At 61.1% G+C, this 57328-nt stretch carries 53 protein-coding genes and 2 pseudogenes (2 of these 55 cut by a window edge); 37 read left to right on the plus strand and 18 right to left on the minus strand.

Annotated features, from left to right (window positions below; translation table 11 throughout):
* Positions 1-226 carry the end of an SMP-30/gluconolactonase/LRE family protein gene (locus CJU94_RS35380; RefSeq protein WP_095423286.1) on the plus strand. 698 nt of this gene lie to the left of the window's left edge, so the window shows 226 of its 924 coding nt (coding positions 699-924); its start codon lies beyond the left edge, outside the window; the stop codon is at positions 224-226.
* Here CJU94_RS35380 and CJU94_RS35385 read toward each other — a convergent pair.
* From CJU94_RS35385 to CJU94_RS35395, 3 genes are all read right to left on the minus strand, one after another.
* On the minus strand, positions 217-1113 hold the full coding sequence (locus CJU94_RS35385; RefSeq protein ID WP_095423287.1) for a LysR family transcriptional regulator: 897 nt from the start codon (positions 1111-1113) through the stop codon (positions 217-219). The two genes, CJU94_RS35380 and CJU94_RS35385, sit on opposite strands and share 10 nt — an antisense overlap.
* A 424-nt stretch (positions 1114-1537) precedes the next feature.
* The gene (locus tag CJU94_RS35390; RefSeq protein WP_095423288.1) at positions 1538-3649 is read right to left on the minus strand and encodes an acetate--CoA ligase family protein; all 2112 of its coding nucleotides are present in this window, start codon (positions 3647-3649) and stop codon (positions 1538-1540) included.
* 17 nt (positions 3650-3666) lie between these two features.
* Positions 3667-4449, minus strand: a complete 783-nt coding sequence (locus CJU94_RS35395; protein WP_095423289.1) for an enoyl-CoA hydratase/isomerase family protein — start codon at positions 4447-4449, stop codon at positions 3667-3669.
* Between the two features lie 245 nt (positions 4450-4694).
* Between CJU94_RS35395 and CJU94_RS35400 the strand changes: the two genes are divergently transcribed.
* On the plus strand, positions 4695-6032 hold the full coding sequence (locus CJU94_RS35400; protein ID WP_425272239.1) for an MFS transporter: 1338 nt from the start codon (positions 4695-4697) through the stop codon (positions 6030-6032).
* A gap of 18 nt (positions 6033-6050) precedes the next feature.
* Here CJU94_RS35400 and CJU94_RS35405 read toward each other — a convergent pair whose 3' ends face one another.
* A complete protein-coding gene (locus tag CJU94_RS35405) occupies positions 6051-6842 on the minus strand; it encodes an IclR family transcriptional regulator (RefSeq protein ID WP_095423290.1) in 792 nt (263 codons plus the stop codon).
* A gap of 238 nt (positions 6843-7080) precedes the next feature.
* Here CJU94_RS35405 and CJU94_RS35410 point away from each other — a divergent pair, with 238 nt between their 5' ends.
* The 3 genes and pseudogenes from CJU94_RS35410 to CJU94_RS35415 all read left to right on the plus strand — a co-directional run bounded on the left by CJU94_RS35410 (position 7081) and on the right by CJU94_RS35415 (position 8805).
* On the plus strand, positions 7081-8379 hold the full coding sequence (locus CJU94_RS35410; RefSeq protein ID WP_425272247.1) for a sensor domain-containing diguanylate cyclase: 1299 nt from the start codon (positions 7081-7083) through the stop codon (positions 8377-8379).
* A gap of 5 nt (positions 8380-8384) precedes the next feature.
* A pseudogene (locus CJU94_RS42640) lies at positions 8385-8494 on the plus strand (SOS response-associated peptidase family protein); the annotation flags it as partial.
* Positions 8495-8523: 29 nt separating this feature from the next.
* The gene (locus tag CJU94_RS35415) at positions 8524-8805 is read left to right on the plus strand and encodes a hypothetical protein (protein WP_095423292.1); all 282 of its coding nucleotides are present in this window, start codon (positions 8524-8526) and stop codon (positions 8803-8805) included.
* Between the two features lie 28 nt (positions 8806-8833).
* On the opposite strand, the gene CJU94_RS35420 is transcribed toward CJU94_RS35415, so the two are convergent.
* Positions 8834-10168, minus strand: coding sequence for an aminotransferase-like domain-containing protein (locus CJU94_RS35420; RefSeq protein WP_095423293.1), 1335 nt, complete (start codon positions 10166-10168; stop codon positions 8834-8836).
* A 176-nt stretch (positions 10169-10344) separates the two neighbouring features.
* Here CJU94_RS35420 and CJU94_RS35425 point away from each other — a divergent pair, with 176 nt between their 5' ends.
* From CJU94_RS35425 to CJU94_RS35440, 3 genes are all read left to right on the plus strand, one after another.
* Positions 10345-10971: a DJ-1/PfpI family protein gene (locus CJU94_RS35425; RefSeq protein ID WP_095423294.1), complete on the plus strand. Its 627-nt coding sequence runs from the start codon at positions 10345-10347 to the stop codon at positions 10969-10971.
* Positions 10972-11412: 441 nt separating this feature from the next.
* Positions 11413-12858 carry a DEAD/DEAH box helicase gene (locus CJU94_RS35430; protein WP_095423295.1) on the plus strand — a complete coding sequence of 482 codons (1446 nt, stop codon included), beginning with the start codon at positions 11413-11415 and terminating at the stop codon, positions 12856-12858.
* A gap of 580 nt (positions 12859-13438) precedes the next feature.
* A complete protein-coding gene (locus CJU94_RS35440; protein WP_095423296.1) occupies positions 13439-13894 on the plus strand; it encodes a TIGR02594 family protein in 456 nt (151 codons plus the stop codon).
* 165 nt (positions 13895-14059) lie between these two features.
* On the opposite strand, the gene CJU94_RS35445 is transcribed toward CJU94_RS35440, so the two are convergent.
* Complete coding sequence (locus tag CJU94_RS35445; protein ID WP_095423297.1) at positions 14060-14950, minus strand: SDR family oxidoreductase; 891 nt, start codon at positions 14948-14950, stop codon at positions 14060-14062.
* 98 nt (positions 14951-15048) lie between these two features.
* Between CJU94_RS35445 and CJU94_RS35450 the strand changes: the two genes are divergently transcribed.
* The 9 genes from CJU94_RS35450 to CJU94_RS35490 all read left to right on the plus strand — a co-directional run bounded on the left by CJU94_RS35450 (position 15049) and on the right by CJU94_RS35490 (position 22974).
* Positions 15049-15927: a helix-turn-helix transcriptional regulator gene (locus CJU94_RS35450; RefSeq protein ID WP_095423298.1), complete on the plus strand. Its 879-nt coding sequence runs from the start codon at positions 15049-15051 to the stop codon at positions 15925-15927.
* 151 nt (positions 15928-16078) lie between these two features.
* On the plus strand, positions 16079-17050 hold the full coding sequence (locus CJU94_RS35455) for an AraC family transcriptional regulator (RefSeq protein ID WP_095423299.1): 972 nt from the start codon (positions 16079-16081) through the stop codon (positions 17048-17050).
* A 360-nt stretch (positions 17051-17410) separates the two neighbouring features.
* Positions 17411-17962, plus strand: coding sequence for a carboxymuconolactone decarboxylase family protein (locus tag CJU94_RS35460; protein ID WP_095423300.1), 552 nt, complete (start codon positions 17411-17413; stop codon positions 17960-17962).
* Between the two features lie 244 nt (positions 17963-18206).
* Entirely contained in the window at positions 18207-18662 is a 456-nt protein-coding gene (locus CJU94_RS35465; RefSeq protein WP_095423426.1) for a RidA family protein, read from the plus strand.
* 962 nt (positions 18663-19624) lie between these two features.
* Positions 19625-19798, plus strand: a complete 174-nt coding sequence (locus CJU94_RS41505) for a hypothetical protein (RefSeq protein ID WP_095423301.1) — start codon at positions 19625-19627, stop codon at positions 19796-19798.
* A gap of 44 nt (positions 19799-19842) precedes the next feature.
* Positions 19843-20079 carry a hypothetical protein gene (locus CJU94_RS35475; protein WP_095423302.1) on the plus strand — a complete coding sequence of 79 codons (237 nt, stop codon included), beginning with the start codon at positions 19843-19845 and terminating at the stop codon, positions 20077-20079.
* Between the two features lie 296 nt (positions 20080-20375).
* A complete protein-coding gene (locus tag CJU94_RS35480; RefSeq protein ID WP_095423303.1) occupies positions 20376-20828 on the plus strand; it encodes a FecR family protein in 453 nt (150 codons plus the stop codon).
* 14 nt (positions 20829-20842) lie between these two features.
* The gene (locus tag CJU94_RS35485) at positions 20843-21457 is read left to right on the plus strand and encodes an OmpA family protein (protein ID WP_244221120.1); all 615 of its coding nucleotides are present in this window, start codon (positions 20843-20845) and stop codon (positions 21455-21457) included.
* Positions 21458-21495: 38 nt separating this feature from the next.
* A complete protein-coding gene (locus CJU94_RS35490; protein ID WP_095423428.1) occupies positions 21496-22974 on the plus strand; it encodes a CHASE2 domain-containing protein in 1479 nt (492 codons plus the stop codon).
* A gap of 223 nt (positions 22975-23197) precedes the next feature.
* Here the strand turns inward: CJU94_RS35490 and CJU94_RS35495 are convergent, their stop codons facing one another.
* Positions 23198-24190 carry an SDR family NAD(P)-dependent oxidoreductase gene (locus CJU94_RS35495; RefSeq protein WP_095423304.1) on the minus strand — a complete coding sequence of 331 codons (993 nt, stop codon included), beginning with the start codon at positions 24188-24190 and terminating at the stop codon, positions 23198-23200.
* A gap of 118 nt (positions 24191-24308) precedes the next feature.
* Here CJU94_RS35495 and CJU94_RS35500 point away from each other — a divergent pair, with 118 nt between their 5' ends.
* The 3 genes from CJU94_RS35500 to CJU94_RS35510 all read left to right on the plus strand — a co-directional run bounded on the left by CJU94_RS35500 (position 24309) and on the right by CJU94_RS35510 (position 26590).
* A complete protein-coding gene (locus CJU94_RS35500) occupies positions 24309-24893 on the plus strand; it encodes a TetR/AcrR family transcriptional regulator (protein ID WP_095423305.1) in 585 nt (194 codons plus the stop codon).
* A 219-nt stretch (positions 24894-25112) separates the two neighbouring features.
* On the plus strand, positions 25113-25760 hold the full coding sequence (locus CJU94_RS35505) for a DUF429 domain-containing protein (protein WP_095423429.1): 648 nt from the start codon (positions 25113-25115) through the stop codon (positions 25758-25760).
* Between the two features lie 146 nt (positions 25761-25906).
* Entirely contained in the window at positions 25907-26590 is a 684-nt protein-coding gene (locus CJU94_RS35510; RefSeq protein WP_095423306.1) for a hypothetical protein, read from the plus strand.
* Between the two features lie 196 nt (positions 26591-26786).
* On the opposite strand, the gene acnB is transcribed toward CJU94_RS35510, so the two are convergent.
* A complete protein-coding gene (gene acnB / locus CJU94_RS35515) occupies positions 26787-29372 on the minus strand; it encodes a bifunctional aconitate hydratase 2/2-methylisocitrate dehydratase (RefSeq protein ID WP_095423307.1) in 2586 nt (861 codons plus the stop codon).
* Positions 29373-29564: 192 nt separating this feature from the next.
* Here acnB and CJU94_RS35520 point away from each other — a divergent pair, with 192 nt between their 5' ends.
* Entirely contained in the window at positions 29565-29987 is a 423-nt protein-coding gene (locus tag CJU94_RS35520; RefSeq protein WP_157763855.1) for a substrate-binding domain-containing protein, read from the plus strand.
* A 253-nt stretch (positions 29988-30240) separates the two neighbouring features.
* Here the strand turns inward: CJU94_RS35520 and CJU94_RS35525 are convergent, their stop codons facing one another.
* Complete coding sequence (locus CJU94_RS35525) at positions 30241-31983, minus strand: methyl-accepting chemotaxis protein (protein WP_095423309.1); 1743 nt, start codon at positions 31981-31983, stop codon at positions 30241-30243.
* A gap of 577 nt (positions 31984-32560) precedes the next feature.
* Positions 32561-32692 (minus strand): AraC family transcriptional regulator N-terminal domain-containing protein, encoded by a 132-nt coding sequence (locus CJU94_RS42450; RefSeq protein ID WP_341868385.1) that lies wholly within the window; start codon positions 32690-32692, stop codon positions 32561-32563.
* Between the two features lie 271 nt (positions 32693-32963).
* On the opposite strand from CJU94_RS42450, the gene CJU94_RS35535 reads away from it, so the two are divergent.
* From CJU94_RS35535 to CJU94_RS42060, 5 genes and pseudogenes are all read left to right on the plus strand, one after another.
* On the plus strand, positions 32964-33272 hold the full coding sequence (locus CJU94_RS35535) for a hypothetical protein (RefSeq protein ID WP_095423310.1): 309 nt from the start codon (positions 32964-32966) through the stop codon (positions 33270-33272).
* Between the two features lie 758 nt (positions 33273-34030).
* A complete protein-coding gene (locus CJU94_RS35545; protein WP_095423312.1) occupies positions 34031-34483 on the plus strand; it encodes a MarR family winged helix-turn-helix transcriptional regulator in 453 nt (150 codons plus the stop codon).
* 27 nt (positions 34484-34510) lie between these two features.
* The gene (locus CJU94_RS35550; RefSeq protein WP_095423313.1) at positions 34511-35074 is read left to right on the plus strand and encodes an isochorismatase family protein; all 564 of its coding nucleotides are present in this window, start codon (positions 34511-34513) and stop codon (positions 35072-35074) included.
* 2 nt (positions 35075-35076) lie between these two features.
* A complete protein-coding gene (locus CJU94_RS35555; RefSeq protein ID WP_095423314.1) occupies positions 35077-35406 on the plus strand; it encodes a hypothetical protein in 330 nt (109 codons plus the stop codon).
* Positions 35403-35553: pseudogene (locus CJU94_RS42060) on the plus strand (MFS transporter); the annotation flags it as partial. The gene CJU94_RS35555 and the pseudogene CJU94_RS42060, both read left to right, overlap by 4 nt.
* Positions 35554-35717: 164 nt before the next feature.
* On the opposite strand, the gene CJU94_RS35560 reads toward CJU94_RS42060, so the two are convergent.
* Positions 35718-36155, minus strand: a complete 438-nt coding sequence (locus CJU94_RS35560; RefSeq protein WP_095423315.1) for a YciI family protein — start codon at positions 36153-36155, stop codon at positions 35718-35720.
* A 575-nt stretch (positions 36156-36730) separates the two neighbouring features.
* Between CJU94_RS35560 and CJU94_RS35565 the strand changes: the two genes are divergently transcribed.
* From CJU94_RS35565 to CJU94_RS35610, 10 genes are all read left to right on the plus strand, one after another.
* Positions 36731-37966, plus strand: a complete 1236-nt coding sequence (locus CJU94_RS35565; protein ID WP_095423316.1) for an urea ABC transporter substrate-binding protein — start codon at positions 36731-36733, stop codon at positions 37964-37966.
* A gap of 66 nt (positions 37967-38032) precedes the next feature.
* The gene (locus CJU94_RS35570) at positions 38033-38902 is read left to right on the plus strand and encodes an ABC transporter permease subunit (protein ID WP_095423317.1); all 870 of its coding nucleotides are present in this window, start codon (positions 38033-38035) and stop codon (positions 38900-38902) included.
* An 18-nt stretch (positions 38903-38920) separates the two neighbouring features.
* Positions 38921-39982 (plus strand): ABC transporter permease subunit, encoded by a 1062-nt coding sequence (locus CJU94_RS35575; RefSeq protein ID WP_095423430.1) that lies wholly within the window; start codon positions 38921-38923, stop codon positions 39980-39982.
* Positions 39979-40689 (plus strand): ABC transporter ATP-binding protein, encoded by a 711-nt coding sequence (locus tag CJU94_RS35580; protein WP_095423318.1) that lies wholly within the window; start codon positions 39979-39981, stop codon positions 40687-40689. The genes CJU94_RS35575 and CJU94_RS35580 overlap by 4 nt, the downstream gene beginning before the upstream one ends.
* Positions 40686-41393 (plus strand): ABC transporter ATP-binding protein, encoded by a 708-nt coding sequence (locus CJU94_RS35585; RefSeq protein WP_095423319.1) that lies wholly within the window; start codon positions 40686-40688, stop codon positions 41391-41393. The genes CJU94_RS35580 and CJU94_RS35585 overlap by 4 nt, the downstream gene beginning before the upstream one ends.
* Positions 41394-41406: 13 nt before the next feature.
* On the plus strand, positions 41407-42393 hold the full coding sequence (locus CJU94_RS35590; protein ID WP_007176236.1) for an acetamidase/formamidase family protein: 987 nt from the start codon (positions 41407-41409) through the stop codon (positions 42391-42393).
* 80 nt (positions 42394-42473) lie between these two features.
* Positions 42474-43628: a transporter substrate-binding domain-containing protein gene (locus tag CJU94_RS35595; RefSeq protein WP_095423431.1), complete on the plus strand. Its 1155-nt coding sequence runs from the start codon at positions 42474-42476 to the stop codon at positions 43626-43628.
* 1 nt (position 43629) lies between these two features.
* The gene (locus tag CJU94_RS35600) at positions 43630-44280 is read left to right on the plus strand and encodes an ANTAR domain-containing response regulator (protein ID WP_095423320.1); all 651 of its coding nucleotides are present in this window, start codon (positions 43630-43632) and stop codon (positions 44278-44280) included.
* Between the two features lie 58 nt (positions 44281-44338).
* A complete protein-coding gene (locus tag CJU94_RS35605) occupies positions 44339-45103 on the plus strand; it encodes an SDR family NAD(P)-dependent oxidoreductase (RefSeq protein ID WP_095423321.1) in 765 nt (254 codons plus the stop codon).
* 28 nt (positions 45104-45131) lie between these two features.
* Complete coding sequence (locus CJU94_RS35610; RefSeq protein ID WP_095423322.1) at positions 45132-46673, plus strand: amidase; 1542 nt, start codon at positions 45132-45134, stop codon at positions 46671-46673.
* A 397-nt stretch (positions 46674-47070) separates the two neighbouring features.
* On the opposite strand, the gene CJU94_RS35615 is transcribed toward CJU94_RS35610, so the two are convergent.
* The 7 genes from CJU94_RS35615 to CJU94_RS35645 all read right to left on the minus strand — a co-directional run bounded on the left by CJU94_RS35615 (position 47071) and on the right by CJU94_RS35645 (position 56360).
* Positions 47071-47904, minus strand: coding sequence for a hypothetical protein (locus CJU94_RS35615; protein ID WP_095423323.1), 834 nt, complete (start codon positions 47902-47904; stop codon positions 47071-47073).
* A 375-nt stretch (positions 47905-48279) separates the two neighbouring features.
* A complete protein-coding gene (locus CJU94_RS42645; RefSeq protein WP_425272240.1) occupies positions 48280-48465 on the minus strand; it encodes a hypothetical protein in 186 nt (61 codons plus the stop codon).
* Positions 48466-48930: 465 nt separating this feature from the next.
* Positions 48931-50043 (minus strand): extracellular catalytic domain type 2 short-chain-length polyhydroxyalkanoate depolymerase, encoded by a 1113-nt coding sequence (locus CJU94_RS35625; protein ID WP_244221121.1) that lies wholly within the window; start codon positions 50041-50043, stop codon positions 48931-48933.
* Positions 50044-50298: 255 nt separating this feature from the next.
* The gene (locus tag CJU94_RS35630; protein WP_095423433.1) at positions 50299-51657 is read right to left on the minus strand and encodes a M14 family metallopeptidase; all 1359 of its coding nucleotides are present in this window, start codon (positions 51655-51657) and stop codon (positions 50299-50301) included.
* A 591-nt stretch (positions 51658-52248) separates the two neighbouring features.
* Positions 52249-53336 (minus strand): IS3 family transposase gene (locus tag CJU94_RS35635; protein ID WP_095423325.1). Its coding sequence is split into 2 segments (ribosomal slippage): positions 52249-53084 and positions 53084-53336, totalling 1089 coding nucleotides; the frame shifts between segments, so codons are not numbered across the junction.
* A gap of 352 nt (positions 53337-53688) precedes the next feature.
* The gene (locus tag CJU94_RS35640; protein WP_095423326.1) at positions 53689-55896 is read right to left on the minus strand and encodes a xanthine dehydrogenase family protein molybdopterin-binding subunit; all 2208 of its coding nucleotides are present in this window, start codon (positions 55894-55896) and stop codon (positions 53689-53691) included.
* Positions 55897-55898: 2 nt separating this feature from the next.
* Positions 55899-56360 (minus strand): (2Fe-2S)-binding protein, encoded by a 462-nt coding sequence (locus CJU94_RS35645; RefSeq protein WP_095423327.1) that lies wholly within the window; start codon positions 56358-56360, stop codon positions 55899-55901.
* 185 nt (positions 56361-56545) lie between these two features.
* Here CJU94_RS35645 and CJU94_RS35650 point away from each other — a divergent pair, with 185 nt between their 5' ends.
* A protein-coding gene (locus CJU94_RS35650; protein ID WP_095423328.1) for an AraC family transcriptional regulator crosses the window boundary here: on the plus strand, positions 56546-57328 show its 5' portion. 162 nt of this gene lie beyond the right edge of the window; the window shows 783 of its 945 coding nt (coding positions 1-783); the start codon lies at positions 56546-56548; its stop codon lies beyond the right edge, outside the window.

The following is a 57328-nucleotide window of genomic DNA, read 5'->3' on the forward strand; positions in this document are numbered from 1 at the left end:
GGACGAGGAGGGAAACATCTGCGTGGCGACGCTGGTCACGGGCTGCATCACAGTGGTGGCGCCCTCCGGTGAGGTACTGCGACAAGTGACGGTGCCCGATGGCATGGTGACCAACATCTGCTTTGGCGGCGCCGACATGAAGACCGCTTACGTTACGCTGTCGGGCACGGGGCGCCTCGCGACCTTGAACTGGCCGCAAGCGGGGTTGAGACTGGCTTACTCCTGACGGCTACGTGCGAGCAAGTGCTTGAGGAAGAGCTGCACCGGTGCGGGGAGCGTTTCGGCCTCGCGCACGCAGATTTTCCAGTGTCGTTCGGCCCAGACTTCGTCGAGCTGCACGGCGACCAAGGGCCCCGAGCTCACATAGCGGCGGGCATGATGTTCAGGCACGAGCCCGATGCCAAGCCGCGCTTCGACCATGCTGCGCACGGGCTCGAAACCATTTACCCTGATCGACAGCTTGAGCGGGTGGTCGAGATCCGCCGCCGCGCGCAAGACGAGCGAATTCAGATAGCTGCCAGCTTGCGGTCCCACTAGTGGGTACTGGGCCATCTCGCGAAACTTCACCTTGTCTGCATGGCTGAGTGGATGATCGGGCGGCATGATCACCACCAGCCGGTCGCTGTGGTATGGAAATACCTGCAGGCCGGCAGCCACCGTCGTGCCGCCGAACACGCCAATGTCGGCTGTGTTCTCCGCGACCGCGCGGACCACGGCTGGGCTCAAACTTTCCTGCAGGTCAATACGCAGTCCCGGGTGGAGTGCCAGGAAGTCGCGAATGTCGTTGGCAATGTACTGGACAATGGTCGAAAGGCTCGCATGTAGCCGGATCTGTCCGCGCACGCCTTCGGCATGGTCGAGCAGTTCACTTTCCATTTGTTTGACATCGCGCAGCAGCACGCGGGCGTGCTGCAAGAGGGCGGTAGCCGCGATCGTCAACCCGAGTCCTTTGTTGCTCCGCACAAAGAGGGCGGTCTTGAGGGTGTCCTCGAGATGAGACATGCGCTTGCTGAGCGCCGAAGGCGCGATGTTTTCGGCTTCTGCCGCGCGAGCAATACTGCCGTGCTCGCAGACGGCAACGAATAGTTTCAGCGACTGGAAATCAAAACGCATTGAGTCTCCCGAGGCGCGGTCTTCTCGTCGCACCGCACTTTCTTGTGGCGGAAAGAAAGTATGCACGGGGGCGGCCGTGAGCGCAAAATTTAAACCGCGCGCGCCATCCTCACCTCACCGCAGCGTAGTGTAGCGACTCTCAGCAGCGTGTCGAGGGTACAAGTCCGCTGAATGCGCACGCCGCGGTTCGGAACGGCGACTGAATGGATGGTTGTTCAACCTGCAGGCACCGCCGACGTTCAATAAGCAAACGTCGGCCATGACCGACTTCCTTCCGTCGGGTATTTAGGGCTTTTCGCGAATCGTGAAGACAGCGGCGGTTTGCATGAAAAACAACGTGCATCTGGACCGGCGCGGTTCGAGGGCCGGCTCGACGCCGGGCCCACTGGCCTCGGCGCGCCAGTCGAGCGCGACCCGACAAGCCTCACCCTTCATGAGCCTCCGAAGCGAGTACGGCAACGCCGTCAGCCGCCCGTACACCCTGGCCCGCTGGCAGCACGAAGAGCGGATTGATTTCTGCTTCGACAATACGCCCGCCAAGCCGCACCGCCATTCGCGCAAACGCGACGATTGCCGTCACCAGGGCATCGATATCAGCGCGTGGCCGTCCGCGATAGCCGTCAAGCAGCGGCCACGTTTTCAGTTCGCGAATCATCTGGTGTGCGTCGTCGCGCGACAGCGGCGCGTCGGCAGAGAGGAGCCGCATGGTCGTGTCCTTGAACAATTCCGCTGTGACGCCGCCCATGCCGAGGAGCAATGCGGTGCCCAACGGGTCCCGATGAAGGCCGAGAAGCAGTTCCGTTCCGCCGGCCACCATCTCCTGAACGAGAAATGCATGCGCGGACAAGCCGGTTGCGGTTTCAACGTCGTCCCGCATGCGGTCCAGGCGCGCCCCGATGCTGTCAGCCGTGACCCCAACCGCTACGCCTCCGACATCGCTCTTGTGGGTGATCGTGTTCGACAGCAGTTTAAGCACGACTTTGTTCCCCAGTTCGCGTGCGGCGCTCTCGGCCTCGTTCGCGTTCGTGACGACAAACTCGCGTACCGCTGTCACATCGAAGCGGGCAAAAAGCGCTTTGGCCTGCGCTTCGTTTAATGATCCGGCCGGAAGATCGCTTACGTCGACTTGCGCTTCAGCGTGTCGTTCGTTCCCACTCAGGGTGTGTGGCAGGTACTGGCCGTGCTGCCACATGGCCGCAAGTGCGCTCGTCACGCTTTCGGGCGACACAAACGCCGGTACTCCCTGTTCGTTGAGCAAGCGCGTGATCTCCGGCGCGTGTGGACTCACAAACGCCATCACCGGTTTGTCACTCCCGGGCAGCGAATCGCGGATTGCGCCAGCCATCAGGTCAGGCATCGCGAGGCCCGACGATCCCACGATCACCACGATTGCGTCGTAAGCCGGACTGTCGAGTAGCGCGCCGATCGCACCACGCAGGAGGGCCGGTTCCAGACCCGCGAGCGTCACATCGATCGGATTGCGGTCGAGTACCGCATGGTCGCCGCTCTGGAGTGCGCGCAGCTTTGCGGCCGTCGCCTCATCGGGAGGCGGAGTCTCAAAGTCAGACATACCGAGGCTATCGGTGACGAGCGTGCCCGCTCCGCCAGTCGAGGTCAGTATTGCCACCCGCCGCCCGCCAAGCCTGCGCCCCGTCGCGAGTGCGTGAGGAATGTCGAGCAAGTCGGAGAACGTCTGGGCGCGAATCACGCCGACGTTGCTAAAAAGCGCGTCGTACATGCGGTCGGAACCCGCCAGCGCGCCGGTATGCGAGACCGCCGAGCGCGCGCCTGATTCCGAGCGCCCGATCTTGAACACCACGACCGGCTTGCCTGCTGCCGCCGCCCGTAACGCCGCGCGCCGGAATCGGTCCGGATGACGCAGTCCTTCCATGTAGAGCGCGATAACAGAGGTCGAATCGTCGTCAACCAGATAATCGACAAAATCCGCCATGTCGAGATCCGCTTCATTGCTCGTCGACACCAGCTTTGACAAGCCGATGCCGCGTGCCGCCGCTCGCGACAACAGCGAACCAAGAATCCCGCCGCTTTGTGATACCACGCCGATCCCGCCGACTGTGAAAGCGTCGGTCTCCAGCGCTCCGCTGGCCGAGAGCGTGATGCGGTCAGTGAGGTTGACGAGTCCGATCGTATTGGGACCGAGCAACCGCATAGACCCTGCTGCCTCGATCAATTGCGCCTGACGCCTCGCACCTTCCTCGCCGATTTCTGCATAGCCGCTCGCCAGCACGATTGCAGCGCTCGTCCCGCGGCTCGCCAGATCCCGCACCGCAAGGTGGGCGCGCTCCGCGCCGAGCAGCACGATTCCGACATCGGGTGCATGCGGCAACGACGCTACGTCGGGATAGCAGGGCAAGCCATCGATCGAGTCGTAACGCGGGTTGACAGGGTAGATGTCGCCGTCGAAGCCGTGCTTCCTGAGGTAAGCCACCGGGCGGCCTGAAGTCTTGGCTGCGTCCGCCGATGCGCCGATCACCGCTACGCTCGTCGGGCGCATCAACTTTGAGATTGCGTTCATGCCGGTCTCCTTCGTGCTCAGCTGGTTTTGTTCAGGAATGCGAGCACCGAGTCGCGATGTTCACTGCTTGTGTAGCAGACGGCCTGTGCCTGGCTGCCTTGTGCAAACACCTGATGCGCGGACAGCTCGTAGCTCTGATTGAGGATGCTCTTGCCGAGCGCGAGTGCCGTGGTCGAACCCTGGCTCAATTCGGCGGCCCAGGCGTGGGCGTCGGCGATGAGCGAATCCGGCTCGCTCAGGCGATCCGCGATGCCGATTTCGAGCGCTTCCTTTGCATCTACCTTGCGGCCGCTGAAGATCAGTTCCTTCGCCCGCGCGAGGCCGACTCGCCGCGGCAAAAAGTACATGCCGCCACCGTCGGGAATCAGCCCGCGTTTGATGTAGCTCCACGTGAAGCTTGCTTCCTGCGACGCGACGATGAAGTCACAGGAGAGCGCCATATCGGCACCCAGGCCCGCCGCTGCGCCGTTGACTGCCGCGATGGTCGGTTTGGGCATCGAGTAAAGCAGATTGACCGTGTGATGAACGAGCTGCTGGCGTGACCAGCCATTGAACGCAACTTCGCCCGCTGGGGCTTCCATGCGCTGCGCCATGCCGCTGACGTCGCCGCCCGCGCAGAATCCCTTGCCGTTGCCGATCAACACTACGGCGCGCACGTCACGGTCACGCGACACGGTCTCCAGCACCGCGATCAGTTCGGTGCGCATTTCGTTGGTAATGGCGTTGCGCTTTTCAGGACGATTCAGCGCGATCGTGGCGACCCGCGAGGTGATGGTGACTTGGACGGTGGAGGTGCTCATGCGTGTCTCGATGGTTGAATTGGAGTCGACTGACAAGGTCAATCTGCCAATGCAGCTTAGCCTCAGCGGCCGCCAGAGACACCCCGTCAATTCCACTCTATGGAACGAAGGCGCAGTCAGCCGAGGGGCGGAGCAATTCCACTGGATGGAATTGGCGGATTGTCATCAACCATTCGGCACCGATAATGGATTCCAACGCAGGACACTTGCCATGACGAACCTGCGACCGAATACAGCCTGGAGACATGATGCACGCAGCCCGTTCCAATCCCATCGACGTCAGCGCGGTCGCGCAACCGCGGACAGAGGCCCTCTACCGGAAAGTCACCTGGCGGCTGCTGCCGTTCCTCTTCATCTGTTACGTCTTCGCCTATCTGGATCGCGCCAATATCGGCTTTGCGCATCTGCAGTTCTCGCGTGACATCGGTCTTTCCGACGCCGCATTCGGTTTGGGCGTAGGACTCTTCTACGTCGGTTACATGGTCTTTGAGGTGCCGAGCAACCTGTGGCTCGCGCGAGTCGGCGTGAGAAAAACGCTCATGCGAATCATGGCGCTATGGGGCATCGTTTCGGCGGGCACAGCGTTCGTGCAAACGCCGACCCAGTTCTACATCGCGCGCGTATTGCTGGGCGCAGCGGAAGCAGGATTTTTCCCCGGCGTGATTCTCTATTTCACCTACTGGTTTCCGGCCGTGCGCCGGGCGCGCGTCACGTCCATCTTCATGACGGCGATCTGCGTATCCGGCATCATCAGTGGGCCGGTGTCGGGATGGATTCTCAATAGCATGTCGGGCTTACTCGGCTATAACGGCTGGCAATGGCTGTTTCTTCTCGAAGGACTCCCGTCGGTGATCGCCGGTGTCTTTGCCTATGTGTATCTGACGGACCGGCCCGAGCAGGCAACCTGGCTCTTGGATGACGAGAAGGCTCTCTTGCTGGCAGAGCTTGATCGCGACGCGCAGACGAAGGCCGCTCGCGCTCATGGTTCGATCTGGGTTGCGTTGAAGGAGCCAAAGTTCTATTTCCTGACGTTCGCCTATTTCAGCGTACCGTGGGCGAGCATCGTCGTGCATATCTGGGCGCCGAGCGTAATCCAGAAAAGCGGCGTGTCGAACTACTGGCACATTGGGCTTCTCTCCGCGATTCCCTATGTGGTCGGCGCAGTGGTGATGTATCTGCTTGGCCGCAACTCGGATCGTATGCTGGAGCGGCGGTGGCACTTTATGGCAAGCGCATTGATGGCCGCGCTGGGCGTCGTGCTTCTGCCGGCGGCGGCGAATCACGCAGCGATTCTGGTGGCACTGCTTTGCGTGGCGACGGCCGGTTATCTGGGCATGCTGTCGCTGTTCTGGACGATGCCACCCGCGTATCTGTCGAGCTCGGTCGCAGCAAGCGGCATTGGCCTCGTTAGCAGCCTCGGGCAGTTCGGCGGGATTTCGGCGCCCTCGGTGATCGGTTACGCATCGACGCACTTCGGTAGCAGCGCCGTGGGCCTCTACGCGGTTGCAGTCGTCTCCATTCTTGGCGGTCTTGCCGTGGTACTCGGTATTCCAGCGCGCGCGATCAGCGAACGCCGGGAATGAACGGGACGCTTGCAGTCTTCAGCCTTCCTGCCGCGCGCATGCGGCCTTAATGTCGTCGCGTAGACGCAGCAGGGGCGCCCCCAGTTCGCTTACAACGCTATCTTTTGACGCCGCCGTGCGGACGCTAAAGTTGAGCACCAGCAAACGGTGTCCGGGAATGGCGAGCGGCGTCGCCAGCGCGATGACTTCCGGCTGCCAACTTGTAGCGCAGAAGCCGCTTCGGCGCACATCATCTACGGCGTCAGTGATTTCGCGCGCGAGGCGTTCCCAGCCGCTGCGTTTGCGCCGCCTGAAGGCGTCCATCAGGGCGGTGAATTCCGCCTGCGGCAGCGCCGCGAGATACGCGCGGCCGAGCGAGGTCAGTTCCATCGGTACGCGTTGTCCCGAGACGATCGTACGCAGCGAGGCTCGCTGGTTATAACGAATGGACTCGAGATAGACCATCTCTTCCCGGTCGGCGCCCGCGATTCCGACATTGATGCGCCTTGCTTGGGCAGTATCGCGAATGAGCGGCCCTGCGGCATTCAGCACTGTGGACCCGCTGCGCAACGCCTGCGCCAGACTGAGAACGGGTAAGCCCAGTCTGTACGCCCGGCGTGCCGCATCGTGCTCGAGATAACCCGCCTCCACGAGCGTTCGCGTCAGGCGGCTTACCGTTGCTTTCGGCAGGCCCGTGCGTTCCGCGAGTTCCCCGTTGCCGAGAAGCGTCGCACCGGGGCCGAACGCGCGCAGCAACTCGAGCCCGCGTTCGAGCGATCGATTCGACGGGGTCGCGTTCGATTCCGGTTGTTGATGGTCGTGGTTCGCCATAGACAGTGAATTTGCCGAGCTTCGCGTGAAAGGATCGATTATCGATGTATGTCAGTACATGCGGCGAGATTCGACACCCGAAAAAACCGGAGATCAACTAAAAAAGAGTAATCCGATGGTCAATGAGAATGCAAGGCTGCGCCACGGTTGGTACGAAATGAGGACGCGCTGACGGTGTGCGACAATGACTCGGCGCGATTCAAACTGGTACCGAGTAAAGCTTTTGCAAGGTGAAACTTTGTCTGATAGGCCCAAGGAACCGAACCGGCGCATGGATGACATCTCCCTATGCGCCGCCATGATCAGGCTCGATGAGAGCAAGAACTTGATCGTCACTGCCTGCAACGCCCCATTCTTTAAATTGACGGGCGGAGCGGACGCAGATAGACAGACTTTTCCCATTCCATTCGATGCACTGGTTACGGAATCCGCGCCGCCCGGATTTCGCGAGAAACTGCTCGCGTGCTTTGCGTCCAGCCGACCACAGGAGCCGGAGCAGACTCACGACGTCCGCGAAGGTGGACATTGGTGGCGTCTCACGCTTAAGCCGATCAGGCATGGAAACGACGGTGGGAGCGTGCGCGAGATTCTGGTGACTGGTTTCGACATGGCGGCGAAGATCAACTCGACACCGGAACCGGAAGCTAATGCCTCGCGTTATCGTGCCCTGGTCGACCTGGCCTATGACGCGATCGTGACAATGGACGACCAGCACAACATCACGCTGTTCAATCGCGCGGCGGAGAATCTCTTTGGCTATTCGGCGGCCGAGGTGCTCGGGCGGCCCATAGTGACCCTGTTGCCCGAAAAGTTTCGCGCGCATCATCCGCGGAAGGTGCAGCAGTTCTCGGACTCGTATCAGCCGGGCCTGCGGCAGGCAACCGCGCCGCGCATGGACCAGAGCAACAGTGTGTACGGCCAGCATCGCGACGGATCGGTAATACCGGTCGAAATCGCGGTTTCCAGAATCGACTTGAACGGTGGGACCGAGTTCATGGCGGTCGTCCGCGACATCACCGATCGCGCCCGACTAATGGATCTGCTGAAAAAGCAGGCCGCGACTGACGCGCTGACCGGTCTGCCGAATCGTCGCGAGTTTCTGGAATTCGTGGAGAAAGTGCTTGGCACCGGCGACGCTTTGTCGGTGTTCATTCTCGACATTGATTTCTTCAAGGAGATCAACGATCAACATGGGCACGACGCCGGCGATGAGGTCTTACGCGTGCTCGCGAAGGTCGGCGCTTCGATGACGGACGGGGCGGGCTTGTTCGCCCGCTGGGGCGGCGAGGAGTTTGTCGCGGCCCTGCCTGGCGCCGGCGCGGATCTCGCGCATGTGATCGCGGAAGAACTACGGCAGCGCTATGAACGACAGGACTTCGAGCACCAGTGGCCTCATAAGCCGATTCCATTCACCGTTAGCATTGGCGTGGTCACACGTGAAGCAGGAGAGGTCGACGTTGACGCGTTGATGAAGCGCGCGGACCGTGCGCTTTATCGGGCGAAGAGATCTGGCCGTAATCGCGTCGAAGTTGGATAGATGTCGCGCCCGTGATGGTCGTCGAAAACGGGGGCGCCTGGTGAAGCCAATGCGTTATCAATGTTGCCCTGCGGGCAGGCCAGCGACCTGCGACGTCAAATATCCTGGCACGTACCGGCGACTGCATCTCATGAGGATGGTGCCATGGACGGTTCTGAACTCCTGCTGGCCAAGCGACAACTGGCGGCCGCGGCGCAAATTCTCGCTACGGCCGGTCCGCCGGACCGGCGCGCAAGCGCGCTCCAGCTGCTCGAACTTTTTCGACGGGACGATCAGTCTGGCGCCGTTTCGCATAGGGTTGCGAGATCCAACGACGAGCTATTTGCTCGTACTGCCCACGCCGCCTTAACCATGGCTGGACGCAACGAGTTTGCCGCGGCGCATGCTCTTCTCGAACAGGCCAGGTCAATTTTGACCGACGCATGAAATCAGCAGGGGCCAGTGTCGGCAGGCCTTAATACGTGTACCTGCCAATGACATTCTTTACTTTTTCCAGCGCTTGCCTCAGCGAGTCGAGGTCAACGGACCCCAGGGCGAGCCGGATTGCATGTGGCACATGTTCGGATGTCGCAAATGGCTGGGCAGTCGACACGGAGATGTTCTCGCGAACGAGTGACATGGCGACCTGATCCGCACGAACCTCGTCCGCCAGAGGAAGCCAGATGAAGTACGACGCTGGATGGCAGATACGGCGTATTCCGGTCAGGACTTCTCCGGCCATCGACTGACGGGTCATGGCGTCCTGGCGTTTTTCGATTTCGAGCCGTGCGACCGTCCCATCGCCAAGCCAGTTGCAAGCGACCGCGGTCATCACACCGGCCGTGTTCCACGTCGTAGCCCGAATGGCACGCTCGATCTGCGGCACGAATTTATCCGGCGCCGCCACAAATCCAACGCGCAATCCGGTGGCGACGCTCTTCGAGAGGCCCGATACATACACGGTCAACTCGGGCGCAAGCGCCGCTAGCGGAGCCGGCGGATTTTCGACGAGGAAGGCGTAAGCCGCGTCCTCGACAATAAGTACGCCGTGCCTCCGGGCGATCGCCGCGAGGTCGTGCCGCTGTTGGTCCTGCATCACCCACCCGAGCGGATTATGCAATGTCGGCATCGCATAGACAGCGCGAACGGCGCGGCGACTGCACAAGCGCTCTAGCGCCCTGAGATCGGGACCGTTGCCGTCAGCGGGAATGGCAGCAAGTTCGAGGCGCATCGTCTCAGCGAGAAGCTTGAAGCCGGGGTAGGTCAACGCGTCGACTGCGATGACATCACCCGGACGAAACAGGCCCATCGCGATCGCCGTCAACCCATGTTGGGCACCGCTGACAATCAGGACCTGTTCGGCTTCGACAGACAGCCCCCGCGTCAGAAGGTGACGCGCGACAGCCGCACGCTCATGCATTCGTCCTGCGTGCGGTTGATACCGCAGCAACGCTTCGAGATCGCCTGACGAAGCCAACTGCCGCAAGGCGCTTCTCAGCAATTCCGCCTGACCTGGCACGGATGGCGAATTGAAGTTGAGATCAGTCAGGCCCGCAACGCTTGCGTGCTGTTCGATGCCCAGTCCGGGCGGCAGCGAGGTCTCCCTTACGAACGTACCTCGCCCCGTTTCTCCGCTGACCAGCCCCATCGTTTCGAGTTCCGCATACACGCGCGAGGCCGTGACCAGGGCGATTCCCTCCCGCGCTGCCAGCTGGCGATGCGTCGGCAGGCGAGTGCCGGGTGAGAGCCGTCCCGCCCGGATATCTGCAGCAAGGGCGTCGACGAGGGTCTTATAGCGGGGAGTGGCCACAGGCAAATGTATCCATGACAATTATTTGATTGTATTGGTTGTCGTCCCTAAGATGCTGGATATCTCTCGCAATTTTTCGGATCCGCACTGCGCCGGGAGTGAGCCGCAATGGCGAAATTTCCGTGGTCCGCAGCCGCTCCACCCCCCCCATCCGGGTCGCTCAGGAGTCCCTCAGCATGCATATCGCCATACTCACTTTTGACGGTTTCAACGAACTCGACTCGCTCATCGCCCTTGGCATTCTCAACCGGGTCAAGAAGGCAGGATGGCGCGTATCCATCGCGAGTCCAACGAAGCAGGTCCGGTCAATGAACGGGGTCGTTCTCGACTCTCATGTGTCTCTGGCGGAGGCAAGCGCCGCGGATGCCGTGGTCATCGGCAGCGGGATCAAGACCCGCGAGATCGCAGCCGATGCGGCAATCATGGCGCAGCTAAAACTTGATCCTTCAAGACAGCTTCTCGCGGCGCAATGCTCGGGCACGCTCATCCTTGCCAAACTGGGATTACTCGACGGCGTTTCCGCCTGCACAGATCTGACAACGAAACCATGGGTTCAGGAGGCGGGGGTTGAGGTATTGAACCAGCCATTCTTCGTCAGCGGCAACGTCGCGACCGCGGGCGGATGCCTTGCCTCGCAGTACCTCGCCGCATGGATTATTGGCCGGCTTGCCGGTATCGCCGAAGCTGCCAGCGCGGTTCACTACGTCGCCCCTGTAGGCGAAAAGGATGAATACGTTTCGCGTGCAATGCGACACATCGAGCCGTTCATGCAGGACTCGCCAGTAGATCTCAGTCCAGTTTGATGAACGTCGGACCCAAGTCGTGCATGGGCAAGCGGTTTGTGCGTGAGGTCGTCGCTCGCCTTACGCGTATTGCAATGCACGCGATACGAATCAGGAGATTGCCGATATGAAGTCGCAGGTCGATCGGCGGAAGCCTGATGGTTGTGTCGCGATAACCCAAACGAAGCGACAGAATTCATGAATGAGTAGGAAGCCGTACCTTGCCAGAAGAGAATTGCTCCGCTGCAGTTTGTGCCGCCGTCGTTGCGCATCAGGCGGCGATTGGGAATGGCGGTGGCGGCAGCGCCGCCCATTCGTGTCTCGTAGAACCGCTTGCCGACGCGGCGCCCGGCACCGCTACGTTTTTCAATGGCGCTCAACGGCGATCTTCTTGACCATTGATCTGCGCGGTGCAATCAGGCGGTAACCGCTAGAATTGCGGTTTTAGCCCGGAATGCGTCCATGTCTTTTGCCTCGCTTGGCCTGATCGATCCCTTGCTGCGTAATGTGCAGGACCTCAATTACCAGGCACCTACGCCGGTGCAGGCCAAGGCGATTCCTGCTGTGCTCAGCGGCAAGGACGTCATGGCGGCGGCACAGACCGGCACCGGCAAAACGGCGGGTTTTGCGCTGCCGCTGTTGCAACGGCTGGTGCAGCACGGCCCGGCGGTGTCGAGCAACCGCGCGCGTGTTCTGGTGCTGGTGCCCACGCGTGAACTGGCCGAACAGGTGCTGCAAAGCTTTATCGAATACGGCAAAGGCCTCGACTTACGATTTCTGGCCGCCTACGGCGGCGTGAGTATCAACCCGCAGATGATGAAGTTGCGCAAAGGCGTGGATGTGCTCGTCGCCACGCCGGGCCGTTTGCTGGATCTCAACCGCCAGAACGCAGTGCAGTTCGATCAAGTACAAACGCTGGTGCTGGATGAAGCCGACCGTATGCTTGATCTGGGCTTTGCGCGCGAACTCAACGCCGTCTTTGCTGCCTTGCCCGCTCAGCGCCAGACCCTGCTGTTCTCTGCCACGTTTACCGATGATATCCGCGCCATGGCGGCGAGTATTCTGCACGCCCCGGTCAATATCAGCGTCAGTCCGCCCAACGCCACGGCCAGCAGGATCAAGCAGTGGGTGGTGCCGGTGGATAAGAGGAACAAGCCGGACCTCTTCATGCACCTTGTGGCTGAGAACGACTGGACGCACGCGCTGGTGTTCGTCAAAACCCGCAATGGCGTGGATTACCTCGCGGCCATGCTGGATGAAGCGGGCTATGCGGTCGACACCATCCACGGCGACAAACCGCAACCCGCGCGCCTGCGTGCGCTGGAGCGCTTCAAGTCGGGCGAAGTACATATGCTGGTAGCCACCGATGTGGCTGCGCGCGGGCTCGATATCGACGACCTGCCGCTGGTGATCAACGTCGATCTGCCGATCGTGGCGCAAGACTATGTGCACCGTATTGGCCGTACCGGACGCGCGGGCGCCAGCGGCGTGGCGGTGTCCCTTGTGTGTGCCGATGAAGCGCCGCAACTGGCCGCGATTGAAGCGCTGATCCGGCAAACGCTGCCCCGCGAAGAAGAGCCGGGTTTTGAGGCAGAACACCGCGTGCCGCAGACGAGCGCGACGGGCCAGATCATCAAGAAACCCAAAAAGCCCAAGAAGTCCAAAGTGCCGCAAGCTGCGCCGCGTGCCGTGCAGGAGCCGAGCAAAAAAACGCGCCCGCAAAGTGGCGAAAACAAACGCAAGCCTGCGGCGCAACGCGCTGTGGCCGCGGATAAAGGCACAGGCTTGTCCAGCGGTAGTCCATTCAGCGTGCAAAAGCCGCGTAGCAAACCCGCCGGCAGGCCCGTTGCGAGTTCACACAAGCCGGCTGGCAAACCCGCTGGTGGCCGCGGCAAACGCCAACCCTGATCAGTGAGATGAGTAACGCCAGCCGTGGAACAGGCTGGCGGTTTGAGGTTCGCTGGCAGACACCGGTACGGCTTCGGCGTGCATCAGGTTGGCGGGTAGGGGCGCACTCACGCGAGGATCGATGACAACTTCGGAGTCGAACTGACGTTGAAATCGTGCGTAGCGAGTGTCCGATCGAGGTCGACTCTGGCGAAGGTGTCCGCTTCTCACACGCGAGCCGTGGTTTGACCGGCTCATCGTGAACTACTGCTCAGGGTCGCGTGCTGCGGCTCGCAGCCGTGCGAGGGTGAAGCCGCGCATGGCGATTGCATGAGGCGGCACGCGGCCGATATGGGAAGCGTGTTGAACGCCACTGATGAAGAGTCATCGGGTGTGTGTTACACAGCCTGTCGGTTCATCAGCCGGCAGGCGCAGGGCAACCGTCAGTTGTTGGCGACTGCTATGATCGCCGCGGGTTTCGTCACTATCCGTCGGAATGGTGGCACGGGTCCTATGGCGACCGATACTGGGCGGTAATATCTGATGAGCCACGTGCCATCTACGGCCCAGTGGAAGAACAGTGTCTGTAAGGAGCGCGCGGATGATTCAAGGGCATCGCGACAAGCAAGCAACGAACGGATTCACGCCCGTCTGGATGGATATCGCCTTCAAGGAGCGAGGTGTCAAGCGTTACGGCGTGGGCGAATGCAACCCGAGGATCGCGGAGTATAACGAAAGCACTCAATTGGCAGGCTACGACGACAAGATCGCATGGTGTTCGTCATTCCTCAACTGGTGCATGAAGCAATCGGACATTGCCGGAACGCGGTCGGCGTTGGCCCGCTCCTGGCTGACTTGGGGAAATGAGCTCGCCGCCCCTATCTACGGCTGCGTGGCAGTGTTGACTGCCGACGATGCCGTTGAATGGAAGGGGCATGTGGGATTCTTTCTGGGATCAGACGCGCGGAACGTTCACCTGTTCGGAGGCAATCAGCTTGAAGAGGTGCGTGAATTGGCTTATCCGCTAGACCGCGTATTGGCGTATCGCTGGCCGTAGGTGAGGCCCGCATTCCACGCGTCGCGTGAACGGAATCGGCAACGCCGCTAACGGCCACTGCGCCAGCGCATGATCGACGACATGCGCATGGCGGGCATCCACCCGGCTCGGGGCACAAGGTTGGAGCGAGGGAACGTCGTGCAATGCAACCTCAAGAAACGACGCTTATTTCCTGTACCGCGCTTCGTCGAGATCCGCGATCAGCGTGGGTCCTGCCGGGTGCCAATCCAACCGCGCCTGTGTCCACGCGCTCGAAGCGGGCATATCCAGCCCGACGAACATCCCCATCCATCCGAAATGCGCCGCGGCTTCCTCCGGGGCGATCGAAATGGCCGGCAATTCAAGGCCTCGACCCAGTGCCTCGGCGATTTCGCGACTGCTGATGCCTTCCTCGCCGACAGCGTGATAACGCGCGCCCGGTTCGCGCGCCTCCAGGACGAGGCGATAGAGACGCGCGACGTCGGATAGGTGGCCGGCGGGCCAGCGGTTGCTTCCGTCACCGACATAGGCAACTACGCCTTTTTCACGAGCCACGTCGATAAGCGGCCCAATGAGGCCCTGCTTGAACGGATTGTGAACTTGCGGCAGTCGTACCACCGACACGTTGATGCCCTCTTGCAGCAGGGCCTGTCCCGTCAGTTCGGAGACAATGCGCGGATTGGGATGACTGGCGTTGAAGACGTCTTCGGTCGCGGGTTCGCCGTGCTGGCCGCTGCCCATACCGGTCCCCGACGTGATGATCAGCGGTCGATCGGAACCCGCGAGTGCGGCGCCGAGGGCGGTGATCGCGCGCCTGTCCTTCTCGCAATTCTCGGCGAACCGGGTGAAATCGTGGTCGAACGCCGCGTGAATAACGCCGTCTGCCTTTGCGGCGCCGCTGCGCAAGCTTTCCGGTTCATCGAGCGTGCCGCGATGCGGCTCGGCGCCCGCGTCGATGAGCGCTCGCGCTCCCGCGTCCGAGCGCGTCAAACCAATCACCTGATGACCGGCCTGAATGAGTTCGGGAACGAGCGCCGAACCGATGAAGCCAGTCGCACCTGTGAGGAAAATACGCATGGTGAAGCCTCCTTGGTCGTCAGGCATCCACTATCCGATCATTTGTTATCCCGTTAAAGTAGTGATCTCATCATAGTAAAGTGACTAACAGGTTCACTATGTCAGTCAATACCCCCAGCTCGCTTGGAGCTTTTCTGAGAAGCCGCCGGACGCGCCTTGACCCCGCGAGCTTTGGATTGACTGGGCGCAGGCGAACGCCTGGACTACGCCGTGAAGAGGTTGCCCAGCGCGCTAATATCAGCCCGACGTGGTACACATGGCTCGAACAGGGGCGTGGCGGCGCGCCTTCTGCGGAAGTGCTGGAGCGGATCTCCAGTGCCCTGATGCTGACGCTTGCCGAGCGTGAGCATCTTTTCATGCTCGGGCTTGGGCGGCCGCCCGAGGTCCGCTATAACCCCGTCAACACGGTCAATCCTCGGTTGCAGCGACTGCTCGATTCGCTCGACGCCAGTCCGGCGATCATCAAGACCGCTACCTGGGATGTCGTTGCCTGGAACCATGCCGCCGCAGTGGTGCTGACCGATTACGGGACCTTGCCGCCCGGTCAGCGCAATATTCTCCAATTCCTGTTCCGCAATCCCGCCGTCCGTGCGAAGCAGCACGACTGGGAAAGCGTCGCTCGTGTCGTGGTAGGTGCGTTCAGAGCAGATGTGGCTCGCGCCGGTCTCGCGTCCGAGGTCGGCGAGCTGGTTGCCGAATTGCGCGATCTTAGCGCGGAGTTCGACGCGCTGTGGCAGGACAACGAAGTACTTAACCAGAGCGAAGGAGACAGCGTCAAGCGACTTCAGCATCCCACGCTGGGTCCGGTCGAACTGGAGTACTCGGCATTTTCCGTTGACGGCCGACCAGACCTGGGCTTGATCGTCTATACGCCGCTCGATAGTGAAGTCGCCCAGCGAATCAAGGCGCTCGCCGCACGACATCAGCGCGACGCCGTGGCCGAAGATGTGCCGGATGAGGATGTACGGGCTGGATGACTTCGGCGACTGTTCCGGGCCGATTGCGGTTCGACGCGAGGCGCCCTCTGATCGGCCAGCAGCCGCTATGTGTGTGCAAAGCTCGAACTCTTGACTTCGCACACATCGTTGATGGCGGCGGTCTTGTGAATATGCCCCAGAGGAGTAACCCATGCCGTCCGAGCACGCCGATGTCCTGTCCCAGGTACTCAAGCTGATTCGCCTTCGCGGGGACCACGTTTTCCACGGCGAGCTGGGCAGTTCTACCGAGGTGACTTTTCCGCCAGGACCGGCGACGTTTTTGCATTTGCGCACCGGCGAACTGTCAGTGTCTCAACGCAATGGCGCCTCCGTGATGCTGCGCTCAGGCGACTTCGTTCTTTTGCCTCATGCGGATGGACATACGATTCGAAGCGAGCCGGACAGGAAAGCACATCAACGCTTTGAGGCGGCGGTGGACTTTACTCCCAGCAGACAGGCTCAGACGTTCAGATGGGCGGCTGACGACCGAATCGCAGGATCCTTTCTCGCGGGATCATTCTATTTTGACGGGGCGCCGTTACGCTCTTTGCTCACCGGACTTCCCGGGCTGATTCATCTGACATGCGACAAAGTCAGCGAACCCCCTTGGCTGGCCTCCATCTCGCATTTTCTTGACGTGGAATCGCGTAGCGCCGGGCCAGGGTCAGCGCTGATGATCTCGCGGCTCATCGATTTGCTCGTTATCCGCACCTTGCGGATGTGGGTTAGCCGGCAAGGCGATCGGGTCGGCTGGCTGTCCGGACTGAGTGACGAACGCGTCGGCCGTGCGTTGAACGCAATGCATCTGGAACCTAACCGTGCATGGACGGTCTCGGCGCTCGCCGAGACGGCGATGATGTCACGATCGATGTTTTCGGACCGCTTCACGGCGGTGGTGGGACTTCCACCGTTGCGTTATCTGACACGGTGGAGATTGACGATCGCAGCAGACTTGCTACGCGGAGGAACCTTGAAGGTGACCGAAGTGGCCCACGGTGCCGGCTATGGTTCGGAGGCTGCCTTCAGTCGCGCCTTCAAGGAGGAGTTCGGCTATCCACCGCGGGACGCGCATCGAATCGAACAGACAGGGGCCTTTGTCGCGCGAAGTTCGGAACTCCTTTGACAGTCCTTTTCACACCGTTGGCTCGATTCGTCGGTTGAACTGTCATTGTGGCGGTTTCGTTTCAACGGCATTGCGTCAGTGCCCACGCGGGTCGAGCTGCTCCGCTTGTCCGGGTGCGTCGATCGGACGATAGATCATGCAAATCAGACGCCGGGATATGGTCAGTCCAGGGTACGTTCTTTAGAGTGGATAGCCAAGGTCCTCCCGTATCAGAAGAGGAGAAAGGCTCTCACGCACTATGGCTCGGATCTTTCATGCGCAAGTTGCTCACGCGGCTTGCGATAACACTTCTCGTTGCAACACCCGCGCTTGCGTCAGGTGTTTTCGACAATTTCTCTTGTTTCCAAAGGCAGAACCAATATGTCCCGTCTTCAGATACCCGCCACGATCGCAGATGCACCCGCCGCTTCCCAGCCCTTCCTTGAGGCCGTCAACAAGAAACTGGGTGTTGTGCCGAATCTGTTTCGCCTGCTGGCCAACAGCCCTGCAGCGCTCGAGGGCTACCTCGGTCTGGCCGGAGCCTTGGTAAAAGGCGCGCTTCCAGCCCAAACCGGCGAGCGTATCGCTCTCGCCGTCGCCGAAATCAACGGCTGCGACTATTGCATGTCGGCACACAGCTATTTGGGAAGGAACGTGGCGAAGCTCGACGAAGCGGAAATGTCCGCCAATCGAAATGGTGGCTCGAATGATGCAAAGGCCGCCCCTGCCGTGCAGTTCGCCGCGAAGGTCGCGCGTGAGCGTGGCCGCGTTTCCGACGACGATCTGCGCGTCGTCAAGGGGGCTGGCTACACGGATGCGCAGATCGTCGAGATTGTCGTGCACATCGCACTGAGCGTCTTGACCAACTACGCCAACGTCGTTACAAACACGGAGATTGACTTTCCCGTGGTGCGTACACATCAGCATCTGTAAAACGGGACTCGCACGCTTCTCGATATGTGATGCGTTGGCCGAACTGCTCGATTACATCAACGCGTTGGAAGTCAGGCAACCATCCGCAAGCACAGCGCTAGTGCGCGAGCAGTCGTTCATTTCGGCAGGCGGAATCGATCCGCAACCGACGAGCGTCGTCCGCTGCATCGGACGCGCGAACTCACCGCACCGCGCTATATTCACCAGGCCAAATCTATCTCTTCTTCTTACGTTGAGCCCGAACATGAATGTATTCGAGCGCCTCGCGCAAGCGGGCCTAAAATTGCCGTCGCCCATCAAGCCGCTTGGCTCCTATCGAACGGTTTCCGTTTCGGGGAGCCAACTGTATGTATCCGGACTCGGCCCTTTCAAAGACGGCAAGCCAATCGTCGGCATGGTCGGCCGCGATATGTCTCTGGAGCAGGCGCAAGACGCGGCGCGCCTGACGATGCTCATGATCCTGGCCTGTGTCGACGAGGCATGCGGACTCGACAACGTCGGACGATGCAGCCGGCTAACAGTCTACGTGCGTGCAGAACAGTCGTTCGTCCAACATCCGCAAGTGGCCAATGGCGCCAGCGACCTCTTGCTGACGCTGTTTGGGCAAGACAATCTGCCGGCTCGAAGCGCGCTGGGAGTGCATTCGTTGCCAATGGGCATCCCGGTCGAGATCGACAGCATTTTTGAGTTGAAGGGGTGACGGGCGTGGGTCGACCGCGCGAAGATGGTTAAAGTCGATGCGAGCCAGTGTTTCGTTGTTTGACATTGGGAGCGGAACGAATTCTGTGCCCGCCGCCCGCGAGTGCTCATCCGTTTTCAATTTCGACGCGCCAGTCGAATGTGAACGATTGCCTGGATGCTCTTGCGTCTGTCTGGTTGAGAAACAAAATGACTCGTGAAATCGGCATGCTCCGACGGAAGAGTCAAGCGCACGACGAAATACCGACGTAGGGATTCTAAAGATTTCCGATCAGCAGATCGAATGTGCTGGGCCCACTCACCCGGCGGTCGAAGCGTGCATGTCCGGTGTGACTGGTGATGTCCGGGGCGCTGCTGGTTCGACGGGCACGCATTGCCGGTTTTCTCGTTCTGAAAAGACGAAGCACAGCCCCGGATAGAATAGTCGCTATGCAAATGCGGCGTGCTCCACGCGTGCACCACAGTACAACCAGATGCCGTTGACGCGCAGGTAACGCAGCCTTACTGAATCCAGACCCTGCCCACACCTCTTGGACCGTAATTGTGTGTGCTGTTCCTGCTGTGCGCTTCAAACGGCTGGCAGTTTTCCGCCGGCGTATATCGGACGTTGGGTTTCGCTGGCCGACGATCTCAGGTTCGATACGAGCCATCCTGCTCCTTATGATGTCGGAAGCACGAGTAAGAAGTCCCCAGCGGCTTGAACCGGCATTCGGGATTTTGGCGTTATTCGCCGTTTAACTGGCCAGAATGAACTTTTCGCCGTTACGCAGCCAATCCTCTTCCCGGCTTCTGGAACGCCCGTGGTATCCCTACCATGCGACTACCGGCGGTCCCTCATCGACCGCTCGGGGTGACGAAACGCTTCGACACCGATCACGTCCCATAGCTGGCCCGGAATCTGCGCAGTCGTTCGGGGGGAGCGCAATTTTGCGCGGCCCGTTCATTCACCGTCGAGGAATCTCAATGACTGATCCCCGCAACATCGCGCACGATAAGAAAGTGCACCAGGAAAAAAGGCATCACGGCGAAGATGTCGCGCCCGACGCGGATCACGCGCCGCAGCCGGGAAAGAAGCCGCACATCAAGCACGAAGAAACGAAGGGTGAGTCCTCACCCACTGACGAAGCCGGCAGCTAGGCTTCGCCCCCGGGCATGTCCCGGGACCTGCGGGAGTACATCGCATGAGCAAGGAAATCCGCTCCGCCAAGGAGATCCAGCAGTTGATCAACACGAAGCTCGAAGCGGCCGGACTCGGTCCGGCCTATCGCGTCGGCTTGCCCGCGCGGCTTGTGCCAACCGCGCCTGACGGTCACAACTGGCATTTCATCGATGTCTTAACGGGTGGCGTTGAGGAGATGACCGCGGTAACTGCCGCGCTCTCCGACGCACGTCGCCAATACGTCATGGAAGACGCTTAAGCGGAGCGCCAATCCAGCAAACGGAGTCCAGTGAGTATTCGGGTACCGGGTACTCAGCTCCCGTAGAAGTGTCTGGTGCGATATGCGCGGAACCGCACAGAATCGTTCGGTTCGGGCCCATACTCTGTTCGATGCAGCAGACACGTCTCCACCCGACTTCCAAGAGCAGTATTTCTGCAGGTCCTTCACAAGCGCGCGCCACGGACAGTTGGGGATTGCTCGCTCGCAACGCCGGGTCGACATGGGGGTGCCGTGCTGCCCCGCGGAAAGCAGCCTTACGCAGTCAGGTGCCACCGATGCGTCTTCGAACCATCAGATATGCCTTGATTCTTGCCTGCGGGTGCATGGCAGCCGCCGATGCGCTGGCCGCGGATGCTGCCGGCGTCGTCAAGACCGTTAGGGGTACGGTGCAGATCGAGCGGGCTGGAGGAAGTTCGGGTGCGACCATAGGCAGCGAGGTCTACGGCAGCGATCGCATCGTGACAGGCCCGGAATCCTCGGTGGGCATCACCCTGCGGGACACCACCCAACTCTCGGCGGGCGCCAATACCATCCTCGAGCTCAACAAATTCGCCTTCAATACCACGACCCATGAGGGGGCGCTCGACGCCTCCATTAAACGCGGTTCCCTCGCTGTGATTTCCGGGAAGCTGGCGAAGGCGAATCCGGATGCGGTCCGCTTCAGCACGCCGACTACCACGCTGGGCGTGCGCGGCACCGAATTCATCATCGAAGTCGGCGATAAATGAAGGGGAGGGGTACGTTGAAGGCTGCAATTCGACTTCACGGGCTGGCCTTTGCCGCGGCGTGCATCATGCTGCTTTTCCTCGCTGGGTGCGGCACGCCGGACAAAATTATTCTATTGCCGGATCCTGATGGCAAAGTCGGCGCGGTCGTTGTCCACAGCGCCGCCGGAGAGCAGAAAATAGACAAAGCCTACGCCGGGGTCGACGTCACCAGGAGCGGAACCATCGAAAAAACGATGGATAGCCAATCCGCCGTGGAGACGCGATATGGCGAGCTGCTTGCGGCCCGGCCGCCTCGCCCCATGACATTTACGATCTTTTTTCTCTTTGATTCGGCTACCGAACTGGCCCCTGAGTCGACGGCCACGGTTAAACAGCTAAAAGCCGTTCTCGCGACCTGGCCTGCGCCGCAGCTCGTGGTGGTCGGTCATACTGACCTGGCGGGCTCTCATCAATTCAACGACCAGCTTTCCATGCAGCGGGCAAAGACAGTTGCAGCATTCCTGATCAAGCAAGGCATTCCTGCCCAACAGGTGGAGACTGCTGCCCGGGGCAAGCGAGAGCCACTGGTGCCCACCGCAGACGGCGTTCCCAATCGCATGAACCGGCGCGCAGTCATCACACTCCAATGACCCGCGCCCGTCATCGGCGCTAAATGGCCTTTCCGTCGATGAAACGCTTTTTCGACCCATGGCATGCCCGGATCAGGAATCTGCTGAGGGCGGCTCAGGGGCGTCCGGTGGCACTCGTGGTGTTGTTTGGCCTGAGCCTGCTCAATCTGTGCAGCGAATGGCCGAGCGACATAGCGCGTCCCGCGTTCGTGGACACGCTCGACGAGGCGCTTCCCGACTCTTTTAAAACAGCCCGGCAAATTCTATTCGATCAGTATCAGCGTCACTTTCCGCGCCTTCCGACTGCCCAGCCCGTGACCATTGTCGAGATCGATGAGGAGACGCTCGCAACCGTCGGTCAATGGCCCTGGCCGCGAAATCGACTCGCGAGTCTGATCGATGCCATTGCGGCACTGAAACCGCTGGCTATCGGTCTCGACATCTACATGCCGGAGCCGGATCAGACCTCCCCGGACAAGGTCGCCGGCAATCTGCCGAAAACGGCTGCGACTCTCGCCGCCGGCTTACGGGCGCTGCCCAGTCACGAAGCCATCCTCGCCAGATCGTTGCGCGCGGCGCCGACCATCCTGGGTGCCGCGGCGCTCGATCATGCGGGCGTCGCCACCAGCACCGATCTGCGAAGCGCTCCGATTCTCGTGCATGGCGCCGACCCGCTGGACCACGTGCAACGGTTCGACTATGTGCTCGCCAGCCTGCCGGAACTGCAGGCGGCGGCTCACGGACAGGCGATGCTGAGCGTGGCGGTCGAACAAGGCGTAATCCGGCATATTCCCCTCATCATGGGCTTGAGGGAGAAGCTGGTCCCCAGTCTGCCGATTGAAATGCTCCGCCTCGCCACGGGTTCAGCGGCGATCGGCGTCTTTGCCGACACGTCGGGCGTGCAAGCGTTGGGTGTCGCAGACGTGCTGGTGCCCACGCAACCCGGCGGGGACATCTGGTTGCATTTCGCCTCCATTCGGTCGACGCTGAGCCGCTACGTATCGGCCCGCGACGTCCTGCAGGGAACAGTCGATCCGGAACGGATCCGGAGCAAATTGGTGCTGCTCGGATTGACCGGGGCCGGCGTGACTGACATGCGCACGACGGCATTGGGGGAGCTGGTGCCGGGTATTGAAATTCAGGCGCAGGTTATCGAAACGATTTTCGAGGGGCGTTTTCTGCGCCGCCCCACCTGGCTGAAATGGGCAGAATGCGCGTTGATCATGTCGTTCGGGTTGCTGATCATCTGGTATGTGCCGCGCCCCCATTCGCGGTTCGCGCTATTCATAAGAACCCTCCCCAAAGGAGTCACTGCTTTGGGGATATGCCTGCATCTGCTGAACCTTCTGTGCTGCTTCCTTATTTTCATGCGGTTCGGGCTGCTGGTCGATGCGGCCTCGATTTTCATTATCCTGTCCGCGGTGATGGGCTGCTTCCTTTCGCCCGCGCTACTCCGCCTCGACGAACAAACCAGAGCGGAAGCCGTGCGCGCGCCGGAGCGGGAAGGCGACGACAAGCGCGCCGGCAAGGCGCCATGACCCTCAGGTGTATCTACTGATCAGGCTTCGCTTCGCCATGCAAAAGATTCGGCGAGGCGAGCAAACGGGACGAGGGCAGACGGCAGACAGGATGCGCCTGGTTTGGTGAGGTATTGAGCCGAGCTGCCCCGCAAACCTGCATCAAGCCAGGATTAAACTGCCATCGCACAGTCCACACGGCCGTCTCTTTCATACATGGAGTCAGGTGACTCGCCGGGTAGTGCTAGCGGGCCGGAACGGCAAAGGATTCGCCGACCATCTGCTCACTCTTACGCCACAGCGCCTCCGCATTGACAGGGTCGAGCGCATAGCCTCGAACGCCCTCGCTGACAGGTGTAATCACGGCCTCGTCAGGAACAACATCGCTTACGTGGCAGTTCTCGCAGTATCGGCCGCCGACGTCTTCAGCAGACGCGACCACGGCAGCCCATACGGAGGTGGCCGCACCTTGTGGAATGGTCTTGAACTGGAAAGGATCTTTGCCTTCGGACGCCAGTTGTTTGTTAATCGTCTCAACGAACGCGGTCAACTGTTCTTCGCCCATGTGACGTCCCAATTCAGTGTGAATGCCACCTGGATGGACCGCGGCAGCTCGCACGCCGCGAGCTCGATGCCGCCGGTCGAACTCAACCGCGAACAGGATGTTGGCTGTCTTCGACCGTCCATATGCCACGAACGGCTCATACGGCGTACGCTCGAAGTCCGGGTCGTCGAGGTCGACGTGTGCAAACCGATGACCTGACGACGCGAGCATCACGACGCGGCTTCCCGCCGAAAGCAGGGTTGCGAGCCGGTTCACCAGAACGAAATGGCCAAGGTGATTGGTCCCGAACTGGGTCTCGAAACCATCGGCTGTCGTGCCTTTGGGGGTCGCCATGACGCCTGCGTTGGCGATGATGACGTCGAACCGCTTGCCCTCGGCGAGTAACTTGTCGGTACACGCCCGAACGCTGGCCAGACTCGCCAGGTCAAGCTCGATCAGCTCGATACTCCCACCACCTGCAGCCGCTTCTTGCTGCGCGCCGCTGGTTGCGCGTTCCGCCTTGCTCAAATCGCGCGCTGCACCGACAACGGTTGCGCCGCGGGCCGCGAGGGCTCTTGCCGTCTCGACGCCAAGCCCGGCAGATACGCCTGTCACCAGAATTCGCTTGCCGTGAAGCTTGATGCCCGACAGTACGTCGTCGGTTGTTGATGTCGCACCAAAATGTTCGGTCATGCCATCTCTCCGTCACTGTAAGATTGACGCCACCTATGCTACCCGCTAAAACGGAGTTAATCTCCGTTTTATAAATGATAAGCGGAGTATCTCTCCGTTTGCAAGTGCCGATTTGCCCATGACTGATTCCATGCCGAAAGAAAGGAAACCGAGAGCGGACGCTCAGCGTAATCGCGAGCGCATCCTTGAGGTTGCAAAGATGGCTTTCACACACGAAGGCAGCGATATCAGCCTGGATGATGTCGCCCGCCAGGCGGGCGTTGGTCCAGGAACGCTGTATCGCCATTTCCCCACGCGCGAAGCCTTATTGGAGAGCGTGTATCGCGCGGAGGTTGAGCGGCTCGCGCAAGAGCAGCTTCGCCTGACAGACGAGTTGCCCGCACGTGACGCCCTCAGAGAATGGATGCTGCTGTTCGTCGATTACATTGCGACAAAGAAAATCATTGCGCCTGCGCTGAATTCGATAGTGGGTGGGGCGTCGTCCGAACTGTTCGAGTGCTCGGGAAAACAGATCAAGGCGGCAATCCGGACGCTAGTTGACCGAGCGGTTGAGAGTGGAGATGTACGGGCAGATCTCGAGCCACTGGACCTGCTGCGCGCACTGGTTGGCGTATCGAACGTAGCTTCGGCTCCAGACTGGCAACAAAGTGCCAGGAGGCTGGTGCACATACTATTGCTGGGATCCAGGCCAATCGACGGGTAGGCTCTGCCCTGGTGCGAACTCCTAACTCCGAACTCCGAACGAACCTCCTGTTCGGGCGGCATTGCTTTTTGGCCGGGCAGTGTCGACGAACGGTTCGGTGCCGGCACTAGCGCATATCCGGAGACGTGGCTCCCATGGTGTTCTACGCCGAGCATGCGGCGGGTTATTTGCGTGCCTCCGCTGCGAACGCTGGGACTTATCTAAAAGGGCAATTGCATGATGAGCTCGGGACAAGCTGTAGCAGGAATCGACATTGGGGGAGACCGGAAGGGCAATCACCTCGTTATCTTGCGTGGCACCGAGATTGTGTGCAACCTCAGCCAGAAGGCGCCGGAGCATATGCTCGAAATATGCCTCCAATTCGGGGTCGCCGCGGTGGGTATTGACGCACCCTGTCTATGGCGGGCCGGTGACGCTGGAAGGCAAGCAGAGAAGGAACTCGCACGGCGACGAATCTTTTCGTTCGCCACGCCGACTCGTGAGCTGGCCAAGGCCAGCAAAAGCGGGTTTTACGGCTGGATGTTTAACGGCGAGCGTATCTATCAGGCGTTCGCGCCACATTTTCCACTATTCAATAACGAGCGAAAAATTGGCGAACGAGTCTGCTTTGAGACGTTTCCCCATGCAATAACCAGTGCCTTTCTCGGGTCAGAAATCGCATCTGCAAAGCGCAAGCGAACTCAGCGTCGAGAAATTCTCGAAGATGCAGGAATTGAAACGACCTCGTTGAGGTCTATCGACGAAGTGGATGCCACGCTGTGTGCCTTGACGGCGAATTATTTGCTGAAAGGAGAGATCGTGGCGTACGGGGATAAGCTGGGCGGATTCATTGTCGTGCCTGCTGCCACTGGCCGCAAATGGATTTAGGGCAGGCCGGTCTCACCACTGAAGCGGCGCTGGCACGCCTCGTGCGGAAACACTGTCACGGGGCTCATGGCGCCGTCTCGGGTGCGCAAGATGTCGCTCGCGGGCGGCCGCTATGAAGGCATGGCAACCCTATTCAAGGAGGACCGATGCATCTCAAGCTATTCAGCGCAGTGCTGCTGTCAGTGGCAACGTTAGGTTCGACCGGAGCATGGGCGAGCGATATTCAATGTTCGACCACGCGTCAACCGGCTGAGCGCGTCATATGCGACCACGCAATTCTGAACAACGAGTATGACGACATCTTCGCGGAGCAACGGGCTCTGCTGAGTGCCGGGAAGCTGTCGCCCGAGCAAATTGCCCGATGGAGGCAAACGCGGAACGCCTGTACCGACGTCCACTGTATTGACACGGTGTTCTCGCAGTGGAAGGCGGTGGCGAAGTCGGCTAATGCCGCCACGGCGACTGTCTCCGGTCCGGCTGTTGCGTCGGCCACGACGGCGCCAGGCTCGATCGCGCCTATTTCTGATGCCTACGCCCTTGCGTCTGATACCAGTGCTCTTCCTGCATCCCAGGCATTGCCGACATCCGAAGCGTCCTTGGTGCGCCAAGGGAGTGCAGCCGGCGTCGCGCTCCCGCAACCGGTCGCAAGCCAAGCCTCATTACCAACTGTCGCTTCCGCGGCCTCCGGCGCGAGCGAGCCTCGCGGCGTGAGCGGACTGAGTGCCGGTTTGGCGCCTGTCGTCCTCATCGCGATTGCGCTCGGCGCATTCGTCTACCGCCGTAACAAGGCTGTCGGGCGTAGTGGCGAATCACCGAGACGTCCTCGATAAGAACAGGCGCCAAAGCCGGCCCGGTTCAGGCGCTATCAACAAGGCGTTTTGCAAGAACATCAAGAACGACATGACGTCGACTTCGAGCTAACCGGTTTAATCTCCGCATGAACAAAAAAGCGCCGCAGGTTCAACACCTGCGGCGCTTTTTTTGTCAGCTACAACGCGCAGTGCACGCCGTAGCTCGTCATTACATTTACATCGCGACGGTATCTGCCACGTCCTTGAAGTCTTCGATCTGGTCGAAGTTCATGTACTGGTAGATCTTGTCGCCGTTGGCGGTCAGCACGCCCATGTCGGCCATGTATTCCTCTTTGGTCGGAATCTTGCCCAGACGCGAGCAGATTGCCGCCAGTTCGGCCGAGCCGAGGTACACGTTCGTATTCTTGCCCAGACGGTTCGGGAAGTTACGGGTCGACGTGGACATGACCGTCGCGCCTTCGCGCACCTGTGCCTGGTTGCCCATGCACAGCGAGCAGCCCGGCATTTCGGTGCGAGCACCGGCCGTGCCGAACACGCCGTAGTGGCCTTCTTCGGTCAACTGCTTCTGGTCCATCTTGGTCGGCGGCGCGACCCACAGCTTGACCGGAATGTCGCGCTTGCCTTCCAGCAGCTTCGACGCGGCACGGAAGTGACCGATGTTGGTCATGCAGGAGCCGATGAACACTTCGTCGATCTTCGCACCGGCCACGTCGGACAGCGTCTTCACGTCGTCCGGGTCGTTCGGGCAGGCGACGATCGGCTCATGGATGTCGGCGAGGTCGATCTCGATCACGGCTGCGTACTCGGCGTCCGCGTCCGGCGACAGCAGTTGCGGGTCGGCGAGCCATGCTTCCATTGCCTTGATGCGGCGTTGCAGGCTGCGCGGGTCCTGGTAGCCCTGCGCGATCATCCACTTGAGCAGCGTGACGTTGCTGTTCAGGTACTCGATGATCGGCTCCTTGTTCAGGTGCACCGTGCAGCCGGCAGCCGAACGCTCCGCGGATGCGTCCGACAGTTCGAACGCCTGCTCCACCTTCAGATCGGGCAGACCTTCGATTTCGAGCACGCGGCCCGAGAAAATGTTCTTCTTGCCTTGCTTGGCAACCGTCAGCATGCCTTGCTTGATCGCGTACAGCGGAATCGCGTTGACGAGGTCACGCAGGGTGACGCCCGGCTGCATCTTGCCCTTGAAGCGAACCAGCACCGATTCCGGCATGTCCAGCGGCATCGTGCCGGTGGCGGCCGCAAAGGCAACCAGGCCCGAACCCGCCGGGAAGCTGATGCCGATCGGGAAGCGCGTGTGCGAGTCGCCGCCGGTGCCGACGGTGTCGGGCAGCAGCATGCGGTTCAGCCACGAGTGGATCACGCCGTCGCCGGGGCGCAGCGCGATGCCGCCACGGTTGCTGATGAAGTTCGGCAGCGTCTGGTGCGTTTTCACGTCGACCGGCTTCGGATACGCGGCGGTGTGGCAGAACGACTGCATGACGAGGTCGGCGGAGAAGCCGAGGCACGCCAGGTCTTTCAGTTCGTCGCGGGTCATTGGGCCCGTGGTGTCCTGCGAGCCGACCGACGTCATCTTCGGTTCGCAGTAGGTGCCCGGACGCACGCCCTGGCCTTCCGGCAGGCCGCACGCACGGCCGACCATCTTCTGTGCGAGCGAGAAACCCTTGCCGGTGTTGGCCGGCTGCTGCGGCAGGCGGAACAGGGTGGACGGAGCCAGGCCGAGCGCTTCACGCGCCTTGGCCGTCAGGCCACGACCGATGATGAGCGGAATGCGGCCACCGGCGCGGACCTCGTCGAACAGCACGTCGGACTTGACCTGGAATTCGGCGATCACCGCGCCGTTCTTCAGTGCCTTGCCTTCGTAGGGACGCAGTTCGACCACGTCACCCATTTCCATTTGCGACACGTCGAGTTCGATCGGCAGCGCGCCCGCGTCTTCCATGGTGTTATAGAAGATCGGAGCGATCTTGCCGCCGAGGCACACGCCGCCGAAGCGCTTGTTCGGTATGAAGGGGATGTCTTCGCCCGTGAACCACAGCACCGAGTTGGTGGCCGACTTGCGCGAGGAGCCGGTGCCAACCACGTCGCCGACATAGGCGACCAGATGGCCTTTTTCTTTCAACGATTCGATGAACTTGATCGGGCCGCGCTTGCCGTCTTCCTCCGGCGTGATGCCGGGACGGGCGTTCTTCAGCATCGCCAGCGCGTGCAGCGGGATGTCCGGGCGGGTGGTGGCGTCCGGCGCCGGCGAGAGGTCGTCCGTGTTGGTTTCGCCCGTCACCTTGAACACGGTGATGGTCAGGCTTTGCGGCACTTCCGGACGGCTCGTGAACCATTCGGCGTCGGCCCAGCTTTGCAACACGGCCTTCGCGTTGGCGTTGCCCTTGTCGGCCAGTTCCTTGACGTCGTGGAACGCGTCGAACATCAGCAGGGTTTTCTTCAGCGCTTCTGCGGCAACGGTGCCCACTTCGGCGTCCGACAGAAGTTCGATCAGCGGCTGGATGTTGTAGCCACCCAGCATGGTGCCGAGCAGTTCCGTGGCGCGGGCGCGCGAGATCAGCGCGCAAGCGGCCTCGCCCTTGGCGACGGCGGCGAGGAAGCCGGCCTTCACGCGGGCCGCTTCGTCGACGCCGGCGGGCACGCGGTTGGTGATCAGGTCGAGCAGGGTTTGCTCTTCTCCTGCGGGCGGGTTGGCGAGGAGTTCCACCAGCTCGGCGGTCTGCTGGGCGGTCAGCGGCAGGGGAGGAATACCGAGCGCGGCGCGTGCGGCCGCGTGAGCGCGAAAGTTTTCAAGCATGAAAGAACCTGCGGATGTTGGCGTTTCAGGGGACGGCTTCCCGGCCCGCCGTGGCTGTGCCGGGTAGTGCTTGGGTGCAATTTTAAAGGGGTAGGCGTCCGGGGTCAAACATCTTATATCTTATATAAGAGTCGGGCGTCCAGAAACGGGCATTTGAAGGGCCGGGAGATGGGGCATTACGACGCGCGGGCCTTGAAATCCGGTGATTGGATCCGCGCTCTACGGTATGCCGCGTGGGTGGCGTGGGGCAAGCAGCGCGCACCGAAGATTGCGGCGGCAAACAACGTCGATCTGCTATGGGTCGGCGCGAACATGGATGTCAACACGCAAATCTCGCAGATGAACGGCATCATTGCCGAGAACGACGACATGGCGATTGGTGCGTCTCAGGCGCTCAAGGCGAAGGGGCTTGACGGCAAGATCGTGGTAGCGGGCACCGACGGCATTGGCGGCATCGGCGACATCAAGGACGGCATGCGCGAGGTTCAGAGCGGCACAATGGTCGGCACCAGCCTGCAGAATGCCGCGCTCGAGATGGGCGAAGCGGTCCAGGTCGCGGTGGACTATCTGCAAGGCAGGCCTGATCTCAAGAGTGGTGATCTGACCGCCCAGTGACAATTCAAGTCGTCGCGCTGCGAAGCGATTCGCAGCGCGAGTGCTATCGATAAGGCAGAGCATTTGGCTCTACGGCAATAGCTGGGTCCGCCGATATCGTTGCTATAAATGCGGATAGCTTTTCAATGGAACAGGACGGAATACCGGACAGCAGGCGCGGTTGGCCGCGCCGTTGAATCTTGCGGCCATAGCGGCCTGAACCTTTTCAATCGTTTCCATGGCGGGCTCCGCTGTTGACGTCGTTCAGGCAAACTCAGAACGCGTCCCAGCCTTCGCTGTGGGCAGCCGTTGCGCTGGCACCTGCCAGAGAAGGCACTGTGGCCGGCCGGGCCGGCGTTGCGGCCTTCCTTGTCGCCGGTCGCGCCGCGCGGGTGGCCGGGAGGTTTGACGGACTGGCAGATCCGCCCGTTGCATGCGTAGCGGTCTGGGCGTCCAGACGGAAGAATGAAATCGCCTGGTTCAATTGCCGCCCCTGATCCTCGAGTGATTTCGACGCGGCCGCCGCTTCTTCCACCAGTGCGGCGTTCTGCTGCGTGACCTCGTCCATTTGCGTGATCGCCTGATTGACCTGCTCGATGCCCCGACTCTGTTCGGTCGACGCGGCGGCGATCTCGCCCATGATGTCGGTCACGCGCGCCACGGCCTGCGTGACCTCAGACATCGTCTTTCCCGCCTGATTCGCCAGCGACGAGCCATTCTGGATCTTCTGCACGGAGGCGTTGATCAGATCCTTGATTTCCTTTGCCGCGCCGGACGAGCGCTGGGCAAGGCTGCGCACTTCGCTTGCGACCACCGCGAAGCCGCGTCCCTGCTCGCCCGCGCGGGCTGCTTCCACCGCCGCGTTCAACGCGAGGATGTTGGTCTGGAAAGCGATCCCTTCAATGATTCCCGTGATATCCGCGATCTTGGTGGAACTCGTGCTGATCTCGCCCATCGTATCGACGACCTGACTGACAACCTCGTTGCCCCGTCCCGCCACTTCGGAAGCATTGGCCGAGAGTGAGCTGGCCTGCTGCGCGTTTTCGGCATTCTGCTTCACCGTTGCCGTCAGCTCTTCCATGCTCGCGGCGGTTTCCTGCAGCGACGCGGCCTGCTGTTCCGTGCGGGAAGAAAGATCGACGTTGCCAGATGCGATCTGACCCGAACCGGTGGCAATGCTGTCCGCGGAGGCGCGAACCTGGCCGATCAGGCGAACGAGGCTTGCCTGCATCTCGCCCATTGAGGCGAGCACGCTCCCGGCAGGCGCATTCTGCGCCCCCGGAACGGGGCTCAGATCCCCGCCCGCCACGCGCTGGGTGACTTCACCCAGCGCGGCGGGCTCGGCGCCGAGAGCCCGCGTCAAACTGCGGGTAATCAACACACCCGCCAGCGCCGCAGCCAAGGCCGCCGCGAGGCAGATCGCGACGATCACATTCCGTTGACTGGCATAGTGCTCAGCCGCTTCCTTGACCAACTGCGACTCACGGCTACTGGTGTAATCCGCATAAGCCTTCGTCGCCTTGACCAATGCGGCGAGCAGGGGCCGGCATTCGTCATTCATCTTGGCAATGGCTGCGTCCCGCTTGCCGTTCAGGGCAAGCTCCACGATAGCCAGCGCAACCGGTCCGTAGAGCGATTCGACCCGATTGATCTCCGCCACGAACTCGCGCGCCTGCGGGCTCACGTCGCTGGCAGTGGCGATCATTTCGTTAAGCCTTCGAAGGTGGGTCGCGACGTCTTCGTGGGCTTGCGTCACCGCGGCTTTTTCAACCGCCAGATCCTCCGGTTTTGTCACCAGCACGAGATTACGGGCGGCGACGGCGCGTCGATCAACCGCGGTCCGAACGCTCACGACTGCGTCTTCGCGGGCGTTCGCGCCCGATATGTAAGCTGAAAACCGGTCGTTTGAATCGCTCAACGCCTTTAATGAGAGGCCCGAGACGACAAGAACCAGCGCGGCTAATACGCCGAACGCCCACGCGAGCCGGGCCTTCACTGACAGCTGATTAAGGTTCATGTTTCGATTCCATTGAAAGCGTAATGACGACGATGGCGGAGCGCTGTTGCGTTATCGCCCTGGAGGATGCTGGAATGCGGCCTTGTTCCTGTTGAACGGACGAATCAGTCACCCGCATCAGGTACAACGGCGATGGGACCGACATGCTGAAGGGCGGAGCTTCCCCAAGGGGCGGCTCGCAAACGTTGGCGCGCTATTGAATTTCTTTATGAGAGAAGCATCTTGTTAGGCTCGCAGGCGACGGCAGTGAGCGAGTCGCTTTTGTCCGATTGTTATTTTAAGCGACTACATGACACTATTCATTCGTAAGTTATACAAACCAAATGTCCACGGTCCCGTGCGCCGGTCCACGATATAGCCGGATCACGGTGGTTTTTTTCACTGTGGCGACTCGAGACGTTGAGCAACGAGCCTTCACTTCACGCAGGAGAAGGGGAGGTCACACGCCGTTCATGCGAACATGGTAATGGCCGTTCCTATTCATGACTCGACTCGCCGCGTTGGCATCGCCCCCGTTTGGCCATAGCTGCCGCCTGTGAATGCCGGCATTCTTCGGCCTCTCGCGACTGAGACAACATCAACCGTCGGGCCTCAACAAGACGAGGCTGCTCCTGATACGGAATAGAATCCAGTAGCACATCTCGCGGATTACCAATGGCGCAATCGTCCCGATTGCATTCGGAGTGTCGAGCAGACGAACGAGTCGCAGGGCTCAGTCAGCAAGCGCTCCATCAGAATCGGCCATGAGAACACCGGGACGGTTTCCCACAGCGGCTTTGGGCGGATTTGCCATCTGTTATTCGCCGCGCAATGCTGGAGTGCGCGAGCTTCAGATCTGGGAGCAAAGCCCATTAGACACCATTCCGAAAAGCGAAATGAGTCCTTGCGAACAATGCGCTCAATTATTAGCGAACGCTTTCCTAGACTGTTGAGTGCCTGCATTTACATCAAATTCCAGTCCAATTCAGGAGGCACAAGTCATGAACAAGGCAACCAGTACATTAATCGCGGCTGTCGCCGCACTCACGCTGTCGGGCGGGGCTTATGCGCAAAGCAACAACACGCTGGCAACGCCGAGCGTAGTGTCGCCCGCCGCCGTATCGCCGGCCAATGCAACGAGCGGCTACGGCACGCCTGGCGCCACCAGTTCGGACAGTGGCATGAGCGCCGGGTCGGCGAACTCGGGCCTGCAGCAAACCACGAACACCAGCTCGGCGTCCAATTCCAGCGCCTACGGGGTCAACAACACGTTGGCAACCCCGAGCACAGCGTCGCCAGCCGGTAAATAACGGCGCTTAATAACGCACCGGGCGCCAAGCACAAAGCGCAGGCACAAAGCGAAGAAGCGCCCTCAGTCACCAGCCGTTGTAAGCAAGGCCGCTGTCCGCGAGGTCAGCGGCTTTTTGTTTCTCCCAAAGCTCTTCCTGACAGCGGTTCGCACCACACTGAATCCGGCTACTATGCGATAGAAAAGGCCGTCGGGCGCATGGTCTCCCACACTAGGAAATGGGCGGACCCGGAGCGCGGGTGTTGGCTTTTTGCAAGTCACACTATGCAACCCTGCCATACCTCACGACGTTGTAACGCCTTGCGGTCACCTTCCTTTCGTCAATAGCGCTAAAACGGCGGATTGCCGTTGACCAACTTTTCTCCTGGCGAGCACAGGGCTGGCGGTAACCCGCCGATGGGCTCACGTCTGTTGCAAAGCGGACGGTCGAAACACTCGCCGGACTGACTCAATTGGCTGGACTGAGCGCGACAACTGCCGGGTCCGATCGACCCGAGCCTACCGCTCGTGCGCCCTGCCGTTCAACATCGGACGTGGGGACGCCCGCTAAGACCGCAGACAGGGACGCCTCTTGCGCGATCGACACGGCGTCCGCGGCCTCGCAGGCGTTCTGAAGAATATGGAAATTGGAGGATGCTGACCCGGCGCTGAAGAAGATTGGCTTGCTCGTGACCGCCAACACGAAGAATATGAGCATGCTTGGTAGCATATATACAGTTAATCTGTACAGATTAGCTGTATATATGCTACTGTCGGCTCATGGTTAAACAATCACGCACGTCCGAAACTCCCAAGCTGGCCGCCCTGGCTGGTGAGCTGCGCATTTCCCTGGGCAAACTGATTCGACGGGTGCGAGAGCAAGCGCATCCGGGCGACTTCACATCTGCCCAGAAGTCCGTTCTACTGCGACTGGATCGTGACGGCCCCGCAACCGTCTCCGTTCTCGCCCGGGCAGAGAGCGTGCGCCCGCAGTCCATGCGCATCACGGTGGCCGGTCTGGAGGCGACGGGGGCCATCAGTGGCGAACCCGACCCGACCGATGGTCGGCAGACCCTGATCGCCTTGACCCCCGCTTTCCGCAAAACCCTCAAGGCGAGCCGGGCTGCCAAAGACGACTGGCTGGTCCGTGCCCTGCAGGCTCAACTGTCCCCTCAGGAACAAGACGAACTCGCGGCCGCTGTGCAACTACTGCAGCGACTCGCGGACTTCTGAGCCATCCCAGCCCCTTCAGGAAATGACATGGCGCTCACCACGCTCGATCCGAACACCGCACTCATCATCGTTGATCTGCAAAAAGGCATCGTCGGCTCCCCCTTCATTCATCCCATTGACGGGATCGTGAATCGCTCGCGCGCGCTGCTCGATGCGTTTCGCGAACGCGGCCTGCCGGTCGTTCTCGTCAATGTTGCCGGCGTAGCACCCGGCCGCACTGAACGGCAGCGCCACAGCGAACCGTTTCCGGCTGGGTGGACCGACTTCATCCCCGAGCTCGATCAGCAGCCCGGTGACATCGTTGTGACGAAGCGAACCTGGGGTGCGTTCGCCAGCACCGACCTCGAGAACCGGCTGAAGGCAATGGGCGTCACCCAGGTCGTCGTCACCGGTGTCGCCACCGGAACTGGCGTCGAGTCGACCGCACGCCAGGCGTATGAGCATGGCTTCAATGTCACCTTGGCCCTCGACGCCATGACTGACGCGCGTCCCGAGGCCCACGACTACAGCATCAAGAACGTCTTCCCGAAGCTGGGCGAAACTGGCACGGCTCAAGACATCATCGATCTACTGGCAACGAGGAGTGCCTAAGCATGGAATGGCTTCATCTCGTGTCCTGGTTCTTCGGCGGCGCCTTTCTCACGAACGCCGTGCCGCACTTCGTCAGCGGTGTGATGGGAAAACCGTTCCAAAGTCCATTCGCGACACCGTCGGGGCAAGGCCTGTCCTCATCGACCGTGAACGTACTCTGGGGCTTTCTCAATCTGGTCGTCGGCTACGTACTGCTCTGCCACGTGGGTGATTTCGACCTAAGGAACACGAGTGACGGCGTCGCGCTTGGGCTCGGCGTCCTCGCACTGAGCCTGCCCTCGGCACGACATTTCGGCCGTTTCCACGGCGGCAATACGCCGGGGCATTCGTGAGCGCTCCGGCAACGGGCGTCTTCCGTTCGCTGAAACACCTCATCGACGGCATTTGGGCGGGCGGCGTACTGGTTTGCAACGCGGGCACGTGGATGACCACGCACGGCTCAGGACTGGCTCGTGCTGACCCGACTTACCCATCACAATGACGGGCGGCCATTGCCGATCGAGGCTAAGGTTTGCACCCGCGCGTCGACACATACACCTATGGATTCCTCGCGCAGTGCCCTGAGCCGCGGACGGTGATCTGCCTGCGGACGGCGGCTCGGGCGCCCGGCTAGATGGGAACCCGGCGGTTCCGTATGCGGCCTTTACTTCCGCGCCTGCCAAACCGACTCGCTCCAGGTCGGCGCCGCTGTCCGGATGATGTCGAGCACATCTGGCGGGAGGTCGCCCGCTCCGGTGAGTTGGCGCACCTCCAGTACATCGTCCGCGCCGAGACCGGATGGCGCGCGCAATGCCCAGGAAATCGCCTCCTCAAGCGATCCAACTTCGATGATGTAAAAGCCACCGACCAGTTCCTTGGACTCGGCAAACGGGCCATCGACGATGTAGCGCTTCCCCTTGCTAACTGCAATTCGCGCTCCGGGCGCTGCTGGGTTCAAGCCTTCGGAAGCCACCAGGACGCCGGCCCGGTACATCTCTTCGTTGAACCTCATGTATGCCGTGAGAAGACCCTCGTCCAAACCGCCGCCGGCATCCGGCTCCGAATGGTCTTCGCTTGCCTGGGCCGTAATGATGAATCGCATTGTCGTTCTCCTGGGTTGAGTGGTGCTTCAGGACCACGACGAACGAAGGGTTGTCGAATCGACACGTTGCGGCCGATTTCGACGATTCGTACGGCAGCCCAGCATGCCGATGACGAATGCCTGCCCGCACGCGTCGTCGTGCGCTCACGCCAGGCGTCGAACCAACCCAAACGAAAGCACCCATTCGTCGACGTCGACTGCAGATGTTCGCAACCGCTGTCAGCGAATGAATGATGAAGTAGGCGGCGCCATCCGTAACAGCATCATTTAATAACGGTCACTCTGAGAACGCTGCGGACTCGCCACGCCTCACCAATCGGAGAACACGGTATCGATTTGAACCTCCCCCCAGCCCACCCTCGCGAAGCACTCCAAAAATTTTTGACCACAGTTGACAAACAAAAATATGGCGTTTTAGACTCAAGTCACTCCTTCGAGGCCCGACAAAGATGTCCGCCCGAGGACCCGGCACAGAAGCCCCCTGACGAACTCGCCGTTCGTCAGGGGGCTTTTTTTTTGCACGTTTTTTCCCTGTTCTAGCGCTCACGTCTGGCGCCCACCTCTGGAGAACCCGCATGTTGCTGAAGCCGTCGGGCTGGATGCGTCTCGCCCTTACCGCAGGACTCGCACTGACTTCGCTCGCATCGAGCGCCGCCGATCCCGTGAAGATCGGCTTGCTCGAAGACGCCTCGGGGAATTTCGCACTGGCCACGATTCCCAAGATTCACGCCACGGAACTCGCCGTCGACGAGATCAACGCGAAGGGCGGCATTCTCGGCCGCCCGGTGAAGCTGATCGCCTACGACACACAGTCGGACAACACCAAGTTTCAGGAATTGGCCCGGCGGCTCGTGCAGACCGACAAGCCGGATGTGATTTTCGGCGCGTTCTCCAGCGCATCGCGCGAAGCGATCCGCCCGATCATGGACCGCGCGCATCAACTCTACTGGTACGACAATCAGTATGAGGGCGGCGTCTGCGACTCGAACACCTTCGTTACCGGCGCGGTGCCCGAGCAGCAATTTTCGACGCTCATTCCGTGGATGATGCAGAAGTACGGCAAGAAGGTGTACACCATCGCGGCCGATTACAACTTCGGGCAGATTTCGGCGGAGTGGGTACGCAACATCGTCAAGGAGAACGGCGGCACGATGGTCGGCGAGGAATTCATTCCGCTGTCGGTATCGCAGTTCGGCCAGACCATTCAGAACATCCAGAAGGCGAAGCCCGACTTCGTCGTCACGCTGCTGGTCGGCGCGAATCAGTCTTCGTACTACGAGCAGCAGGCGTCGGCGCATCTGAATCTGCCGATGGCGAGTTCGGTGAACGTCGGTCAGGCCTATGAGCACAAGCGCTTCAAACCGCCTGCACTCAAGGACATGTACGTGACGGCGAACTACGTCGAAGAGGTCGATTCACCCGCCAGCAACGACTTCAAGAAGCGCTTCCACGCGAAGTTTCCGAATGAGCCGTACATCAACCAGGAAGCCGCGAACGCCTACGACGCCCTCTATCTTTACAAGGCCGCGGTCGAAAAAGCGAAGTCGACGAATCAGGACGCGGTGCGCAAAGCGCTCGAAAGCGGCGACATCTGCACGACCGGCGCGCAAGGCAAGGTCTGCATCGATCCAAAGAGCCATCACGCGAGTCACACGATTTATCTGGTGCACGTGAAGGAGGATCACTCGGTTGAGATTCCGAAGGTCTGGGACGACGTGCAGCCCTACTGGCTCGGCAAGGTCGGCTGCGATCTGCCGAACCGGCCGGATCATCGTCAGTACACGCCGTCGAACCTGCCCAAGAAGTCCTGATCCGAAGCCGGCGCGCGGGCAATGCAGCATGCTCACGCGCGCCGGCCTCCTGAACGTGGAGCACGCATGGCCACTCTATCGGTTCTCTATTCGCTCATCTATCAGTTCGGCGACAACTTCGCGTATCTGGTGCTCGCGGCGCTTGGTCTCGCGGTGATTTTCGGCATGATGGGTGTCATCAACCTCGCGCATGGCGAGTTCATCATGTGCGGCGCCTACGTGACCATCATCACGGCGAAGCACGGCGCGCCGCTGCCGCTCGCGATGCTGTTCGGCGCGCTCGCGGCGGCGCTCGCGGGCGTCATCATCGAACGGCTGGTGATTCGCCATCTCTATGACCGTCTGTTCGACTCCGTCGTGGCAACATGGGCAATCAGCCTGATCGTGCAACAGACCATGCTGCTCGTCGCCGGTCCGTCGATCGAAGGGATAGGCACACCGTTCGGCTCGTTTTCGCTCGGCGAGTATTCGTTCTCGACGTATCGCGCCGTGCTGCCCGGTATCGCGCTTGCAATCCTGTTCGGCCTCTACCTGCTGTTCTTCAAAACCAATTACGGCGTCTGCGCGCGCGCCACGATCCAGAACGCGAATATCGCGCAATGTCTCGGCCTGCGCACCGACCGGCTCTATACGCTGACCTTCGCGCTGGGCGCGGGGCTCGCGGGCCTCACCGGCGCGCTCTATGCGCCGACCATGACGGCGGTGCCGACAATGGGCAGCAACTTCATCGTGCAGGCCTTCGTCTCGGTAGTGGTCGGTGGTGCCAACGTGATCGCCGGCACGACACCGGCAGCCGGTGTGCTCGCGATCATCCAGACCGCGCTGACGGCGTCCTATGGGCAGCTGTTCGGACAGATCGGTCTGCTGGTGACCGTCATCGTCGTGATCCGGTTGATGCCGCAAGGTCTCGGCAATCTCTTCACCCGCTTGCGCTAGGAGGCAGACGTGAAGCAAATGAAAGGGCCTTCGACCCAAGCCGCAACGCGCGCGTTGCATACTGTGCCGTGGCTCGTGGCGCTATGTCTGCCGCTCGTGGTCGATGCGAACACCAGCGGCAATCTCGCCTACTGTCTGCTGTGGGCGTTCAGCGCGCTCGGGCTTGCCGCGATGTGGGGCTACGGCGGCATCCTGTCGTTCGGGCAGACCGCGTTCTTCGGGCTTTCGGGCTACACCTACGGTATCTTCACGCTCAACTATGGCGACACGTGGTTCGAGTCGTGGCTCGGGCTCGGCGCGGGCATCGTGGTGAGCATCGTCGTCGCGGCGCTGATCGGCTACATGATCTTCTATGGACGCATCAAGGGCGTGTTCATCGGCATCGTCACATTGTCGGTGACGCTCGTGCTCGAAACCTTCATGTCGCAGACAGCAGGGCCGCAGTGGGCGATCGGCGAGGCGCGGCTGAACGGCTACAACGGTATGGGCGGCATGCCGCAATTGACCATTCCGTGGCCGGGCGGGCCGCTCACGCTGGAGAACGTGAGCTTCTACTACCTCGTGCTGCTTCTGTTGATCGCGGTCTACGCGATCATGCGCAGGCTGCTCGACGGCACCTTCGGTTTGACCCTCATCGCTATCCGGGAGAATCCGCAGCGGGCGGAGATGCTAGGCGTCGACATCCGCCGTCATCAACTGATGGTGTTCGTGCTCGGCTGCACGCTGGGCGGATTGTCGGGTGCGTTGTACACGATCTGGGGCTCCTACATCACGCCGTCGACAATGGGCCTCACCGCTGCCGCGATGCCGGTGATCTGGGTCGCAACGTCGGGAAGAAAGAGCATCGGTGGAACGATCATCGGCACCGCTTTTCTCGTGTGGCTCTCGCAGAATCTCGCGGTGTACGGCAGCCAGTACGCGCTGATCCTGCTCGGTGCGATTCTGCTGATTGTCGTGCTGGCCGCGCCCGAAGGTTTGCTGCCGTTCGTCGCGCGGAATCTGCGGCGTCTGTCGAGCCGCACGGGCGGTGGTTCACGTCACGCCGGCGCATGTCTGAAGCGAGAGGAGGGCAAGTCATGACCACGCTGCTCGAAACGCGCGGGCTCAAGAAGCATTTTGGCGGCGCGCATGTGATCAACGGAATCGACTTCAGTATCGAGGCGAACGAGATTCGCTGCGTGATCGGGCCGAACGGCGCGGGCAAAAGCACGTTCTTCAAGCTCATCACGGGCGAGCATCGTCCTTCCGAAGGCAGCGTGCTGTTTCTCGGCAAGGACATGAGCCATGTGCTTCCGCACGAGCGCATCCGGATGGGCATGAGTATCAAGTTCCAGATCCCCGGCGTGTTTCCCGATCTGAGCGTGCGTCAGCATTTGCAACTGTCGCTGCATCGCGCGAAGGACGACCGGCCCGAAAGTCTCGACGAACTGCTGCGGCGCTTCATGCTGGAGAATGAAGGGCATGTGCTCGCACGCAACCTGTCGCACGGCAAGAAGCAATGGCTCGAAATCGCGATGGCCGTGTCGTTGCGCCCGAAGCTGCTGTTTCTCGATGAACCTGTGGCCGGCATGTCCGTGGAGGAGACGCATGCGACCGGCGAACTCATCAAGCGACTGTCGGCAGATGGACTCACGATGATGGTGGTCGAGCACGACATGACCTTTGTCAAGCAGATCGCCTCGCGCGTCACGGTGCTGCACGGCGGCAGTCTGCTCGCCGACGGGCCGCTCGACGAGATCCTCGCGCGCGACGACGTCGCGGAAGTCTATCTGGGGAAGAAGAAATGAGCGCGTTGCTGGAGGTGTCGAACGTTGAAGCGGGATATGGCGGCGGCCGCGTGCTCAACGGCGTGTCGTTCGGCGTCAGGCGCGGCGAGGTGCTGGCCCTGATCGGGCGCAACGGGGTCGGCAAGACGACGCTGATGCGCGCGCTGATTGGTCTTGTCAGGCTCGATGCCGGCGAAATCAGACTCGAAGGCAATGCGATCGGCCAGGACAAGCCGTACGCTCGGGCGCAGAGCGGCATGGGCTATGTGCCGCAGGGGCGCGAGATCTTCGGCGCGCTGACCGTTGCCGAGAATCTGCAGGTCGGCGCGCAGGCGAATCGGGCGCGCGCCGCGGACATGAAGGAGAAAGTCGTCGGCTATTTTCCGATTCTGAAGAAACGCTATACGCAGAAAGCGGGAACCATGAGCGGGGGAGAACAGCAGCAATTGGCGATTGCCCGCGCGCTGATCAGCGCGCCGAAGGTGCTGTTGCTCGACGAGCCTTCCGAAGGCATTCAACCGTCTATCGTCGATCTGATCGGCGACACGCTGCAGCATATCGCGCAGGACACGGGTATCGGCGTGGTGCTGGTCGAGCAGGATATGGGCATGGTCGAGCGTATCGCGAATCGCTGCTGTGTGATGGACAAGGGCCGTATCGTCGAGACATTGAGCCCCGAGCAACTCGGCGACGAACAACTGATTCGCCAGTATCTGGCACTGTGACGGAGAGCGGAACATGAAATGGCTTGAAGAATCGATCATGATGAAGCGCGGTGTCGGCGCCGATCGCGAGCCGGTGGAGCACCATCTCACCGAGGAGATGCAGAAGACCTATCACTACACGATCGGCCCTTATTCGCAGCCTGTTCTGCACGTCAAGCCGGGGGATCGCGTGGTGGTGGAAACGCGCGACGCCTTCGAAGGCAAGATCAGGGAGGAGACCGACAAACCGTCGCAGGTGCTGCAGGTGCCTTTTCTCAATCCGCAGAATGGGCCGATCATGATCGAAGGCGCCGAGAAGGGCGACGTGGTTGCGGTATATATCGAGAAGATGGCGCCGCGCGGCGACGATCCGCACGGCTTCTGCTGCATGATTCCGAACTTCGGCGGGCTGACCGGCACGGACTACACTGCGCTGCTCAACGAGCCGTTGCCTGAAATCGTACGCAAGATAAAGATCGACGAAGAGAACGTGTACTGGAGCAAACGCAATACGCTGCCGTACAAACCGCATATCGGCACGCTGAGCCTTTCTCCCGAAATCGATTCGATCAATTCGCTCACGCCCGACAATCACGGTGGCAATATGGACGTCCCTGACATGGGGCCGGGCAGCATCACGTATTTGCCGGTACGCTCGCCGGGCGGGCGGCTTTTCATCGGCGATGCGCACGCCTGTCAGGGCGACGGCGAAGTGTGCGGCACGGCCGTCGAGTATCAGAGCACGACGACCGTGCGCGTGGATCTTATCAAGAAGTGGCAGATCGACTGGCCGCGTCTGGAGAACGAAGACGCGCTGATGAGCATCGGCAGCGCGCGGCCGCTGGAGGACGCGACGCGCATCGCCTATCGCGAACTCGTGTTGTGGATGGCTGCCGAGTATGGCTTTGACAAGTGGGATGCGTACATGATGCTGAGTCAGGTCGGCAAGGTACGTCTCGGTAATTTTGTCGACCCGAAATATACGGTGGGCGCAATGGTCGCCAAGCACTACCTGAAGTAACGCATCATCAGAGAAAATCGAAGTAAGACGACCAAAGCGCGGAGCCTATGCTCCGCGCGCATCCGAGAGCACGTGAAGAAATGGCATTATCCGATCCCATCCGTGTGGGCCTGCTTAGCTCGACGACCGGTTCGACCGCGTTGCTCGAACAGTCTCAATGGCGCGGCGCATGCCTCGCCGTCGAGGAGATCAACGCGCGCGGCGGCATAGGCGGACGCGAACTCGTCGCGCTTCATTACGATCCCGGCTCCGATCCGGCCGCGTTTCGCGAGCTGGCGGAGCGGCTTATCGTGAGGGACGGCGTCAATACCATTTTCGGCGGCTATACGTCGACCAGCCGCAAGGCGATGCTGCCCGTCGTCGAGAAGCACAACCGGCTGCTGATCTACGCGCAGATGTACGAAGGCTTCGAGTATTCGGACAACATCATCTATAGCGGCGCGTCGCCTAACCAGAACGGTGTGCAACTCGCCGACTTCATGACGGAGACGTTCGGCGCGCGCGTGTACTTTGTCGGTTCGAGCTATGTCTATCCGTACGAATGCAACCGGACGATGCAGGAGCTACTGCTTCAGCATCCCGAAGGCGCGATCCTGGGTGAGCGCTATTTGTCGCTCGATGCCACGCGCGACCAGTTCGACCAGGTGGTCGCGGATATCGGGCGCAAGTCGCCGGACTGGATCTTCTGCACAGTGATCGGAGAGACGGTGCCCTATCTCTACGATGCCTACGCGCGCGCGGACTTCGATCCGGCCAGCATGCCGATCGGCAGCCTCAACACGTCCGAGACAGAGATTCACGCGATGGAACGCGGCGTCGCGACAGGGCATTTTACGGCCGCGCCTTATTTTCAGAGCATCGATACGCCGGAGAATCATCGCGCCGTGCGACATCATCAGGCGCGTTTCGGCGCGAACACGCCAACCGACATGAACTGGGAAGCCGCCTACTATCAAATGCATATGTTCGCGGAAGCGTTCGCGCGTGCCGGCTCGGATGAACTCGGCACCATCATGCCGCATCTGCTCGGCTCGGAGTTCACCGCGCCGCAAGGCCGGGTGCGCATCGATCCGGTCAATCACCACATGGCCCTCTATCCGCGCATTGGCCGCGTCAATGCCGACGGCCAGTTCACTATCCTGCGCGAGTCGAAGTTCGCCGTCGGCCCGGATCCCTACATGACGCGTCAGACGCTCGGGGACTGGGTCACGAAATTGAGCACGCGGGACTACTGACGTGAGCGCGCGCCCGGACAGAGGCCAACGGAGCCTCACGAGTTCGATCCTCGAGCGCAATGCGCGCGTGGTCGTTTTTCATCCCGACGACGACGACGGGGTGACGCTCACGAACCACCTTCGGCGCATGGGCTTTCAGGTCGAGCGATGCTGGCCGCCCGTGGAGACCCTGCCGGAGCGTGTCGACCTGGTGTTCCGTGCATTGCGGCCTGACGAGCGCGCGCCGAAGGGCGAATGGTCGGGACCGGATGCACCGCCCGTTATTTGCGTGGTCGCCTACGAGAATCCGACCTTTATCGATCAGGCGATCAAGCTCGGAGCGGACGGCATCGTGACGACGCCGGTGCGCGCATCGGGGTTGCTGTCCACCGTGGTGATGGCGCTGTATCACGCAAAGCGTTCGCGCCAGCACGCGCAGCGTATCGCCAAATTGGAACAAAAGCTGCTCGACAGCCGGCATTTGCAGGAAGCGAAAAAAATTCTGATGACCATGCATCGCGTGAGCGAACGCGAGGCGTACGACATGCTGCGTGCGCAGGCGATGGAGAAGCGCATAACTATCGACGATATCTGTCACTCCGTCATTCAGGCAGGCGAAGTGCTGCAGATTTCTCGCGGCATGACGTCAGGCGAGGGGCGCGATAAAGAGTGAGCGCGCCCTCGCTCGATCGATTAACGGACATGCAAACACCTGCACAGGAGCTTAGAACATGGATCTGCAACTGAAGGGTTTGAAGGCGATCGTGACCGGCGGCACCAAGGGCATCGGACTTGCCATTGCGCGGACGCTCGCAGCGGAAGGTGCGGAGGTCGCCATTTGCGCACGCGATCAGGCTGTCGTCGACGCGACCGTAAGCGCGCTCGCCGAACTGAGCGGCGCGCGAGCATCGGGCGCGGCAGTCGATGTATCGGATGGCGCCGCGCTGAAAGCGTGGGTCGAGCGTACCGCCTCGGCGTGGGGCGGCCTCGACATCATCGTGGCGAATGTGAGTGCGCTCGCGATCGGCAACGACATTCAATCGTGGCGCAAGGAATTCGAAACCGATCTGCTCGGCACCGTCAATCTCGTCGATGCGGCGATGCCGTATCTCGAAGCGAGCCGGGCCGCCTCGATCGTCGCGATATCGAGCGTCTCGGGACGCGAGATCGATTTCGCCGCGGGTCCTTATGGTGTGTTCAAGGCCGCGCTCGTTCATTACATACAGGGGCTCGCGAATCAGCTCGCGTCGAAGGGTATTCGCGCGAACACGGTGTCGCCGGGCAATGTGTATTTCGAGGGCGGCGTGTGGGACTGGATCGAGCATAACGATGCAGCACTATTCGAACGCGCACTCGCATTGAATCCGACTGGGCGCATGGGGCGCCCGCAGGAAATCGCTAACGCGGTGGCGTTCATCGCGAGTCCGGCGGCGAGCTTTGTGAGCGGCACGAACTTCGTCGTCGATGGAGCACTCACGCGCGGCGTGCAGCTCTGACACACGGTCAACTCAACAGGAGCATGGAATGGAACGAGGCAGTGCGATTGGTATCGATCTGGACGCCCTGACGGTCGAGGCCGTGCAGGCGGGTTTCAAGGCCGGCACGTTCACGGCCGAGCAACTGGCGCGCGCCTGTTTCGACAGGATCGAGCGCGACAACGGGAAGTACAACGCAGTGATCTTCCTGAACCCGGCGGCCATCGACGACGCGCGCAAGATCGACGAGCGGCGCGCTGCCGGCGAACCGCTGGGTCCGCTTGCAGGGGTGCCGGTCGTCATCAAGGATCCTATGGACATGGTCGGCTTTCCGACTACCGCAGGATGGGCGAAGTTGTACAGCAAGAAAGGCGGCGTCGACCTGATGCCCGAGCGTGATGCGCCGGTCGTCGCGAGGATGCGCCGCGCGGGTGCGATCCTGCTCGGCAAGACGAACGTGCCGATCCTGAGCCACACCGGCTCGCATGCGAACGATAGCTGGGCCGGCCCCACGATCAATGTAGTGATGCCCGATCGGGTGCCGGGCGGCAGCAGTGCGGGGACGGCATCGGCGGTTGCGTCGTGCATGGCTGTACTCGGTCTCGCGGAAGAGACCGGCGGATCGATTCAGAACCCCGCGTCGGCGCAGAACCTCGTCGGGATCAAACCGACTATCGGGCTGGTGCCGAATGCGGGCGTGGTGCCGCTGTCGGGTAACCGCGATGTGGTGGGGCCCATTGCACGAAACGTGAGGGACGCCGCGCTGTGCCTCGACGTGCTCGCGGGCTATTCGAGCGAAGACCCGAAGACGCTCGCGAGCGTCGGCCGGCAACCGGAAGGTGGTTATACCGCGGCGTTGGACTCGAAGGCGTTGAACGGCAAGCGCATCGGTCTGTATGGGCCGGGCTGGCGCAATCAGCCTTTGTCCGACGAAGCTGCTGTACTGTATGAGCGGGTCAAGGGCGAACTGGCTGGTCTGGGTGCGATTCTCGTTGACGATCCGTTCGCGGGCTCCGGGTTCGCCGAACTGAGGAAGCCGACGCCGCCGCTAGCGCATTTCGATGCGCGCGGTCTGGAATCGATTCCGTACGATCTGGAGAAGTATCTTCAGCGGCTCGGCAAGCATGCGTCGCTGAAGACCTTCGCGGAATTCGCTGCGGCGACGAAGGATGACGATCCTTTTGGGGCGCAGGGGATACTGCGCTATTTGCATAGTCTCGCGGATTTCACTGCCGCGCTGGCTGATCCGTCGGCGCCGCCGGAGATGTCTGAATTCGTCGAAGTGAAGGCGCGCTATCTGCGGATTTTCAATGCGGTGATGGATGCGCAACGGCTCGATGCACTGGTGTTTCCGCAGATGCGAGGCGAGCTTCCTGCGCTTCACGGTCAGGATGTCATTCAGGAGACGACGGTGGGCGAGATCAATATTGCGGGCTTGCCGGGGATTGCGGTGCCTGCGGGGTTCTATGCGTCTGGGGCGCCGTTTGGGCTGATTTTTGTGGGGAGGCAATGGGATGAGGGGGCGTTGTTAGGGTTTGCTTATTCTTACGAGGTGGGGGTGGGGGGTGACACCATAGGGCGGTTGTCTTGAGCGTGGGTGCCGGGCCGGTGGGCTCGGGTCACCGCTTTGAGAGCGGCCCGCTATTCCGCACGACTCTCGAATAAAGCCTTAACCACCGGCACAGCCGGGAACGCGTTTGGCCATCGAGTTAAGTACAGCAGGTGCGATACCGTTGCAGGCGCTTCGGTGGGGGTCAAACCGTCATCCACAGCTCGGCCGAGTCTATAGCTAATCTTGATGGCTATGTTTTTGCTGGTGGTGGGTAACACACAGTCCACAGCGCCTTCTCTGCATTACTAAAAGATCGACGGTGACCACCGCACCGTCGTGACATGCAGCCATGTTGCTGATGCATGCTTCGCTGGATTCTTCTTCACCACCAGGCGCCTGCGTCACAAGGCTTCATCGTCGTCAGGCCGGAGCACCCTCATTTATAGTATTGGGCACGCGTCGCGGCCGCTGCGGCCAACGCTTCGCGATAGGCTGACCTCTTCGCCTTTGTTTCTTCCGTCGCCGGCTTCCGGTCTTGACGTGAGAGATGGAACGTCTTTGATTCGACAAAAAGACGCAGACTGCCGCTCGATGCGGGTCCGAGATTGCGCTGAACCGGTGGCTTGTTCGGGTCGACCCAGAGAATCTGCTGCATCATGTCAGTACTCGGGTCGATCCAACTGATATACCCGCCAGGCAAGATCTCGCGCGGTTTTTTGATCGCGCCCGTGAAGCTGTAGCGCGCATCGGCGGTGACCTGCGGGTCGTAGAAGTGAGGGGTGATGAAATCGGACACCGATATTCCGTCGATCGTATAGGTGTAAGGATCGGCTTCGCACGGGTCACAGGCCTCGATCAGGTATTCGAAGCGGCCTGTGCCGTCCTGGATGCGGCCGTTCACGATCCCGATCGAGGTCGAGGTTTGGAGCCGGTTGCCGTTCGGGTCGATCAGCATTTCTATGATTTCATGGCTTGCGTCGACTGCCCATTCTTCACTGTTCGGGGTGACGATCACTTTCGCGTAGGGCTGGTTATGATGTGTCATATGAAAGCCTCCCTCGCCTGGCGGCAGGGACTTGACGAGCTGAACCGGCCACACGCCCTGCGGGATTTTTTTAGGGTCGGTGAGATACGAGACTGTCGCTTTCACCGACCAGTATTGCGGCAAGTCCCTCGTCACCTGGACGTTGATGGCCGCGGCCACCGCCGCCATCGTTTGTGAATCCACCTCGCCCGTCGCATCGACGAGTCCAACTTTTGTTGCCAACATAAGTGCCTCCTGTTCATCAACGTTACGACAAGCACACGGCGCCACGGCGGGATGCTCCCGCTGTGCGGCACGAACGAGTTGGATACCTCCAGCATGATGGGTTGGGGGTCTGTCTACGATATACCGCAGGCGAATACTCTCTGCGACGGTTGTCTCGCAGCGAGTCAGTGACGGATGGATTGCGTCATGCGGGCTGCCGCACGGCCAGTGCAGAAGGGTGCCGCACTCCTTTAAACAAGACGGCGCGGGCTGTGGATTTTGAATGGGACAGGTCGCGCTGTTTGGGGTGGCTGTCGAAGGCCATTCCCGTTTTGAACCCCGAGCGCGAAGGCCCGGAGAATCCTTCTTGCCGCGTCCTCCAGCCCACTGTATCGTTCAACGCAGTGCTGCCCGAAGGCGGCACATTGAGCGTACGATTGCCGTTGCCCGGCAAGTTCTCTTACGTCGCGCAGCTGCCCGCGTTTTTGCGGGAGTAGTTGTATTGGACGCTGCCGCTCGCCAGTAGATTTGACTGTGTTGTTTCATATTCCAGTCGCCGAGGGCGTCAGTGCTACCCGTCATGTACAGGCACTGCCCGGGCTGCGTCTTTGCGTTGACGCTGATCGTGACGCCGACATGCCCGGCGGTAAAGATCGGCCACGCGCGGCCGACACCGGGGCCGTCGACGTTGCTCCCGTCATTGTGCTCGCCGTAGCCGCCGTAGTTATAGCGGAGCCAGGTCTGATTGCCATTCTTGATAGTCGCCGCGAGGGTGGTGTGGTAGGCGGCGATCGTATCTGCGACGGTAGAGTCGTCGGCCCTTTCGCGCCCCTGCGCACCAGTTCAAGGTGCCGTCCCGAAAAAGGACTTTTGCGCCGGCCCGCGCATCGCCGGCAAGCCGCGACTGCCGAACGCCTTGCCGGCGGTCGTTGCATGAGCGGGGCTTATCAGCCGTGCGGAGACGGCCGTCGCCGCCGCACGAAAGACGGTACGGCGTTTCCTCGGGTGTCTCGCCTGGATTCACCGTTGCTTCGCGTGCCCGGTCGATCAATGACTCGCGCCCGAAGTCAGCCGATCGATCATGTTGCGAATCGCGCGCATCTGAACGCCTTGATGGTCGGCGAAGTGACTGCCCGTGTAGCCCCACCAGTCCCAGCATCCATTCGGGTTCAAACCGGGAATCGACAGCGCCTGCGGAAATAGCACGACGATCTGGTTGCTGTCCGCCCACTGCGTATAGCCCGCATGCCGAACGAACGTCGTGCCGAAGAGGAGACCGCCGCCCGGCGGCGAATCGATCGGCAAATAGTCCTGGCCCTGCTCGCACCCGTGCAGCGCGATGTGCAGACGGCAGGGCGCGCCGGCATCGCAGGCGCGCGGCACATAGAGCCAGCCGCTGCTGTCCATGCCCGTGGTCCACGTGAAACTCGAAGGACGGTCGGTTGGCAGATAGCGGTTCTGATCGAAGCGCAGATAGCGGCCTTTTTGCGCGGTTGTCGTTGCGGGTGGCGCGAGCGGGGCGGGACCATAGATCCAGCCGAGTATCGCCTTTGCGCCATCCACATTGCACTTGCCGATGAACGGCGACTCGGTCTTCGAGCATGCCACGCCGTAGTTGATGGTCGGCATGGTATGGCCCGCGTCGCTCAGTTCGATTGTCGACGCGCTTTGCGCCGGTACGCCGAGTGCCGAATAGTAGGCCTGCAACTGCGTGACCACCGGCCGTGGCACGGTGGTGTCGTCCGCGCCGGAGAGGGTGACGAGGCGCTGGCGCGCGATGTTAGCGGCATCGTCGATGAGGTGATTCGCCGACGATGTCTTCGTGAACGCTACGAGCGTCGGCAAGTCGGTGCTGGTCTGCGAGACCTGGCATAAGCTTGCAGGCTGGATGGTGCATGAGCACTTTGTTGTCGCGATCAGCACGTTGTTCTGTGAGCAGTAATAGGGGCCGGCCGCGACGACGCCTACGCCCTTGATGATGGACGAATACGCCACCGCCAGTTGCACCGCCATGAAACCGCCCGACGAAATTCCCGAGACCGACGTCTGGCTGATGTCGATGTTCAGCGCCGGTAGCGGCGGGTAAGTGACCGGGTCCGAGAAGCAGTTAACCGAAAATGCCCACAGCGTGACGGCACGGATAGACGGGATGACTTTCATCGGCTTGCCTCACGATGGGTTGCGTTGCTTGCAGAAGCATTGCGAAAAAATCCCAACTAATACGTGGACAACTCGAATGAATCCGGCGGCACTCAGGCGTGCGCCCGGAAGAATTGGCCGCGGATGATGAGTGGTTTAATGTTGAACGCGGCATGTCATAGTGCCGTTCTCCAGGAACGGCTCGCCACATGCCATGGTTCGAGCATCACTGTCGCAGCCGATAAAGTTATCTGATAAGGATAGCTACTGAGATCGTCAATTCGCAGAAATGCAAAAGGCAAGCAGTCCCGAGGTGATCTCGTCGATGATCTGCTTCATCTCCGGGTAGGGCGGATGAAACGGTGTAGGGTTTTTCGGGCTGCCCCACTCAATCGTGTAGGAGAAAACCTTTGCTCTTTTAGCGTCCGTGATGTGACGGCTGAAGGCGTAGTCGTCCGATGTGCCGGCTGTCGGGTAGAGGCTCATTGACTGTTCGGTCTTGTAGACTCTGCCACGCGACGCCTTGATCGCGTCACGCATCTCGTTTGCCAGTCCGACGGCAAGTTTCTTGTCCTCAGCCGCAATGTATTCACGATAAGCCTTATCGTCGGCAATGCCGCGCTTTCCGTCGTATGCAGGATTCTGAAAATTCATCTGCGGATCAGTGCTTTGATCGTTGTCGTCGCCCCAGTTGTAAAGAATGTCTTCGGAGTAGCTATGTAGGTCGACGAAATAGCGAATATGCGGAAACGTGTCGAACATCCACACGACATTTTTTGTCTCTGGCTCTGAAGCTGCCGCTGGACCGATGTACACATCGTGATCGCACGGATCGGTGGAGTTCTGAACGGGAGAGTTCGCATCGAAGTATTTCGGGAAATTCCACAGAAAATCGTAATTCCGGTTGACGTCCACCCCGACGCATTGCGATTGAGTATGCCCAGCCGGCGCCGGCCGACGGTTCTTGCGCCACATCGGTTCTGTCGTCATGCTGTAGTGCCGTCCGTCCGGATTGGCTTGCGGAAAGACGTAAATATCCTTCGTATCCACGATGGATTTGATCTGTGCAGCGGTAAAAGTTCTATTGCCAATGGTGATATCCGTGTTGGCCCGATATGCGTTGGTTAGCTGTTGTATGAAGTTGATGAGAATGTCCGGGCTGCCCCACTCGCGCGCGTGAACGCCTCCAAGGAGATAGATTCCGGTGCGCCCCGGGCCACTTCCATTGCCAATTTTGAGTGCGTGACAGGCGCGTTGCTCCCATGTCTCGTTCGGCAACCTGATCAACGTAGTGAACCGGTCGTTTGGAGCAGCGGCTTCGGTGGCGAGCGCCGCTTCGACGTGAGACACGTCGAGGTATCCGGTGGCCGTTGCGACCGATAAGGCGGCTCCTGCGTTGTCGCGCATCTCCCGCTGTCGCGCTTTGCCCTCAGCTTCAGCATCCTCAAGATGCTCCACCGTGTAGCCGGCTGCCTCAAGCGCTTGAATTTGTGCGTCGCTCGCGTGCGCATCGACCCGGTACCCGTCGCGTACTTTCTCCACCGTGTGACGGGCGACCGTGACTTTGTACTTTTTGACCAGGTCGGCCATGGCGGCATAATCGCTGCCGGTAATTCTCGTATGATGAATCGACATGTCCATTCTCCACCGGAGTTCACTGCCTACGCCATGAAAGACGGGTAGAGCGGCAGCCATTTCAAACCTGAAAGGCTGGCCGTCGTCCGGGACTCGCCAGTGGCTGATGGAGCTGATAGAAAACGTTGGGTCTTCGGCAGGGCCAGTGTTGAACCCCGCCACTGATGAGACGTCCGCGCAGCATCGGGTCCTTGGATCTTGATGGTACGGGCGCGGGGAGTGAACTGGGTGCGCATGGCGCCATCAGGCTGCCTCACCGGTCAGGACCGCGGAATGTCGCCGCGAGACGGGATCAGGTATACCTGCCTGGGGCTGCTGCACCGAATGAAGAGTCAGCGCCGAGAGCGCATGGTAAAGTTCGAAAATACCTCCCGCCCGTGGACGTGTGTCAATCGCTCAGATAAACCAGACTTGAAGCTTTGACATTCCAGACTGCCCGCTTGCCTCTCACGCTGCAACGCTGGCGAGTAACCACTTCAGAAGCGGCTTCAACTTTTCTCGATATTCATTGCGCGGCGGATGCACGAGGTAGTATCCGGCGCCGGTCTCTACGGCAGTCTCCCCGTTTTTAACGGGGCTCAGAAGTAGAGGTCATGCCGCGATGGGCAACTTCTGTTTCGGCGGCACGCCGCCAATGGCGGTGTTCGGCCGCTCGTGATTGTATGACCACAGCCACTTCGTTGCATACTCCTGAACTTCGCTCACCGTCTCGAAGAGGTAATGGGCGAGCCAGTCGTATCGAACCGTTTTGTTGTAACGCTCAATATACGCGTTCTGTTGCGGCTTGCCGGGCTGGATAAACTGCAGAACGATGCAGTGTCGAACGGCCCAGTCCCTGAGCGCATCACTGACATATTCCGGCCCGTTGTCGCAACGGATCTTCGACGGTTTGCCGCGCCATTCGATGACCTGATCGAGGGAGCGTATTACGCGTAGTGCCGGCAATGAGAAGTCCACCTCGATGCACAGGCCTTCCCGGTTGAAGTCGTCGATCACGTTGAACAGTCGGATGCTACGGCCATCGGCAAGCTGGTCGTGCATGAAATCCATTGACCAACACTCGTTCAGTGCCTGCGGCACAGCCAGCGGTTCAGGCTGCTCACGCACCAGCCGTTTGCGCGGCTTGATCCGCAGATTCAGTTCGAGCTCGCGATAGATGCGATAAACACGTTTGTGATTCCAGGCGAAGCCCTTGACGTTGCGCAGGTAAAGGAAGCACAGGCCAAAGCCCCAGTTGCGCTGATTGTGGGTGAGTTTCACAAGCCACTCGGCGATCACGCTGTTTTCTGCGCGGCGCTTCGGCTCGTAGCGGTAGCAAGTCTCGCTTACACCAAACGCTTCACAGGCCGCCCGTACACTCATCGCCCGGTCCCTGACTGCACGCATGGCCATCTCGCGGCGGCGAGATGGCCTCACCACTTTTTTTCAAGCGCCTCGCGCACCACCTCGGCCTTGAGTCGCTCTTCGGCGTACATCTTCTTGAGCCTGGCGTTTTCCGTCTCAAGCTCCTTCATCCGGCTCATCAGCGCAGCGTCCATACCGCCGTATTTCGAGCGCCATTTGTAGAAGCTCGCGCTGCTCATCCCGTGCTCACGGCACAACTCCGGAACGGCTGTTCCGGCTTCGGCCTGCTTCAAAATCCCGATGATCTGGCTTTCCGTGAATCTGGACGTCTTCATGCAAAATTCCCTGTCGATCCCGCTGCTAGAAAATTCTACCTTGAACACCCGTTAATTCTCGGGGGGACTACCCTCTCTTTTCACAATCAAGGTCTGCGTTGTGGATCTACTGTTTGCGGCTTCGCTTGAGTGGTCACTGGCCTTGCAGGGTCGGAATGCAGCGCCTTGCCGTCGAGACGCACGATGGCGGTGCGCGCACTGCACAGCCGTGCATCCGGCGCAGCTTGGGCGAATGTTCCCACTGCCTCTTTGCGCCGAGCACGACCCGATCCACGCCCTGTCCTGCGCGACGTCACCCGTCGCGTAGGAGAGGACGAACACCTGGCACCGAACGGTCCCGAAGAAACGGCCGTCAGGCGCTCTTATTCGCAGCGGCCGGAAACGGCAGGCTGTGCGGCCGTTTGCCGGTGGCCGCGAAGATCGCGTTCGCCACCGCCGGCCCGACTGGCGCGACACCCGGCTCGCCGACGCCGGTGGGCGCTTCGCCCGACTGCACGATGTGCACGTCGACCTTCGGCATTTCAGCAATCCGCAACACCTGGTAGGCGTCGAAGTTGTTCTGCTCGACCTTGCCGTCCTTTAGCGTGATTGCGCTGTGCAACGCCGCGCCAAGGCCGAAACCGATACCGCCTTCCATCTGTGCGGCGATGACGTCGGGATTGATCGGCGTGCCGCAATCCACCGCACAGACGACGCGTTCCACTTTCACGTTGCCGTCCTTGTCGACGGAGACTTCCGCGACCTGCGCGACGAAAGTCTTGAACGCTTCGGCCACCGCGATGCCACGCCCGCGGCCTTTGGGCAACGGTTTGGCCGGGTCCCAGCCGGCTTTCTGCGCGGCGAGTTCGAGCACGGCCCGCATGCGCGGTTCGTGCTCGAGCAGATCGCGGCGGAAAACGAACGGGTCCTTGCCGGCGGCGTGCGCGGCTTCGTCGATGAACGCCTCGACCGCGAATGACGTATGCGAGCTGCCGACCACCCGCCACCACAGCACCGGCACACCTGTCTGTGTGGTGGTCAGTTCGACCGAGATGTTCGGGATCGCGTAGGCCACGTTAGCGGCCCCCTCGACGGACGTCGCGTCGATCCCATTCTTGATCATGACGCTCGCGAATGGCGTGCCGGCGAGGATCGACTGGCCAACAATCCGGTGCCGCCAGCCGACGAGCTTGCCGTCCGCAGTCAGGCCCGCGTCGAGCTTGTGGAAGCACATCGGCCGGTAGAGACCGCCGTGGATGTCGTCTTCGCGGGTCCACTGCAGCTTGACAGGCGTGCCGTTCGCGCCCAGCGCCTTTGCGATCGATACGGCCTCGACGATATAGTCCGACCACGCGTTTGCGCGCCTCCCGAAGCTGCCGCCCGCATACAGCGTGTGGATCTTCACCTGCTGCGGATCGAGTCCGGCTGTGCGCGCGGCGTTGCCCTGATCGACCGTCTGGAACTGGTCGCCGGCCCAGATCTCGCAACTGTCGGCAGTGAGCTTGACGACAGCGTCGAGCGGCTCCATCGGCGCGTGAGCGAGATACGGGAACGAGTAGGTGGCGGAGACCTTCTTCGCTGCGCCCGCGAGCGCACGCGTCGCATCGCCGTCCTTGCGGGCGGATGCGCCGGGTTGCTCGGCGAGCTGCCGGTATTCGGCCATGATCGCGTCCGAGCTGCGCTTCTCGGCCTTCGAATCGTCCCATTCGATCTTCAGCGCGTCGCGGCCCTGCTTCGCAGCCCAGAAGCCCTTCGCGACCACCGCGACGCCGCCCGGCACCTGCACGACCGAGACGACGCCCGGCACCGCTTTCGCAGCCGACGCGTCGAACGACTTGACCGTCGCGCCGAAGAGCGGCGGACGCTGCAGCAGCGCGACGAGCATGCCGGGAAACGTCACGTCGAGCGTGAACTGCGCGGAGCCATCGGTTTTCGGAGGCACGTCGACGCGCGGCACCTGATGGCCGATCAAACGAAAATCCTTCGGCGACTTGAGCGCGACCTTGTCCGGCACCGGTAACCGGGCCGCGGCCGACGCGAGCGAGCCGTAGGTCGCGGTCCGGTTCGTGGCTGCGTGGTGGACGCTGCCGTCGCGCGTCGTCAGGTCGCTTGCGGGCACCTGCCACTGCGTCGCGGCGGCGGAGACCAGCATCGCACGCGCTTTCGCGCCGGCTTCGCGCAGTTGCATCCACGAGTTGGCCATCGCCGAACTGCCGCCCGTACCCTGCATGCCAAACGCGAGATTGGCGTAGCGCTTCGCGTCGGCAGGTGCGCTTTCGACACGTACGTCCTGCCAGTTCGCATCCAGCTCTTCGGCGACGATCGTCGCGATACCGGTGTACGCGCCCTGGCCCATCTCGACGTGCTTCGCGATGACCGTCACGCTGTTGTCCGGCGCGACGCGCAGGAACGCGTTGGGTGCGAACGCCGCCTCAGGCGTCGTGGCGGCGAACGCGCGGCGGCCCGTGCCCACCCACTCGAAGCCGATGGCGAGGCCGACTGCCGCGACTGCGCCGGCTGCTTTCAGAAAGGAACGGCGGGACGGGCGTACCGCCTCCGTGAGGTCAAGGTCGGTCGTCATGGTCAGGCCTTCAGGGTGGCAGCGGCTTCGTGAATGGCCGCACGGATGCGCGCATAGGTGGCGCAGCGGCACAGATTGCCGTTCATCGCGGCGTCGATATCGGCGTCCGTCGGCGTGGCGTTGCGTTCGAGCAGAGCCGTCGCGGACATGATCTGTCCAGACTGACAGTATCCGCACTGCGGCACCTGCAGCTTGACCCATGCGGTCTGGATGGCTTTCGCGGGCCGGCTTTCAATGCCTTCGATGGTCGTGATGCGCTTACCCGCGACGGCCGCGAGCGGCAGCACGCACGAACGGGTGGCTTCGCCGTCCAGATGAACCGTGCAGGCGCCACATTGCGCCATGCCGCAGCCGAACTTGGTGCCGTGCAGGCCGGCGTTCTCGCGGATGGCCCAGAGGAGCGGTGTGGTGGGATCGGCATCGAGCGTAACGTTCTTGCCGTTGAGGACAAACGATGTAGACATGAAACCTCTCCGTGGGGAAAGCCCGGACTTGGCGCCGGGTGTACGCGGCAGTGTGACGGACCGCGCGGCGTTGCGCTTGCACAATCCTGCAAAAATATTGAACAATCCTGCAAATCGAGCCGGTGGGCGGTGGCTGCCCGGTAGCGGTTGGGTATGCTCGATTCCGTCAATGGAGTTCAGTGCACATGGAAGAGAATTTTCCCCGGTTCAATCCGTCGGCATCGCGCGAAGCGGCACGCCGCGAACTCGCCGCGCTCGTCAGTCGCTTCGCGCCAGTGGACGGCGCGCATCAGACGGCAATTCCTTCGCTGACCTTCTATCGATACTCCGCGCCAGCGGATCTCGGCTGCGGTGTGGCGAACTCCGCATTCGTATTTGCGGCGCAAGGCGCCAAGCGGGTCGTGGTCGCGGGGCAGGCTTACGACTACGATCATCTGCATTGCCTGGTGACGTCCGTCGATTTGCCGATGACGTCGCAGGTCACGCGGGCGTCGTCCGACGCGCCTTATCTGTGCGTGAAGCTCACGCTTGATTTGCAGTGCATCGCCGAACTCGCGACGCAACTGCATCTGCCCGAGCCGGGTGCCGTATCGGTGGGCGAAGGCATCACCGTGGGTTTGCTGTCGGCGCCGGTGTTCGATGCGACGTTGCGGCTCGTGCGTTTGCTCGATACTCCGGGTGACATCCCTGTTGTCGCGCCACTCATCGAGAAGGAATTGGTCTACCGGCTCATGACAAGCGAGCAGGGCAAGCGGCTGCGGCACATCGCCGTGAACGGGAGCCCGACGTACCGGATCGCGCGGGCGATAGAGTGGATCCAGAATCACTACACCGAGGTTTTGCGGGTAGAGATCCTGGCGCAGCAGGTGAACATGAGCGTGTCTTCGCTCCACCATCACTTCAAGAACGTCACGACGCTGAGTCCGGTGCAGTATCAGAAGCAACTGCGGTTGCACGAGGCCCGGAGA

Origin of the sequence: Paraburkholderia aromaticivorans (assembly GCF_002278075.1) — a bacterium.
Classification (GTDB): domain Bacteria; phylum Pseudomonadota; class Gammaproteobacteria; order Burkholderiales; family Burkholderiaceae; genus Paraburkholderia; species Paraburkholderia aromaticivorans.

Bases quoted from the DNA above. Each gene is read 5' to 3' on its own strand.
- CJU94_RS35615 (WP_095423323.1), bottom strand. From the start codon at position 47,904: ATGTTGGCAACAAAAGTTGGACTCGTCGATGCGACGGGCGAGGTGGAT.
- CJU94_RS35505 (WP_095423429.1), top strand. From the start codon at position 25,113: ATGAGCTCGGGACAAGCTGTAGCAGGAATCGACATTGGGGGAGACCGG.
- CJU94_RS35400 (WP_425272239.1), top strand. From the start codon at position 4,695: ATGATGCACGCAGCCCGTTCCAATCCCATCGACGTCAGCGCGGTCGCG.
- CJU94_RS35390 (WP_095423288.1), bottom strand. From the start codon at position 3,649: ATGAACGCAATCTCAAAGTTGATGCGCCCGACGAGCGTAGCGGTGATC.
- CJU94_RS35545 (WP_095423312.1), top strand. From the start codon at position 34,031: ATGGTTAAACAATCACGCACGTCCGAAACTCCCAAGCTGGCCGCCCTG.
- acnB (WP_095423307.1), bottom strand. From the start codon at position 29,372: ATGCTTGAAAACTTTCGCGCTCACGCGGCCGCACGCGCCGCGCTCGGT.
- CJU94_RS35445 (WP_095423297.1), bottom strand. From the start codon at position 14,950: ATGCGTATTTTCCTCACAGGTGCGACTGGCTTCATCGGTTCGGCGCTC.
- CJU94_RS35465 (WP_095423426.1), top strand. From the start codon at position 18,207: ATGAATGTATTCGAGCGCCTCGCGCAAGCGGGCCTAAAATTGCCGTCG.
- CJU94_RS35415 (WP_095423292.1), top strand. From the start codon at position 8,524: ATGGACGGTTCTGAACTCCTGCTGGCCAAGCGACAACTGGCGGCCGCG.
- CJU94_RS41505 (WP_095423301.1), top strand. From the start codon at position 19,625: ATGACTGATCCCCGCAACATCGCGCACGATAAGAAAGTGCACCAGGAA.
- CJU94_RS35450 (WP_095423298.1), top strand. From the start codon at position 15,049: ATGTCAGTCAATACCCCCAGCTCGCTTGGAGCTTTTCTGAGAAGCCGC.
- CJU94_RS35605 (WP_095423321.1), top strand. From the start codon at position 44,339: ATGGATCTGCAACTGAAGGGTTTGAAGGCGATCGTGACCGGCGGCACC.
- CJU94_RS35610 (WP_095423322.1), top strand. From the start codon at position 45,132: ATGGAACGAGGCAGTGCGATTGGTATCGATCTGGACGCCCTGACGGTC.
- CJU94_RS35480 (WP_095423303.1), top strand. From the start codon at position 20,376: ATGCGTCTTCGAACCATCAGATATGCCTTGATTCTTGCCTGCGGGTGC.
- CJU94_RS35430 (WP_095423295.1), top strand. From the start codon at position 11,413: ATGTCTTTTGCCTCGCTTGGCCTGATCGATCCCTTGCTGCGTAATGTG.
- CJU94_RS35550 (WP_095423313.1), top strand. From the start codon at position 34,511: ATGGCGCTCACCACGCTCGATCCGAACACCGCACTCATCATCGTTGAT.
- CJU94_RS35475 (WP_095423302.1), top strand. From the start codon at position 19,843: ATGAGCAAGGAAATCCGCTCCGCCAAGGAGATCCAGCAGTTGATCAAC.
- CJU94_RS35625 (WP_244221121.1), bottom strand. From the start codon at position 50,043: ATGAAAGTCATCCCGTCTATCCGTGCCGTCACGCTGTGGGCATTTTCG.
- CJU94_RS35510 (WP_095423306.1), top strand. From the start codon at position 25,907: ATGCATCTCAAGCTATTCAGCGCAGTGCTGCTGTCAGTGGCAACGTTA.
- CJU94_RS35580 (WP_095423318.1), top strand. From the start codon at position 39,979: ATGACCACGCTGCTCGAAACGCGCGGGCTCAAGAAGCATTTTGGCGGC.
- CJU94_RS35385 (WP_095423287.1), bottom strand. From the start codon at position 1,113: ATGCGTTTTGATTTCCAGTCGCTGAAACTATTCGTTGCCGTCTGCGAG.
- CJU94_RS35565 (WP_095423316.1), top strand. From the start codon at position 36,731: ATGTTGCTGAAGCCGTCGGGCTGGATGCGTCTCGCCCTTACCGCAGGA.
- CJU94_RS35455 (WP_095423299.1), top strand. From the start codon at position 16,079: ATGCCGTCCGAGCACGCCGATGTCCTGTCCCAGGTACTCAAGCTGATT.
- CJU94_RS35525 (WP_095423309.1), bottom strand. From the start codon at position 31,983: ATGAACCTTAATCAGCTGTCAGTGAAGGCCCGGCTCGCGTGGGCGTTC.
- CJU94_RS35575 (WP_095423430.1), top strand. From the start codon at position 38,921: ATGAAAGGGCCTTCGACCCAAGCCGCAACGCGCGCGTTGCATACTGTG.
- CJU94_RS35490 (WP_095423428.1), top strand. From the start codon at position 21,496: ATGAAACGCTTTTTCGACCCATGGCATGCCCGGATCAGGAATCTGCTG.
- CJU94_RS35590 (WP_007176236.1), top strand. From the start codon at position 41,407: ATGAAATGGCTTGAAGAATCGATCATGATGAAGCGCGGTGTCGGCGCC.
- CJU94_RS35570 (WP_095423317.1), top strand. From the start codon at position 38,033: ATGGCCACTCTATCGGTTCTCTATTCGCTCATCTATCAGTTCGGCGAC.
- CJU94_RS35460 (WP_095423300.1), top strand. From the start codon at position 17,411: ATGTCCCGTCTTCAGATACCCGCCACGATCGCAGATGCACCCGCCGCT.
- CJU94_RS35595 (WP_095423431.1), top strand. From the start codon at position 42,474: ATGGCATTATCCGATCCCATCCGTGTGGGCCTGCTTAGCTCGACGACC.
- CJU94_RS35555 (WP_095423314.1), top strand. From the start codon at position 35,077: ATGGAATGGCTTCATCTCGTGTCCTGGTTCTTCGGCGGCGCCTTTCTC.
- CJU94_RS35645 (WP_095423327.1), bottom strand. From the start codon at position 56,360: ATGTCTACATCGTTTGTCCTCAACGGCAAGAACGTTACGCTCGATGCC.
- CJU94_RS35495 (WP_095423304.1), bottom strand. From the start codon at position 24,190: ATGACCGAACATTTTGGTGCGACATCAACAACCGACGACGTACTGTCG.
- CJU94_RS35640 (WP_095423326.1), bottom strand. From the start codon at position 55,896: ATGACGACCGACCTTGACCTCACGGAGGCGGTACGCCCGTCCCGCCGT.
- CJU94_RS35630 (WP_095423433.1), bottom strand. From the start codon at position 51,657: ATGTCGATTCATCATACGAGAATTACCGGCAGCGATTATGCCGCCATG.
- CJU94_RS35395 (WP_095423289.1), bottom strand. From the start codon at position 4,449: ATGAGCACCTCCACCGTCCAAGTCACCATCACCTCGCGGGTCGCCACG.
- CJU94_RS42645 (WP_425272240.1), bottom strand. From the start codon at position 48,465: ATGACGGGTAGCACTGACGCCCTCGGCGACTGGAATATGAAACAACAC.
- CJU94_RS35560 (WP_095423315.1), bottom strand. From the start codon at position 36,155: ATGCGATTCATCATTACGGCCCAGGCAAGCGAAGACCATTCGGAGCCG.
- CJU94_RS35440 (WP_095423296.1), top strand. From the start codon at position 13,439: ATGATTCAAGGGCATCGCGACAAGCAAGCAACGAACGGATTCACGCCC.
- CJU94_RS35535 (WP_095423310.1), top strand. From the start codon at position 32,964: ATGAACAAGGCAACCAGTACATTAATCGCGGCTGTCGCCGCACTCACG.
- CJU94_RS35585 (WP_095423319.1), top strand. From the start codon at position 40,686: ATGAGCGCGTTGCTGGAGGTGTCGAACGTTGAAGCGGGATATGGCGGC.
- CJU94_RS35500 (WP_095423305.1), top strand. From the start codon at position 24,309: ATGACTGATTCCATGCCGAAAGAAAGGAAACCGAGAGCGGACGCTCAG.
- CJU94_RS35425 (WP_095423294.1), top strand. From the start codon at position 10,345: ATGCATATCGCCATACTCACTTTTGACGGTTTCAACGAACTCGACTCG.
- CJU94_RS35405 (WP_095423290.1), bottom strand. From the start codon at position 6,842: ATGGCGAACCACGACCATCAACAACCGGAATCGAACGCGACCCCGTCG.